Genomic DNA, 57671 nt, shown 5'->3' on the forward strand with positions numbered 1-57671 from the left:
ATATGAAAGCTGCAACATCTTACCAAATAGATAGCACAAATTCGACTTTCAATTTTATTGATAATCAGCAGGGTTATGGTTATAAGTTTTGGAGAACACGCAATAATGGGTTTGCTTTCCTGGGGATGGGAGGACAGCTTGCAGTATGTTTACCGGACAAGGATCTGCTAATTGTTACTACGGCAGACACTCAACCGAATCCGGATGGCATACAAACTATTTTTAATGTGATATGGGATGAATTATATTCGCATCTTTCAGACAATCCATTGATATCAGACGAACAATCATATAGGGAATTGGTCGGGAAAATAAACAATCTTTCTATTATGCTACCGGAAGGACAGTTATCTTCTCCAGTTACAGAAAGCATAAACGGAAATACTTATCAATTAGCAGATAATCCTATGAACATAACTAAACTAAGAGTAGCTTTTCATGATGAAGAGGGAATATTGGAATTTGAAAATGATAAGGGCAACCATCAGATCGCTTTCGGTTTTGGAAAAACAATCGCTCAAAAATTTCCTGTATACGAATATGACTGTATAACAGCTGCTGTATGGAAAGATGAACATACACTATATATGAATCCAATGATAATAGATGAATGCTTTGCACATATACGAATTACTCTTTGTTTTAAAGACAACACAGTTACAATCATAATGAAAAAGTTTGCAGAGCGCCTTTTAGATGAATATTCCGGCTTTGCCAGTGGAGTAAAAATGTAGTTGACATAGGAAAAATCCGCAACCAAGCTGGTTAGCGGATTTTTGTTACGGGGGTGAACCCATTTGTATTTACGCTCTTCTAGACGCGGCTTCAATCTCCAGGCAGGCCATGACAAACGGCGCAAAGCCCTTCGGATCGTCACGGCGGATCGGTTCGCTGATGTAATAGGCATATGATCCATCACGGTACGGCGTATTGCCTAGCCCTGCTACGCTGCAAATGCCGTTCAGATGCAGAGAAGCGTCGGCATCGCGCTCTACAAATTTTATTAGGCTTCCTTCGTAGGCTTTACGAGCCGCTTCAATGGCCCATTCTTCAAGATAGCCCTTATTTGCGCCCTTGGCCAGTGCGTAGGTAAACATCGCGGTGCTGGAAGCCTCCAAATAGTTTCCTTCTTCACCGCCACGATCCATGACTTGCCACCACAAACTGCTCTCGCTGTCTTGCACGTTGACAATCGCCTTTGCCAAACGGTGGAAAATACCGATAATTTGACCACGCTGCGGATGATCAAGCGGCAGGAAGTCAAGTACATCAACAATCGCCATGACGTACCAGCCAATGGCACGTCCCCAGAAATGCTCGGAGCAGCCTGTTGCCTTATTGGCCCAGCGCTCCTCACGACTCTCATCCCATCCGTGGTACAGTAGTCCGGTTTGCGGATTGCGGACGACACGCTCCATCAACAAAATTTCATTGGCGATATCATCAAACCAAACATTTTCATTGAACACGTGTGCAAATTGAGCTAAAAAAGGAGATGTCATATATACGCCATCCAACCACATTTGGAACGGATAAATTTTTTTGTGCCATAAACCGCCTTCTTTGGTGCGGGGATGACCCTTCAATTGCGCCACGAGTAACTCAATGGCCTTACGGTACTTGGGTTCACCGGTTTTCTCTAACAAAAGAAAAAGCGTTTTGCCCTGGTTGATCATATCAACGTTATATTCGTTCAAATTGTACGTAGCAATGGAACCGTCATCTTGAATAAACAAATCCATGTTATTTTTAATGTACTGCCAGTAGCGTTCTTCCCCCGTTGTGTGAAACATCCGCTCAAAAGCAGTTAAAATACAACCGTTCTCGTAGTTCCAGCTTCGACTCTTTTGAAATGGCATGTCAGATACAAGAGGATATTGCTGCATGAAAGATTCGGACATCGCCGCAGACCAAAGATTTTTCAAAATTTATGCCCCCAATTCAATTTAATCATTCTTATTACATTCAGGAAACCTATTTACAACATGATGCAACAACATTTGCTTCTAGTCAAATCAAATTTGTTATACATGATTTTAGTGAAAAATATGAATAATTTTTACGTGAAATAAGAATAAATGAAGATATAAATTTCATTCCTTGCGAAAGACAGTTTAAATAAACGGAGTACCACCACAGTAAAAACAGCGCACTTTCCCTTATTAGGAATGTGCGCTATTTTTGCGATATTGGTGCGGAGAGGATCCGATGTGGGTTTTGAATAGCTGGCAGAAGTAAGACACATTGTTCAGCCCGACAGCCGAGGAAATGATATGAACAGGGTCCGATGTGGTTCTGAGCAGCCAACAAGCTTCCCTTAATCGTTTCGCCGTTAAGTATTCCGTAATACTGCTGCCGGTAAATTTGCGAAAAAGATGGGACACATGGGTGGTAGTTAGATGCAGGGATTCCGCTAAATCCTCTAGTTGGAAGGATTCCTGATAGTGCTCATCAATCCATTTCATGATGTGTTCTACATGATGAATGGGGCGTTGATTGGCAGATGCAGGATCTTGTTTATCTGGCCAATGCGCTCGCAGACCCTGCAGGAAGCCGATCAAGAAGATCGTGAACGCTTCCATGTGTTCTTCCTTGGGAGTCATTCGTAAAGCATATTCTAATTGTTTCAACTGAACATCCCACTCCGGCGCTAACTCGGGCAAGTGCAGGACTTGGCAGGTAAGGGTATCTTTCCACAAAGATCGAAAAAAGCTCTGTAATTTGGGCAAAGAGCCCAGCATGTTGTCTACAAGAGAAGGTTCAAATAGAAACTTCGAGCGCTCGTAGGAAGTGTATGTTTTCGTATTTAGATCTATTTTGACCCTATGCAGTTGATAAGGTTGGAAAAACATTAATGTGTTTGGTTTGATCTCGTACATAAAAGGATCAATGATGACGGAACCTTCCCCTTCATGCACATAGATAAATTCCATGCCTTGGTGAGCATGATAAATGTCCCAGAAGGCAGTCGTTTGATGGTGAAACGTCATTTGGACCGGTTCAGTAGTAAGTTGAAAATCCTTTATGAGATTCAGTAGGACAACCTCCTCTAAATAAATCACAATACAACAACATTTTAACACAATGCAGGGCAAAGACAATATGTTAGTATGAGGCTACAATGGAATCATTATCACGATTTCATGAAGGAGCAAACTCATATGATGGCAACAAGGCATTTCGACAAACAGCAAAGTGTAGAAGCACGATGCGGCTCTAATACCCCGCGAATCCTAGAGAATATTGCCAATCACTATATCGGGACACACCCCGCAAATTCGTTCACTTGGCGGTTGTATAGCCGGCAAGGATTTAGGCAAATGGCAGATGCCAGATATAACCTCAACTTGGGAGAGAAGTTTCCTGATGCGAAGAATGGACAGTTTGGCTATGCCCTCACCCAAATATGGAGCGAAACGGATCGCGTTGTCGAGTCGGCGCTTAGCTGCTATGGTCCAGCAAGTGTTTATGTAGATGGACAGCTGCTCTATAAGACAGATGCGCTTGATGAGCTGAACCCTACAAACAAACGTAATCTGAAAATACCGCTGAGTTCGGGTTGGACGACGCTCTTGATTAAATTGCGTAAAACGCCATCCGGGTTCGGTTGTATCCTGGGGACGATTCGAAGCAAATGGACTACGCCTCCTGCTTTATCACCATTCAGGGAGCGGGAAGGTCAAGCAGGATGGATATATTCGCTTCCCGTGGATGAGGATGTGTTCAAAGATCATGCGTTGCCCATGCCTGGACAAAGTGAGATGGAGACGGGCATTGAATGGCGGCCATCGCTGAAATGGGAATCAGACAAGATCAGGCAACCTGTTTTCACGCGAATGTTCGGAGATCAAATTGAAACAGGTCAATATGCTTATGGTTGGACTCGTCTGCTTTGTCAATTGCCAGGAAAGCAACGCTATTCCTTTAGGGGAACGACCCAAAGTGCAGCACTAACCGTGTGGATAAACGGTGTAGAGGTCTTCCATGCACAGGCCTCAGAACCTATTCATTTTGACATCGATCTGGCCTATGGGCAGCATCAACTCTTGATACGGTCACTAAGCGGCGGGAAGGATTGGGGCTTTCATTTAGACATCCATCAAAATGGTAAGTTATGTGAGAGCGAGCTCCCACATCCCATCCAAGGCACAGACGAACGCTGGTTGTATGCAGGACCTTTTCAAAGTGATAGGACGTATGAGCCTGAAGAAATACAAACGATGTATACAGTCTGGGAACCAGAGAACGGAGGCCTTTATTGGCGGCTGGATCAACCGGATGCTTGGGTTCGTCCCTATATGGAGAATACGAATTATGCGCGTTGGAACTATCCGCTTGGCGTCACGCTGTATGGATTGCTACAGGCAGGTAGAATGCTTGGACGTGAAGACATCGTACGTTATGTGACTCATCATATATCGGAGTGTACCAAACTTTACGATTATGCACTGTGGGATCGCAAACAGTACGGTTTCCCATGGGTAAACCATCAGTTAGTTGAATTGGATATGTTGGATGATTGTGGTTCGTTTGGATCTATTATGCTAGAGACTTATACAGAAAATCAGGAAAGTACCTATTTGGAAGTAGCTGAAGTGATTGCAGACTTCATATGTAACCGTCAGGAACGTAGAGAGGACGGGGCATTTTATCGGGAAAGTCCTGGATATTACATGGAAAAGACACTCTGGGCAGATGATTTGTATATGAGCACCCCGTTCATGAAACGCTATTATTTACTCACGGGGAATATGGCCATTCTGGATGATGCAGCTGAGCAATTTGTGGCCTATAAAAAGTATTTATACATGCCTGAGCTGAAGATTATGTCGCATGTTTATGATTTCAAATTTAATACAGCCACCTATGTGCCATGGGGCCGAGGGAACGGTTGGCCTCTATTTTCGCTGTCGGAGCTATTGGAAGTATTACCGTTGGCTCATGCCCGCAGAGGAGATTTAGTTGCATTTTTCCAAGAGTTTTGTGACGGATTACTTTCACTTCAAGGGGGAAATGGTTTGTGGCATCAAGTCCTGACCCATCCCGATTCCTATGAAGAGACTTCCTGCACGGCCATGTTCGTCTATGCCTTCTGTAGAGGTTTGCGTCTGGGTATCCTGAAGGATAATCGCTCTGCATTTGAAGCTTCCATCGGGCTTGCTTGGAGAGGGCTGACGAGCAATGCGATCGATCAGTACGGAAATGTGCATGGGGTGTGTACGGGATCAAAATATGCATTCACAGCTGATTATTATAAGGATGACTTGAAATGGAAGACAAACGATACACACGGTATTGGCATCGTGATGCTGGCTGGCATTGAAGTTGAACGATTGAAAATTTATATGGCAAGTGAGGAAGCCGTACAATGAGCGAAGAGGTCAGATACCATATGCTTCGCCCCGAGCAGATTATTGCAAGGAGAACATTATGTCCGGTCGTTTACATACCTATAGGCACGCTAGAGTGGCATGGCTTGCATAATCCAGTCGGAGCCGACTCCTTGCAAGCAGAAGGCATTGCGATTAGATGTGCGCAAAAGGGAGGCGGTCTTGTATTTCCGCCATTGTACTACGGCGAAAGCCGGGTTGAAGGCTTGATGGAGGCAAATGCAGCGGACAGACAGCAAATTGCAGAAATGATGCAGCTGAGTCCAGACAACTTTCTTCCGGAACGAATGCCTTTTTCCGCTATTGAACAAGTGATCAATTACGAGAAGCTTCTCCTGCATATTCTTGCGGAAGCGGAATCGCTCGGCTTTCGGGTAGGCGTTCTAGTTGCTGGACATTATCCGCTAATCGATCATGCCAGAGCGGCTGCGATGCTGTTCAACAAGCGGTTGCATAGCCGCAGCAGCATTGGCATGCAGGCTTGGGCGTTTGTTGATTATATGCTGGTGGAAGACCAATACGAATGTGCCGGGGATCATGCTGCTGGGTGGGAGACTTCGCACATGATGGCGCTTCATCCTGAGACGGTTAGACTGGACTTGCTTCCTCCGAAAGGGGAGCCGCTTATTGGCGTCGGAGGTGTGATGGATCCGAGGGATTCAAGCGCAGCTTTCGGCAACGAGACGATCGACTTGGCTGTCGATATCGCTGTCAAGGAGACGTTGCATCGGTTGGAGAACAGAAGCAAGTACTTACGACATGGGCACTCGTTTCGAGAAGGATTATGGAAACAGAAATGAATGGGGGAAACCGTATCAGCAGGATACGGTTTATTTTTCTAGAGCTAGAAGAGTTCGTAGAAAAAGTCATTGCCAATGGAGGGATCGTTCTAATCATGAGAGACGAAGAAGATTTTGAAGGTTTGCAGCAGAATATGGCAACGGAGCAAGGCTTTCTGAAAAGTCGGTTTTTGCGGCCTGTGGATACGAGCAACGAGCTGAAGCATTTACTCTGGCAGGAGCTGGCAGTATCCAAATTAATTGGAGGGTGGATACCGGCCATTCCGGCATATGAGCAGAAGATTCAGCTTGGTCGATTATGCTATTTGCATAATCGGAATGTGAAATGCCTATATGAACGTATTGAGGAGCTGCCTGGCGGTATGCATGACAAGGATTGGATGCCCGATATCACGAGGGAGGCATTCGAAAGAATGTTCGGCGCGCCAGACGAAAACACTTTTCTGGTCAGTTACTTATATATCCATAAACAACTGTACGCCCAGTATGATGCATTGGTGGCCAAGCTGGATCCGATATTAAATGCGCCTACACTGGATCAGATCAAGATTATCTTCATAGAACGGGAAGCAACGCAGCGCTGGCTGCATGAGCAGTTGCAGTTTGTCCACTGCGGAAGTGAAGAAGGGTCACGAAAGCTGGCTGAATGGGAACGGTATATCCTTACGGTCTGGGCAGCTTTCGAAGCAAATGCTTTCGTAGATGATGTGAATGCTGTGATCTGGCCGGCCAACCTAGTGAAGGATCCAGCAGGTCCGCTTCCGGAGAAGGCAAAGTTGGAAAGCAAATATCCACGATATACCAATCCAAAACCGCAGAAATCATATACGGATACCAGTATGTCTGTGCTGCATGACAGTGTGAAACAAATGATATACATCTATGCTACTGAGATTTTTGCTGGAGAGACTTTGTCCTGCATTTATTATTATGTGGATCGGATGCCTTTGCCTTTTTACTTCGATCTGGCCCGTCACATGTGGGATGAATTCCGCCACAGTCAGATGGGCATGCGCCGTTTGCTGCAAATGGGTTATTCAATCGACCAATTCCAATGGCTGGGTGGTCCAGGCAAGCAGGATGTCAAAGAACACTTTACCGAATTGTATTCCAACTTGACCCTGTTAGGCGAAGCTTGCGGCTTCAAGAAGAAGCGAAAGTCCGCAGAAGCGTTTTGGAAATTTGGCGATGTATTGTCTGCGATTACCTGTGAATTTGATCTGATTGACGAACGCCGCCATATTGACTTTTCCACGAGATGGGGACCGGAGTTGTTCAAGAAGGCCGATATGATTATCACTTACCAGGAAATGGCGGAAATGACGAGAGTCCGTCGATTGACTGAACTTGAATCTGTACCAGCTGAGGAAATAGCCAAACTCGCGAAAAACTTCCCTATTTTCTGCAGCTTCCATACATCGGAACTGTCTTATCACAATTATTAAATTCATAAATGTGAAAATGTTTCATTGACGTGTATAAATGCCCAAGATATAATCAAAGTGTCATGGGAAACGCTTCCATCTGCAAATGAATAAAGGAGGATTTAATTAAAATGGCAAAAAAAATGAAACCAATTATGAGATTTTTACTTGTTGTTGCAGTATTCATTTCACTTGTTCTTCCTAATTCAATATTTGCGGCATATGTGCATCAGCCTGTTGAGATTCAAGAACCGGCATCGCCTATCCAGATAACGGTGAACGGCAAAACCATGAAATCGGATGTACCGCCTAAGTTTATGGACGGTAAAATATGGGTATCTGCCGAGGCAATTGCTCATTATCTATATTCGGTATTTTATGAGTCTATCGATGGCAAAGAATTTGTTCTGAAAAATGATTATTATGAAATGACAGCTAAATACGGAAGCAACGAAGTAACACTAAAGGACGGCTCAACGGTTACGACTGAAATGCCCTTTAAAGAAGGCATTAGAAGTTTTATCCCCTTGGATACCCTCATGTATGCGTTTGCAGCAACATACACGTGGGACGCCTCGAGCAATACGGCAAAAGTTCAATATGATGAAAACCGACATATTTCCGCTGATGCCGCTTTGGCGGTAGCAGTACCGGGTGTTGATATAACAGCTGTGGGAAAATCGAGAGACGGATATTATCGTATTCCGAGCGACGATCCGAACGCCGAAGTAACCGTATGGCGGAAGTCAGCGGATCCGGCTAATTATGTCATAGCTCAACCGAGAAATACTGGATACGCTTGGGTTATACAGCCTAAGCCCGGTTATAATGCGGCAATAGGTGCCTTTGAAGGAGGTCTTAGTTATTTGTCAGGCGGCGGTAGTAACGACATCATTAGAGTGAGAATTAAATACTCTGACGGCAGGCCGGATAAGGAATTTAAAACCACCATTTCTACAAACGCTGCCCAAAGCGGTTCTGGAATACCAAATACAGGTAACGATTTGCTTTTAAGAACTACGTTCAATAATTTAAGCGTGTATCTGAATTATGCTGGTTATGTGACTCCCGGAGATACGATTCCATATAAGCTTCCGACAACACCTGTCACCACTATACAGGTTGTCCCTGACCCTGCAAATGAGGTGCGTTACAGGAAAGTAGGAGTTGCGACATGGGAAGACGGGCTTCCACTGGCATGGGATTCGGTTAACAAGCAGTTCAGGGGCTCTATCGTGGGTCTTGAACCCGACACGGATTATGAAGTGGAAGTTAAAGTCCTTAAGGACGGTTCTACATACACTGAACAAATAAGAACATGGAAAGAAGACGTCCCAATTGCTAGAGATATACCTATCGCATCCATATATGAGCCGGGAAAACCGCTGTCGGTTCAAGGGCTTAGAGGAACGGAAAACGGATATATCCGAATCATTGGGGATGGAAGTACCGTTATCGAAGTGACCGATGAATTTTGGGAAGCGGTATCGATCGCACAGTCCGAATATGTTATTTTGGAAAATTTAATGATCCGTGGAGGCAAGAGAAGCGCGATATCGGTTCTCAGTTCAAGTCATCACATCCGAATTGTGAATAGTGATATTTCAAATTTCGGAAGAGAAGCATCCCAATACTTAGCTAAGCAAACGGTAGTGGCAAATGCAGATCCAAACCTGGCTGTTGACTTGCGTACAGGGCAAAGTTACTCTGCTAACGCAACGCCTGTTAACAATGACTCCGGTATTTTTATAAGCGACGCAAGCAATCTCGTCATTGAAAAAAGCTATATTCATGATGCAAGAACAAAAACCAATGCATGGAACGGCGGCGGCGGCAAATCGTGGTACCCTGAATGGAACGAAAAACATCCACAAGGTGTAAGCGGTATGTATGCAAGAGGCGGGCAAGGCGTCGTTATTCGATACAATGACATTGTCGGAAGTGACGATCATCGTTTTAACGATGCCATTGAAACATGGGGAAATGGCGAAGTCGACGGCGGTGTTGGTAAAGATTCCGACGTGTACGGAAATTATTTTGCGTATACGCAAGACGACAGCATCGAATTCGAAGGTTCGGATATGAACGTAAGGTTTTACAACAACAAAATTGAGGGAGTAGCTTTCGGCATAGGGCTGGATACGAATTATACGGGTCCCCTTTATGTGTATAGAAATGTACTACTTAATTTGGGTGACGAATGGGGATTGATTCAAGGAGCGCTAAAGCACGGAGCAGCTCCTAAGGAATCGAATATGGGGTTGGGTGTTAACTATCTTTTTAACAATACAATACTGAGTTCAGCCAGCCATATAACCCGGAAAGACAGCCAAATCTACAGACCGTATTATAGGAATAATATCATTGAATCCATTGATAGTCCTGTTGGTGGCCAAAACGTAATTACGATTAAACATATGTACAATTATCCCGGAGCGAGTTACGATTTTGACTTGTTTAACGGATCCGGGGTAACCACTAATGTCTACAGTACTACCGGTGGGCCTCCGCCAATTGTTGAGCCTAATGGGATAACCGGAGTGAAAATCGGAACACCTGTAACAGCCATAAATCCTGATTCAAGCAAAAAGGCAACTTTCATCAACAGATTTGAAGGTGATTTGAGCCAAACAAGCGCGAGTCTTGGTTTTGATAAGGGCACAACCGTTCCTAATTTTGTAACAGAAGCCGACTACGAAGGCACCGCACCTGATATTGGAGCCATTGAGAGCGGCAAAGATGTTATCATTCCTACCAGACCAACCGCTTTAAGGTCAGGTGGTAGTAAATATCAGCTTAACATTACGGGGAATTCTACCCAACAAGTTATTATAAAAACAGCCGGTATTCCGACCGGAACAGCGTATGATTTGCGGAAGAACAGTGATTATGATTGGTTTACCGTTACTAACTCAGAAGGGAATACCAAAGGCATTATAACAGAGGGTGTTGACTTGGTACTCACTGTAACAGGCTACCCTAAGCAAATCGGTAAAAATTTCTTGGGCGAACAATTCGGAAAAACAATAACAAAAGGTCTTGTAGACCTTGCTAATTCAGCAGCTAATGTATTAACGGGTCAACCGGCAAAAGGAAAAGGAGCCTTCCTTGTGAAATTGGACGATGGTCTTTCTCTACCGATTTCAGTTTATGTATCAGAAGGTAACTATGATGCGAGCTATAGTCTTACCTATAACTACAATGACGGCGTTACATCTGATGAAACTGTGACGGTTCATGCAAACGGAAATTCGCTCGGAGAAACGGTTACCCCTCCTCCGACGCCGACAAAAGAGAATTATATCTTTGTAGGTTGGTTCGACGAAACGTTTGCGCACAAGTTTGATTTCAGCAAAGCAGTCGAAGCGGATACCGTTCTTTACGCAAAATGGAAGCCTGGTATAGTTATTACAAGTGTGTCCCCGGGCAATGGTCAAAGCGATATAAATTTTGACATTGTTTCAGCGAACGGCAAGGGTTATAAGGTGTTTATAGCAAACAGCAAGGATGGAATATTCACAGAATACAGCAATGTAAATTACAACGCCAAAGGCGCGCACATCAAGGGACTTACAAACGGAAATACCGATTATGTGTACATCGAATATACAGATAAAACGGGTACAATAAGAAGTGGCACTTTTGAGATAAAAGCCGAGCAAGTAGGTTAGCTGGCAGCCAATAAACCGCTCCTTCTATAATTTTACGATTCTTTGAAAAGTTAAAATAACCAATTGAGAGCGTAAACTGCGGTATATGCCAGCGTTCTAAAAAGTGTTCTTTGCCTTTAGTAAAATGTACAGGTAGGGCGGCTATAGACAGCCGTCCTTTTGGTTTCTCCTACCCATTGTTTGCGATTCATACATGTGAATGATATTCATTGACTTGAATAAATTCTTACCATATATTGAAAATAAGCAGGATTATTGGAGGTAGACCATGAGCGAAGAAGTCAGATACCATATGCTTCGTCCTGAGCAGATTATTGCGAGGAGAACAGTTTGTCCGGTCGTTTACATACCAATAGGCACACTGGAATGGCATGGCTTGCATAATCCAGTCGGAGCCGACTCTTTGCAAGCAGAAGGCATTGCCATTAGATGCGCACAAAAGGGCGGCGGTCTTGTATTTCCACCATTATACTACGGCGAAAGCCGGGTTGAAGGCTTTATGGAAGCAAATGCGGCGGACAGACTGCAAATTGCAGAACAAATGCAACTTAATCCAGACAACTTTCTTCCGGAACGCATGCCTTTTTCCGCAATGGAACAAGTGATCAATTACGAGAAGCTTCTCCTGCATATCCTTGCGGAAGCGGAATCGCTAGGCTTCCGGGTAGGCGTTCTGGTTGCCGGACATTATCCGCTAATCGATCATGCCAGAGCGGCTGCCATGCTGTTCAACAAGCGGTTATATAGCCGCAGCAGCAGCGGTATGCAGGCCTGGGCGTTCGTTGATTATATGCTGGTGGAAGATCGGTACGAATGTGCTGGGGATCATGCTGCTGGGTGGGAGACTTCGCACATGATGGCACTACATCCTGAGTCGGTTAGATTGGACTTGCTACCACCGCAAGGGGAGCCGCTTATTGGAGTCGGAGGCGTGATGGATCCACGGGATTCAAGCGCAGCATTCGGCAACGAGACGATTGACATGGCTGTGGATATTGCTGTCAAGGAGACGCTGCATCGGCTGGAGAACAGAAGCAAGTATTTACGACATGGGCACTCGCTAAGAGAAGGGTTATGGAAACAGGAATGACTAGGTTGAAAGCCATATCAATCAATAGGATACGATTGTTTGTTTAGAGAAGGTAACTGTCACGATAACGCCCACAAAATTCATAAATGTGAAAACATTTCATTGACGTGAAATGGTGGGCGGGATATAATCAAGGTACATAAGAAAACGGTTCCAACTAGAGCTTCTACATTACGAGTACATACACATGGGAGGGTTTTAATTGAAAAAGACTAGTATCGTGTTATTAAGCAGTATGATGGTGGCAGCGCTTACAGCCTGCAGCAGCGGTCAAGGAGGAACGGCGGGAACTGTCAGCAACGCGCCTGCGACTCCGGCAACTGCCGCAGCACCCAAGCCAGTGACGCTTAAGGTGGGTTTGCCAGGAAGTTATGACGTTACCAAAAAAGAGATTATCGAAGGTTTTCAGAAGCAATTCCCTCATATTACACTGGAAATTCAGGACGCGCCTTGGGCTGAATTTGCTACGAAGATTACAGCACAAATTGCCGGCAACAATGCTCCAGACATTTGGTTCCAGGAAAATGCGATTGTTCTTGGTTACGGGAAGCGTGGAGTAGCAGAAGATCTCACATCGTATGTCAAGCGGGATCTTAAAGAGAGCGACTATGTCAGCTCATTGTATGCAGCCAAGGACGCGAATGGCAAGGTATGGGGCATACCGCATGGCTTGAATCCGACTGCGCTGGCGTATAACAAGAAAATTTTCAAAGACGCAGGTATTGAGGCTCCAACAGATAACTGGACTTACCAGGATATGCTGGACACAGCCAAAAAATTGACTAAAGACACCAATGGCGATGGTAAAACAGATATTTACGGCATGTCGGTCGAAAACAATCTGACGCAAGGCTTCTACCCATGGTCGAAGATTTACGGAGGCGGCTGGCTGGATGAAACAAAAACAAAGTCAATGCTGCTGGATCCAAAAACTTTACAGGGTATTACTGCATGGCAAAATACAATGAAGAGTGGAATTGCTCCGACATTCGATGTTTTKGAAGCTAACGGGAAAATCACCCAAATGTTCGGCTCAAACAAAATTGGCATGATGATTATGCAATACAGCGGACAGCTGCCGTTTAAGAAAGATTATGCGAATCTGGACTACGATACAGTCATGGTTCCTAAAGGCTACGATGGCAAACGATTTGTTCCGTTTGTTGCGAACTCCTGGGTCATCTTCTCTAAAGCGAAGCAGGAACAGAAGGATGCAGCGTGGGTATTCCTGAAATACTTCTTAGGTGATGAAGCTCAGGGACTTCTGGCTTCAAGCGGAGCTTCACTTCCGCTCAAAGTATCGGCTAACTCCAAGCTGGATCTGAACAGCAATCCGAAAAACAAGAAAGCATTCACAGAAGGAGTTGCCCAAGCTGGTGTGACTACGGATGAAACGGCATTCTGGAACGAAATGAAAACGACTGTCCAGCCAGTCTTCATTGAAATGTTCAAAGGGAGCAAAACGCCAGAGGTTGGCTTGAAGGAAGCAGACGAAAAGTTAAAAACGGTCATCAATAACAACAAGTAACTATATCGCAATTTTTTGGGGGAGGTAAAGCCTCCCTCCTTTATTTATGAAGGTTAGGGGTGTTGTGTCATACAAAGGTACAATTATTGGGGATATATACTGACATTGCCATTTGTCATCGGGTTTCTCATTTTCTCAGCATATCCTTTTATTTTTTCTTTGTATTTAACCTTCACGAAGTGGGATATGTTCAATGCTCCGCAGTGGGTAGGTCTCCGAAATTGGAAAGCGATTTTTCATGAGAAGCAAATGTTTTATTCGTTTCGCAATATTTTTTATTTTGCTTTGATCTTTGTGCCACTGAAAACGGGTATCGCGTTCATCGCAGCGTATGTGTTAAACCAGGCTATCCGCTTCAAAGGTTTTTTTCGGGTTATTTTCTTTTTACCTGTAATTACACCCTGGATCGCAGCAGGTATGGTATGGTCATGGATCCTGAATTCTCACTTCGGTGTAGTCAATTTGCTTCTCAGTTACATTAACCTGGGACCGTACAAATTTCTCGATAATCCGAATTGGTGGGTAGTCATTGGAAGTGTAGCCATAGCGAATGTATGGAAAGGTATTGGGGGTTCCATGGTGCTGCTGCTGGCAGGTATGCAAAATATCTCGAAAGACTTGTATGAAGCGGCATCTTTAGATGGTGCCTCCAAGTGGCAAGTGTTCAGACGCATTGTGATTCCGCTCGTTTCGCCGATGGCCTATATGGTGCTTATTCTTTCGACGATTTCAGCATTCCATGCCTTTGATTCATTCCTTACCTTGGTCGGTTCACCAGGCGGAGTCAGGGACCAATTGCTGACAGTGAACATTATGATTTACCGTGATGCTTTTGTTTTATTCAAAATGGGACCTGCTTCCGCAATGGCATGGTTGCTATTCATTGTGATCCTGATCATTACGATCTTCCAACGGTCGATGGAAAAGAGGTGGGTGCACTATGACTAAAGAGTCAAAACTAAGCTTAACGCTGCTTTATTCGTTTCTGATCGTAGGCGGAATGTGCATGTTCATTCCATTCTATTGGATGGTAGTGACCTCGATCAAAACCGGAGCGAAAGTGCTGCAGATGCCGCCGCAGTGGATTCCTGACCCTTTGACTTGGCAGCATTACGTTGACGCCTGGAACAGCCAAAATGTGCATTTTGCCCGTTACACGTTAAATAGCTCTATTGTAACCATTCTCGATGTCGGCGGAACGATGATTTCTTGTGCTGTTATCGCATTTGGGCTTGCCATGTTTGAGTTTAAATTAAAAAAATGGATTTACCTGGCAATGGTGTCGACTTTGATCTTACCTGGTCAGGTGACCATGGTTCCGCAGTACTTCATATGGAAAAATCTTAACGCTCTTGACACCTATTATCCGTTAGTTGTGCCAGCCTTCCTGGGAGGAGCATTCGGTATTTTTCTGATGCATCAATTTTATAAAACTTTGCCAAGGGAGCTTTTTGAAGCAGCACTTATAGATGGCTACACCCCATGGGGAGTGCTCTGGCGCATTTATATCCCGCTGTCCAAACCTGCGCTTTCGGCGCTAGCTGTATTTACATTCATCGGCGCATGGAGTAGTACGCTCGGTCCCATGTTGTATTTAACGAATAACAAAATGTTCACCTTGCCGCTTGGCCTCTTGTTTCTGAAGGCTGTTAATGACCAACCGAATGAAATTCCGATCGTTATGGCTGCAGCGTTCATTATAACCATACCGGTTGTCATCGTGTTCCTGTTCGCACAGAAGCAATTTATTCAGGGGATGGCATCGACTGGCTTGAAGGGATAAGCCGGAATGGGGCCAGATACATACCCTATTGTCTATAGCAGGAGGTAATCGAATGAATTTAGCGCTTCAGGATAAGGTGATTGTTGTCACCGGTGCGCTTGGCAAGATTGGCTTCGCCTCGGTACGGATGTTTCTGGCCAGAGGAGCCAAGGTCATCGCCAATGATTGGGTAGCTGCGGAGTCGTCTCCCAGGATGACTGCGCTTCAAGAGCAGTATGGCCCAGATCGCCTGCTTTTCGTGCAGGCTGATGCGAGCGATGGAGATCAGGTCGCCAGCATGTTCCACCAAATCCGCGAGCAGTTTGGCCGCTTGGATGGGTCTTTCCATAATAGCTATACGCAGAATCGAAAGCCGGTTGCGGTATATACGTTGGAGGACTGGAATCAAGTGATCCAAGGCACGCTCACTTCGACATTTCTCATCTGCAAGCATGCGATCCTATTGATGCAAGATTCCGGTGGCGGGTCCATCGTGAATACCTCTTCCGTCCTTGGCGTACAACCGAGGGCAGGAGAAGGCGCCTACGGGTCGTCCAAAGCCGGGATCAATTTCTTGACGCAGGTTATCGCTACCGAGAATGCTGTGCATGGCATACGAGCTAACGTGATTGTACCGGGAGACATTAAAGAACCGAAGCAGCTGTCGCCCGAAAAGATGGAAGAGATGCGCAAGAATATCTTGCTAGGGCGCAGCGGTACTCCAGACGAGGTGGCCGAGCTTGCTTCATTCCTGCTGTCTGATGTTTCTTCTTATATAACGGGATCTCTGTATAACATCGACGGAGGGATTCGGATATGAAATGGACGAAAATGGAGGCGGCTGACGAATGAAGAAGCGAGTTGCAGCGATAATTACCCAGTATAAGCTCAACTCGCACGCAGATGTGATAGTGAGCAGGCTGCTAGGCGAGCTTGGCTACGAACCGCAAGTTGAGCTAGTCGCTATGTATGTTGAGCAAGTAACGGATAGAGACTTGAGTCGTGAGCTGTCCGCCAAACATGGTGTATCCATCTGCGCTACAATTGAGGAAGCGGTCGCTTGGGGCGCTCCTGAGCGCAAAATCGACGGCATTGTGGTCATCGGGGAGCACGGGAATTATCCCTGGAATGAGAAACAACAGCACTTGTATCCACGGCTGCGGTTTATGAAAGAGACGTTAGCTGCGATGGATCGTCATGGCATTCAGGTACCGATATTTCTTGATAAGCATTTCTCTTACGAAAATGAGGATGCGCGCTGGATTTATGAGGAAGTGAAGCGTCGGGGTATTCCTTTCATGGCTGGTTCCTCCATACCTTATACGGAGTATGTGCCGCACTTCGATCATTCCTTTCTACAGGGAGGCCGTACGTTCTTTGTCGTCAGCCATGGCGGGCATGAATCCTACGGATTCCATGGTATGGAAGTGTTGCAGGTACTGGCTGAGCATCGGCGTGGTGCCGAGACGGGTGTTGCGTCCGTTCATGCCTTAGCTGGTGATGAAATGTGGCAAGCCATGGATCGGGCGGAATGGCCGGAGGAGCTGATGATGAAAGCTCTCGCACTCGAGCCGGAGTTATCTGGCAGACATCCCCGTAATGAATGTCCGAATCCGGCGCTATTCGTTGTCACATACAAGGACGGCACGATGGGTTATGTAGCGCAACTTGATAAATTCGCTACCAGATGGAGCTTTGCTGTTCAGGATCAGGCAGACGCTAGTATCGCTGCGTACTGCAATACGGGGCGAGAGCGTCCTTATAATCATTTTAATCGATTGACCGAACTGATCGAAGAGATGTTCCTTTATGGCACACCTCCTTGCCCGATTGAAAGAAATCTGTTGACGACGTACCTCATCAATACGGCAATGGAATCCTTATATCTGGGGCGCACCTTGTCCTTAGATGCATGGGGCGTTGCGTACACGAGATAGTTATTATTATAAAAAAATGGAGGTCTATTTATGCGAACTGAGGTAATGAGTTCAAGCAGCAGCAAGCCGATCTCTGCAGCTATCCAAACGGATTCATTGGTATTCGTATCCGGGCAAGGTGGTCTTGATCCGCTGACAGGCGCCGTTGTTGGCAGTGATTTGGAATCACAAACCGTTCAGACGATGGAGAATATTAAGCAGATTCTCACCGCTGCTGGACTTACTTTGGACGATGTGGTGAAATGTAATATTTATTTGAGCGATAGAAAGCTGTATGAGGAATTTAACTCCATTTACAGACGTTTCTTCACCAGCCCATTTCCTAGCCGCACCGCTATTTATTGTGACTTGAATTACGATCTGCTTGTTGAAATTGATGTCATTGCCCAGAGGCGGAAGTAAGGGAGAGAAGAAGCTATGGTAGCGTATGTGTACAACTGCATCTATCAGAGTGGACCCGAAGTGCGCTGGGAGGAAATAGGGTGCATACCGCTCGTGGATACCGTAACCGGAGAACAGGCGCGTTTACACACAACCGTGAAAATTTGCCGCACCGATAGCTATCTCCATGTGCGCTTCGAATGTGCCGACGATCATATCGTCGCCACCTATGAGAATCGGGACGACCCCATATATAAGGAAGATGTCGTAGAGATCTTCATCGATGAAAGCGGGGCGGGCAGGTTTTATAAAGAATTCGAGCTGAGTCCCCGCAATGTCGTATTAGATGCCCTCATTGATAAAGAAGAGGGACAGAAACAGAAGGTCGATGCTAGCTGGAATCTGGACGGATTGCTGACACAGGTAACTTGGCCAGAGGAGGGGAAGGCCGTGTACGACATGGCACTTCCTATCACTTCCTTCGACCCCCCGCCTGCTCCGGGCATGAAATGGAGAATCAATCTTTACCGAATTGACGAAGATTCTACAGGCCAGCGCCATTATTGGGCTTGGTCGCCAACGGGAGAACKAAGGAATTTCCATGTGCCAGCGAAATTCGGCATGCTCGTTTTTGAGTGAGTGGATGAAGTGAATTTCATAAACTTTATGATAATAGACATAAGCAATGGGTTACACTACAATGAATATAACGCTTTCATATAGATGAAATGATTTCAAAGGGGGATAAACGAATTGGAAAAAAATCAAGCGCATAAAGTCAAATCAGCAGACCGGGTATTGGACATATTCGAGTTATTTACGGGAGGGACCGATTCCTATAATTTATCGGAAATTTCCAAAAAATTAGACATGCCTCCAAGCAGCACCTATTTAATTTTACAGAACATGTTGAACCGCGGGTACCTTGAGGTCGATAAGTCCGGCAAGCAATTCCGTATTGGCTATAAATTGTTTACCATTCGCAATCGCTATATCCAGAATACGAGTTTGACTGGCGAGTTTTATCAGATTGCCGATAAGATCTCGGAGGATTTAAATGAAACGGTTAGTTTATCCGTGAGAAGCGGGAACCAGCTGCTGTATCTTGGAGAGAAAGTAAGCAGTCAGGCTTTGCGCTTTACGCCTAATCAGAGTGATGTATTTCCCCTGCATGCAACGGCTTCCGGCAAAATTCTGCTAGCTGACTTCACGGAAGAGGAATTACACGCACTTTATCCAGAAGAAAAGCTGGAACAAGTGACAAGTAAAACGATTTCCTCCTTAAAGGAGCTGAAACTGGAATTAGATAAAGTAAGAAAGCAAGGTATTGGTTACAACCTAGGTGAAACGGTGCTCGGTGTGCATTGTGTCGCAGGAGCTGTGCTTGACGCTGCGAATCAAACGGTAGCCTCCATAAGCATATCCGTTCCCGAGGTGCGCATTACGGAAGAGATCTGGGATAATGTCCATGCATGGATCAAGCGGGCTTGCGAAGAACTTGGTCGCAAAGTATATCGGTAAATTCGGATGGAAAGGAAGCTTGGCTGAATGAGTGATTCGAATTTTATGATTCGGTCTTTTACAGAACCCTTTGGTTTCACGAAGAGTATTGAAGGACCTGCCTGCGACCGAGAAGGCAATTTGTATGCTGTGAATTTTGCCCGTAGACATACGATTGGTAAAGTAACGCCTGCAGCTGAATGCTCCGTCTTTCTTGAATTGGCAGATGGAGGCACAGGCTGCGGGATGCGTACGAACCGGTTGGGCGAATTGTTCATTGCCGATACCACCGGCCATAATGTTCTCAAAGTCGATATCGCGACGCGCGAAATCTCTGTAGTTGTTCACGAACCAGCCATGAATCAACCGAATGATCTTGCGATTACTTCAAGCGGGTTTATTTTTGCTAGCGACCCGAATTGGAAGGACTCCACGGGGCAGCTCTGGCGTATTGATCCAAGTGAAAATGGCAAGGCAGTCTTACTAGAAGCCAATATGGGAACTACAAATGGCATTGAAGTCAGTCCAGATGAGAAGACGCTTTATGTCAATGAGACACGACAACGCCGAATTTGGGCATACGATTTATCAGTGGATTTTCACATCAGCAATAAACGGCTCCTTATCGAATTCCCTGATTTCGGACTGGATGGGATGCGTTGTGACATAGCTGGAAATCTCTATGTAACCCGTCACGGAAAAGGCACTATTGCCAAAATCTCACCAAGCGGTGAGGTACTTGTCGAAGTCCCATTGTTAGGCAAAGACTGTACGAACTTGACGTTCGGTGGACCAGATGGACGTAGTTGTTACGTGACAGTAGCCGATACTGGCAATATCCAACTATTCCAAACGGATCTTCCTGGTAGGTGCTGGCAGTTACTTCAAGAGGGTTGAGTTAACTGCCCCATATTCATCATGCTCGAGACGGAGGAGAAACTTTATGAAGCTAGCAATTGTCGGCATTTTTCATGAAACGAACACGTTTGCTCCAGGTATGACCGAGATGGAAGATTTCGCACAAGAATGGATTCAAGGCAATGCACTTTTTTATCAAAGATATGAGCATACGCGGACATCCATGGGGGGGGTTATCGAAGGGGCGCGGTTGGAGCACGCAGAAATAGCATGCGGCTTGTATACCGCGGCTGCTCCAAGCGGAATGGTCAGCCGTAGAACAATGGAGGCGCTATTTGATTCCGTGGTTTCCTCTATTGATTTATCAGCTGATGGCATCGTTGCCATTCTGCATGGTGCCATGGTAGCCGAAGGATTTTCAGACATGGAAGGTGAATTTGTTCGCCGCATCCGAGAAAAGGCAGGTTCCTCCAAACCCATTGCCGTCACCCTAGATCTGCACGCCAACATCAGCAAGCACATGGTGGAACACGTCGACCTCATTGTCGGATATGACACTTATCCGCATATCGATGCCTATGAGAGAGGCGTAGAGGCTGTTCAGTTGTTAGCGCAGACAATCCGCGGAGAGATCAAGCCTGTGAGTGCCTTCGTTCAACCTCGTCTGCTCCTTGTACCGCAGGTGATGTTGACTGATGTCGCAGGTCCGATGCAGGAATTGATGGATTGCGCATTCGCCATAGAACGTGACCCGAAGGTACTCAATGTGACCGTAGCAGGAGGCTTTCCTTACAGTGATGTCCCTGATGCTGGCGTTGCTTTTGTGGTGACGACGAATAATGATCAACCGCTTGCCGATCACTATGCGCAAGAGCTTAGCCGAATGGCATGGGAACTCCGAGATCAGCTAAAAAGCAATGGATACCCGGCCGCTGAAGCTGTTGCGATGGCCTTTACCGAAGAGCAGGGACCCGTCATCCTCGTAGAAGGTGCAGATAATGTAGGCGGAGGCGCCCCAGCGGATGCAACAAACGTATTAAAGCATCTCATCAACGCACCCAAAAAATGCCTCATGGTGATTCGCGATATAGAAGCTGCCCAATTTGCCCATCGACAAGGTGTTGGTGCTGTTTTTGATGCAAAAATTGGCGGTAAAAGCGACAAAATGAACGGCGAGCCGATTCCAATTTCAGGCGTCATTCGTCTGCTGTTCGATGGTAAATACACCCATATTGGTCCTTATATGACTGGACAATGGGCGGATATGGGCAAAACGGCTGTCATCGAAGCCGGAAATCTAACCGTTATTTTAACGGAAAAACGTACCGCACCATGGGATCTTGGACATGTCACGTCTGTAGGTTTACGTGCAGAAGACTTTCATGCCATCGTTGTGAAATCCGCCATTGCTTGGAAGACGGCTTTTGGCACCATGTGTAAAAAAATCATACAGGTCGATACGCCAGGCTGTTGTGGAGAAAATCTATTTCACTTTCAATATGAACAACTAACTCGTCCTATTTATCCGCTTGATCCTATTTCGTACATGGAGGAATCCCAATGAGAACCTATGAAAAATCCATTGCTAAGCATCAAGCAGCCAAACAGCATCTTGCAGGCGGGGTAGCCAGCTCTTTGCGTGCATCGATGAAACCAACCCCCTTGTATGCAGAGTCAGCGAAAGGGGCTCGCATCTGGGATGTGGATGGCAATGAATATATCGACTATTTGCTTGCCTACGGTCCATTAATTCTGGGTCATGCACATGACGGCCTGACCGAAAGCATACAGCAAGCCTTGCATAATGGATATACCTTCGGTCTTCAACATGAAGGTGAAATTGAGTTGGCTCAATTGCTAACAGAGGTAATTCCCTGTGCTGAGAAAGTCTCGTTGAGCGGCTCCGGAACTGAAGCTGTTATGCTGGCGCTCCGATTGTCTCGTGCATTTACGAACAAAACAAAGGTCGTGCGCTTCCATGGACATTACCATGGTTGGTCAGATTCGATTTTCACTTCTTTTCCCAGCTCTGATATGAGTCAAAAGACCTCCGACGACAAAGTTTCTAAAATCCCTCCTGGTACTTTCGGACAAAGCGAAAATAGTCTAGATGATATCATCTTACTTCCTTGGAATGATCCTGTTGCCTTAGAATCTATGCTCCGCACACGTGGTCATGAAATCGCAGCAGTCATTACTGAGCCGGTAATGTGCAATTCCGGCTGCATACAGCCTATGCCAGGCTATCTAGAGCTGATCCGCAAGCTGACCGAAGAGCTCCATATCGTCATGATTATGGATGAGGTGATTACCGGGTTTCGACTTAGTTTGGGAGGCGCTCATGGAAGGTTCAGTATCCTGCCTGACTTGGTCGTTATCGGCAAAGCAATGGGCGGCGGCATCGCCATCAGTGCGGTAGCTGGAAAAGTTGAGATTATGAAGCTCGTGGATGATGGTAAAGTGAGCCATCTGGGTACGCTGAACGGAAACTGTGTTTCTACCGCAGCAGCAATCTCTACAATAAGCCACCTTTCGCAAGACAACGGTGCTGCTTATGAACAAATGGAAGCACTATTTATAGAGCTTGCTAAGCGTATACGCGCATTGCTGGGCAAGCATGGTATCTCTGGCGTAGTCAACCAAATTGGTCCTGTGCTTCACATGATGTTTATTGATGCATCGGAGGTTAACGATTTCGATACTTTCAACAAACGCGACTCTGCCAAATATACCCGCTTTGCAGAATTGATGTTGGACGAAGGCATATTACTTCGTCCGAATGGTTTGTGGTACATTTCTACCGCACACGCTAAATCTGATATTGAAGAAACATTGCTTGCAATGGATCGCGTGTTGGTTCACTTATAATTCCAGCTAAATACCCTAAATGGAGGTTCACGATATGGATACATTCCTATTTCACCATTTGACACGGGAAGAAATTACGGAATGCGCAAGAGCCGGTTACGCCGCAGTTGTGCCGCTGGCGGCAACGGAGCAACACGGAAAGCACCTTAGTGTCTATACCGACAGCCTGATTTGCGAGCATGTGAGCACAGAGGCTGTGCGTAAAGCGACAGCAGAAGGAAAAGCGAAGCTGCTCCTGACTCCGCAATTGTCGATCGGATGCTCCAGTCATCATCTTGCCTTTGGTGGTACCCTATCGTTTTCCTCGGAAACGTACTTACGGATGCTCAAGGAAATCGGAGAAAGCTTGATCAAGGACGGATTCCGCAAAATCATTTTTATTAATTCGCATGGCGGCAATGCCAACATCATGAACCAGGCGGCACAGGATTTAGCTGTTCAGCATCCGGTGTGGGTCGCTTCCGCTTCCTATTGGAACGCAGCTGGGCAAGCGATTAGTGCTGCTCGGGAAGAAAATCGGGGGATGGTGGCAGGACATGCCGGTCGTTTTGAAACCTCGCTGATGCTTGCGCTTAATGAGCGTCTTGTTCGTAAGGACCTTATTCCGCAGGAGCATCCCGAGCTGGATTGGATATTTGGCGGGCGAGCTGGCACGTTTATCGGCTGCCATGGCAAGTTAACTGGCGCTGATGGCATTACGGACAGCAGTGAGGCCGCTTCTGCCGAGCAAGGACAGTCATATTTAGCTGCAATCGTAGAAGGTGTGGCTGAGTGGTTCGTAGATTGCTATGCGACAATGTCAGCAGAAGATGGAACTATGAGGAGCATTTAAAAACGCACGAAAAAGGAGTGTAATTGATGACGAAATTCACGGTAGTGGTGACGGATTACGGGTTTCCAGATTTAAAGCAAGAAGAAGACATATTGCTGCCAATTGGCGCCCAACTTATTTCGGGTCAATGCAAAACGCCAGAAGAAGTGCTGCATTTGGCGAAATACGCTGATGCGATTATAGCGGAAAGAGCACCGATTACCAAGGAAGTCATAGACAGCCTGGAGCGTTGTAAAATCATCGTCAGGTACGGTGTCGGTGTCGACAATGTGGATATTGAAGCGGCCAAGGCAAGACATATTCCTGTTGTCAATGTTCCGGACTATGGGACTGGGGAAGTTGCCGATCATGCGATGTCCTTGCTGCTTTCGAGCGTTCGCAAAATTCCGCAAATTGTTGCACAAGTACGCAGAGGTGTATGGCAAATAACGCCGTGCAGCCCTATTATGGGACTTCAAGGGAAAACATTAGGCCTTGCTGGCTTCGGGAATATCGGAAAAGATGTAGCAAGAAGAGCGCAAAGCTTCGGAATTAACACGATCGGCTACGATCCCTATGTGCAGCAGCCTGTTTTTGAACAAATGAACACGCAGAAGGTCGATTGGCATGAATTGCTAGAAAAGAGTGATATGATCTCGGTTCATCTTCCTTTAACGCCTGATACGAAGCATATTTTCAATCAGGATGCCTTTGAGCGAATGAAATCAACGGCCTATTTGATCAATACGTCCAGGGGAGCGGTCGTTCACACCGAAAGCCTGATTGCAGCGCTAACGAATAACCAGATTGCCGGCGCAGCATTGGATGTACTGGAACAGCAGCCCGTTTCACCGGACAGTCCCCTGCTGCAAATAGAGCAGTGTTTTATTACAAGCCATTGCGCTTGGTATTCGGAAAGTTCAGTGAACCGACTGCAACGCCATGCGGCTTTGGAAGTTAAACGTATATTGAGCGGAGAACGTCCCAAGCATATCGTCAACGGTGTGGAGGTCTAGTCTGCATGAAGACACTGGTATATAACGGACCGAGGCAATTAAGCATTAAGGACATGGAAGATCCGCGCGCGCTTCTAGGAGAGGCCATCATTAAGGTCGAGGCCGCAGGGATTTGCGGCAGCGAATTGGAAGGTTATCTGGGTCATAGCAGTGTGAGAATTCCGCCGTTAATTATGGGGCACGAATTTTGTGGCACGATTGTTGACATCCATCATGGAGCAGGCTCAACTCTAGGTTTTTCCATAGGAGACAAAGTTGTAGCCAATCCGCTTATTTCTTGCGGCTCTTGCGACCGTTGCATAATAGGCAAGCGCAATCTATGTCGTCATCGTGAACTGATAGGGATTCATCGGCCAGGCGCTTTCGCTGAGTACGTGACTGTACCTTTAAGCAGCTTGTATTCAATACCCAAGGAAATGGATTCCTCTGTTGCCTCGTTGGCGGAGCCGCTAGCGGTATGCATCCATGCAATAAAGCTTGGTCTTCCGTATTTGGATGATCTCATTATTTATGGAGCAGGGACGATAGGCTTGCTGACTTTGCAGGCGGCATTGAATATGGGTGCGAATAAAGTGTTGGTCGTGGATCGGCAGGAAGTGCGGCTGAATCATGTCAAGCTTCTGGGTGCTGAGGTTGCGACGCCTGAACAAGTGGAAGACAAAGTGACTGAGCTGTTCGCTCAGTGGGGAATCGATACGATTATTGATTGCGTCGGTGCAACCGCAGTAAGACAGCAAGCGCTGCAACTCATTAATCCTGGTGGAAACATCGTTCTGGTTGGCTTAGGAAGCGATGAATCTCCAATGAAATTGAATCATCTTGTGCGGCAAGAAGTTAACATTCTTGGTTCCTATTCCTATACCGATGCGGATTTTAAACATGCGGTGCAGATGCTGGTCAGCGGGAAAATCAGAACGGAAGGTTGGCTGGCGAAACGTAGTTTGTCTGATGGAGACGACAGTTTTCAGGCTTTAGTGGAAGGTAAAACAGCATTCAGCAAAATTATATTACAACCTTAATAAGGAGGCTGATACCATGCGTTTTGAGAAAAAAGTTTTCATTGTTACCGGCGGCGGAACCGGCATAGGCCGAGCTACTTCCCTACGTTTGGTCAAAGAAGGAGCCAACGTCGTCATTGCCAACCGTTCTGAAAAGAACGCCATGGAAACGTTAGAGCAGATGGAAGGCTCGGCAGGAAAAGCTATTTTCGTCAAAACCGATGTGGGACAGTCTGACGATATACAGAGAGTGATCCAGACTGCTGTTGATACCTATGGCAGGCTGGATGGCATTGTCCATAGCGCTGCGATCGAATCCTTGCTTGGAGTTGTAGATTTGTCCGAGGAGGAGTGGCACAACACGATCAATGTGAATTTAACATCCGCCTTCTTGTTAGGCAAGTACGGCATTCCACACATGATAAACAGTGGTGGAGGCGTTATTATTAACGTCGCTTCCGTTCACGCGCAAGCAACAATTTCAAACTATGCAGCTTACGCAGCTTCAAAGGGTGGGCTGATGGCTTTGACAAGAAGTATGGCAATCGATTATGCAAAAAAGGGGATTCGCGTCAACGCGGTTCTTCCAGGCGCGACAGATACTGGCATGTTGAACAGATATGCGGAATTGGGCGGAATGCATGGCGCTGATTTAAGTGAGGAATGGAAAGACGCCCAGCCGCTGGGACGCATAGGAAAACCTGAGGAAGTTGCCAACCTTATTTGCTTTATGGCAAGCGACGAGGCGCCATTTATGATTGGCACAGGTGTAGTTATTGACGGAGGGATGTTGGCTGAACTATGAAACAGTTCATTGCGATTTTACCGATGCTTGACGAGGAAAAGAATCAGCGCCATCGACCGGCCCATTTGGCTTATCTGGAAGACCTGGAAAAGAAGGGCTTCATTTATCTCAAAGCTCGTTTTGTAGACGGATCCGGAGGCATGGTTATTTACAACGCTCATTCCTTGGAAGAAGCTGAACAGCTTGCCACTCAAGACCCATTCGTAATCCATGGCGCGCGCTCATGCGAATTTCACGAATTGCTCATTGTATGATGGAACAAATCCGCTTAGAAAATGAGTACCTGTTGATTGATATTATTCCTGCACTCGGAACTAAAATCTGTTCGCTCATCAATAAAAAGACGGGAAAACAATGGATGGATCGACCTGAGGGAAGGGGGGAGTTTCGCGAACCTAGCTACGGCAGCTTGTGGGAGGAATGGGATCGATGCGGTTGGGATGAATTATTTCCAAGCATAGATAGCTGTTCTTATCCGGTTGATCCATGGAAACATGTCCGAATTCCCGATCATGGGGAAGTATGGGCCATGCCGTGGGCGTGCAACAAAGTTTCCGACCTAGAGATGCATGCTGCTGTTCATGGACGTCAATTACCTTACATACTGGAGAAACATCTGGTCTTAAAAGGTAGTCAGGTGCATTTTGCTTATCGTTTAACCAATTTGAGCGAGCATGATATGCCTTATTTATGGGCTCCACATCCCATCATCGCTGCTACGGAATCTATGCGCATCTGTTTGCCGCCATCCGCCCACCAAATCGTAACGACCGTTTCGTTAGATCAGCGTTTGGGAAAATGGGGCATGGAACATGCATGGCCAGCATTTATCGGCGAGGACGGGACCGAAGTAGCAATGAATATGATGCCTGCCCGCAATTCCGGCGTAGCCGATAAGTTTTATGTTAAGGCACCCCTTCAAGAGGGGTGGTGCTCCGTTCTCGAGGAAGATACCGGAGAACAATTTAAACTTATTTTTGATGTGAAAACGATACCTTATTTGGCTTTTTGGATAAATGGCGGCGGTTGGAAGGATCATTATCACCTTGCGCTGGAGCCAGCGACAGGGTATTTGGATAATTTGAGCATTGCTCATGATTTGAAAAGCTGCTTGTCCGTGCCGGGCGGCGGCGTCAGAGAGTGGGAGTTAATGTTGGAAATCAGCTAAAAGCATAAGGAGTGAGCCCATTGATAGGTAAAGTATATCCATCGGAAAAACAATCGTACCACGATGAAAAAACGGGAAGACAGGTGTGGCAACTGACCGAAGGCTCCTCCAACAATGTTCATCTTTATTTTACGGACAATTCATTTACGTTGGGAGATGAGGAGATTTACTTTCTCTCCGATCGCGGCAGTGACAGGGGGCTGTACAACTTTTTCAAGATGGATCTGGCTTCAGGTTTTATTACACAAATGACAGATGAGCCCGAAGGAGTCGGCCATACCGGCTTTAGCACGAAGACGCCAGATAGCGAGTTGTTAGTCTACGTTTGCGGCAACAAGATCAAAAAAGTCAATACCCGAACGGGAGAGATAACCGTTGTCTACGAAGAAACAGAAGGCATGACGTTATGGTCTCCTTTTATAAGTCCTGATAAAAAGCTGTTGGGCTTTTGCCGCAATGAGGATGTATCCATAACCTACGGCAACAACTATGCCGGCTTCAAAGAGACGATGTACGCGATCAAACGGGGCTTTGTAACGATTGCCCATATGGATGGCTCTAAGGTCTATAATGCTTTCGAAGATACCCACTGGCTGGGGCATTTCCAATTTTCCCCTCATAGCAGCGATCTTGCCATGTTCTGTCATGAGGGTCCGTGGAACCAGGTTCATCAACGTATGTGGCTGCTGGAAATTTCCTCAGGTAAAGTAACTCCCTGCTTCAGGCAGGAGGAGGACGATTCCGTAGGGCATGAGTTTTGGACGCGAGACGGTTTGATTTTCTTCGATAATCGCAGAAAAGGGCATGACGGCACCATTACCTCGAAGCGAACGCAGGCTACGATTGTTGCGGAGGAAAACGGGCAAAGGCCTTATATCGGGTTGGCTGATGAGAAAGGCGAAGTGATCAAGACGATACCGATGCCGCATTACTGCAACCATTATCATGCCAACAACGATAACAGCCTATTGGTCGGGGATGAAGTTGATGACATTGTCCTCATTGCACTGAACAACGGCCAAACGGAGCTGGAAACGTTATGTACGCACCAAACCTCATGGGGCTCCCAGATGTCGCATTGCCATCCGACGTTTAGCTGGAAGGCTGACAGCATCTTATTCGCCTCCGATCGAAGCGGAACGATACAGCTCTATTTAACGGAGGTAAATTTAAAATGAAAAAAAAGAATTTATTGTTTATTACAACGGATCAACAAAGACAAGATTCACTACCATGTTATGGGTTGGATTTTATGAAAACGCCTAATCTGGATTGGATTGCTGGCAATGGCATGGTATTTAACAATTGTTATGTGACAGCTCCCGTATGCGGACCCAGTCGGTCAGCTATGATGTGTGGGCAGTATCCTTCTGTCGTCGGGACATTATCCAACGATACCAATCTTCCTGAAGGGACACCGGTATGGCCCGAGATCGTTGGCAGGGAAGGCTATCAAACGGCTGCGATTGGCAAAATGCATTTTACTCCTTGGGATCAACTAGGCGGTTTTAAAGAGCGAATTATTTGTGAGGATAAACGGCACTTTTATTTGCCGGATGACCACTATACATTTCTTAAACACAACGGATTGGATCGATCGAGTCCAGTTGAGTTTCCTGAATACCAGGAATCACTCGGAGCACCTTATTTTATTCATGAAAAGAAATTTCACCCCGATGTATTTGTTGCAGAAAGCGCGGCACAATGGCTGGGAACGAATGGCGATGAGCCTTTTGCCGTTTGGGTTAGTTTTCCAAGCCCGCACGATCCCTATGACCCGCCTGAAGAAATGAAGGATATGTATGAAGAATGTGAGATTCCTGAGCCGATTCAAGGTTCTGTAGAATCGAACTATATGTTAGAAGAACAATTGGCATTCTGCAGGGATACGGAGAATAATTCGGTTTTCCGAATTGATCCTACGAAGGCAAYCCCCGAGCAAATTAGAAGATGGCGGAAGCATTACTATGCGACCATCTCTCTGATCGATGAAGGCATTGGCAAGATGTTGGATGTATTAAGGGAAAAAGGCGTGCTGGAAGATACGTATATCGTGTTTACAAGCGATCATGGGGATGCGCTGGGTGACCATGGTTTATCGTATAAATATTTCTTTTACGAATCGATGGTCAAAGTTCCACTTCTTGTGTATGGACCTGGTATCTCGAAAGGCAGCACATGCGATTCCCTGGTAAGCACGGTTAATCTGATGCCGATGTTCTTGGATATATGTCAGGCGCCCAAACCGAAAACGGTTCAAGGAAAAAGCTTAATGGCATTAATCGAGAACCCTGAGAAGCCCATTAATGATTACGTTTTTAGCGAATTTTTAGGACGTTCCATGGTGTATGACGGTAGATATAAATATGTTCATTATATTTCTGGTGGCGAAGAACTGTTTGATGTACAGGAAGATCCACAAGAGATTACTAATAGATCGAAGGATGATACTTTGTTTGGCATAAAGAGCGATCTGAAAAGCAAACTGATTGAGCATATGTTGGAATGCCAAAGCTTGCTTAAACAAAGAACTACGGTAGAAACCCATCCTGAACGGAAGAGAATTGATGACGAGTACAAACAGATGAGAATGAGTATCAAGAATTAGAGGAAAAAGGAGAATACTATGAACATTTCATTGAGTTTTGAGAAGCTTTCCAAGTTTCCACGCCATGAAGAACCAAGCACGATTGCTGTTCCTTTTGCGGAAGGAATTTTGTCCGATAGCTCAAAAGTTTCTGTTCTAGACGGCAACGAGATCGTACCGACTCAGACCAGAGTAACAGCTACGTGGCCAGATGGCTCCGTGAAATGGCTGCTGCTGCACTTCCTTGCGGATCTTCCGGCCAATCTTGGCAAACAATTCGCTATATCAACGGATTGTAAAACTGTTTCGCCATCGGAACCGGTCAGGCTTGAGCAAAGAAATGGATCGTGTGTGATCACTACAGGTGAGATGGAAGCCGAGTTGTCAGCTCCGGGCGAAACAGGCTTATTCAAATCGTTGAAGCTTAAAGGTGGTTTACCCACGCATAGCGTAGTAGGGCCGTCGCTCCGAGATGCATCGAACCATGAGTATGTATGCGAAATTTCCGCTGAAGGCTGGCGCGTTCTCGAATCTGGTCCTGTTCGGTGCTCTGTTGAAGCGAAAGGAAAGCATCTTAGCACGGAGGAGAATCGCTGGTTCGATTTCGTTGTCCGGGTCTATGCGTTTGCCGGAAAACCGTGGTTGATGATCGATTATCAGATCATCAACAAGGAGTTGGAAGAAGAGCAGGTGATTCATGCTGCCGAGCTGCGTATTCAATCTGCTCAGGACATTCAGCAATCCGAAAAGCTTCGACTGGGAATCAGCCGCTTCGGAGCTGATAAAAGGTTGTCTAAGAGCGGAGTGACGGGGGAACGGTTGTCGTATACCTTTACGGCCGAATCTATTAAGAAAGAATTTATCGATGACATACCGGAAACATTTTGCGGTACATTCTGGGCAGATATGAATGAAGAGAATCGCGGTGGAATTAGTGTTACGCTGTTCCAGGCACAACAAAATTTCCCTAAATCATTGGATGTTACATCCGCAGAAATAAACGTGGGCATCATCCCTGCTGGACATCCAATCACTATGCTGCAGGGTATGGCCAAAACCCATCGGTTTTTCCTGCATGTGCATGGAGCGGAAGAAACACTGGAGCAGGTTAACGTGCGCAGTCTGCAAATGCAGATGCCGGATCATCCCGTGCTTGAGCCCGGAGCATACGAGCGTGCTGGTATTATCGAGCCAATCCCAAGCGATCAATTCATCGACTGGGTAGAACGTGGATTTTATAGAATGGCGGACGGCCGTGCAAAAACCTTCGGCATGCTGCATTGGGGCGATGCGCCTGACAAGGGCTATACGTTCCAAGGTAGAGGCGGTGGAGATTGGGTTTGGGTTAACAACGAGTATGACCTTCCGCATGCCATGATGCATTTGTTCGCGAGAACCGGAAGGAGAAGATTCTATGATTACATGCTGAGGGGCGCTGAACACTGGATGGATGTTGATATCTGCCATTTTAGCGAAGATCCTTTGCGTCAATCTGGGCAAATCATGCATTCAGCAAAGCATGTAACGGGCAGTGTGAAAATATGTCATGAATGGGTTGAAGGCCTACTTGATTATTATCACATGACTGGCGAACAATCCGCGCTTGTGGCCGCCATTGGTATTGGTGACAACATATGTAGAATCCTTAGTACTCCCCGATATCAAGGTGAGGGAGGGATTGCGGCTAGAGAAAGCGGATGGGCGCTTCGCAGTCTGACAGCCTTATATAATGAAACCTATGAAGACAAATGGCTGCATGCGGCAGATCGCATTGTCGATCATTTTGAAACTTGGAAAAATAAATACGGCACATTCTTGTCTCCCGCTACGGATCATACGGTTTATCGGTCAGGCTTCATGATTTGCGTGGCTGTCAACAGCTTGATGCGCTATTATCGAATCCGCCCACAGGAACGGATCAAGCAAATGATCGTGGACGTGATGGACGATTATCTAGAGCATTGCTATGTGAAAGAAACGGGCTTATTTTACTATAAAGAGTTACCTAGTACGCAGAAACTTCACAGCAATCCGATCTGTCTAGAGGCGTTGTCTCATGCCTATGAATTTACCGGCAATGTGAAGTTTCTGGAAGCGGGTCGAGCCACGTTCCGCGAAGGCATTGATATCCGAGATGGAGAGAGAGAGAATAGAGAAATCTCCGGCGATGCACTCATTTTCTGGGGAGATAGTCCGAAGAAGTTTGCGCAATACTACTACCCGATCTTCTATTATTATCACACAATCATAAAGGCCGACTTCAAAATATAAAATCGGAATGAATCAGAGGAGACAAAAATACTATGAAACTGCTGCAATTTTACACAAAGCATAACCCCAATATGTTGCAAGTCGGAGTTTTAAAAGACGAGAATACGATTCAAGCATTAAACGTATCTGGCAGTGCACGTGATGTGATACGTCAACTTGCCGATTCTGGCAAGAGTGCCAAAGAATACCTCACTGCACTTGCGGAAAGTGGCTCTGTTTATCCTTTGGAGGATGTCAAACTAGCTTCACCTTTGACGGATCCGGAGAAAATTATTTGCATTGGACTCAACTATCACGATCATGTCATCGAATCCAATATGCAGGTGCCTAAAGTTCCTGTACTTTTTCCAAAGTACAACAACTGTTTAATAGGGCACCAGCATCACATTACGATTCCGAGGGAAGTCTCGCAATGTGATTACGAAGTTGAACTTGCAGTCGTCATTGGCAGAACGGCAAAAAGGGTAACCAAAGAAGAGGCTATGGATTACGTTTTCGGATATACGGTGTTGAATGACGTCAGTGCCCGCGATATTCAGCTTAACGAACCACAATGGACTCGTGGGAAGGCGATAGATGGGTTCGCGCCGACAGGTCCRTGGATTGTTACTTCGGATGAGATTGAAAACCCAGGAAGCCTGAACATTTCACTGACGTTGAACGGACAAGTGATGCAGAATTCGAACACGAAGGAATTAATTTTTGATGTTCCGCATTTGATCTCGTTTCTTTCTAATACGATTACGCTTCAACCTGGTGATATCATCAGTACGGGAACACCACCGGGAGTCGGAATGGGCAGGAAGCCTCAGGTATGGTTGAAGCCTGGTGATGTTGTTGAAGCGACGGTTGAGGGAATTGGTACACTGCGAAATACTTTTGTAGCAGATTGCTAATGGTGTGGTGACAGAGAATGTCTGGAAGGGGTGCTCGTTATAGTGGCTTATTCGCTTAGAGTAGTTGCAGACGTTAAAGCATTATTAGGAGAGGGTCCCAGTTGGGACGCACACAATGGATTATTATTTTGGGTAGATATCCTAAGCAACAATCTATATGTCATGGAACCAGCTTCCAGACGGCAGAATGTTTATCACTTCGAACAAGCATTAAGTGCGGTAGTACCGAGTAAAAACGGTGGTCTTCTAGTTGTCACGAATAAGGGCTACCATTCACTTTCGTTAGAGGATGGAAATCTGACACCTATATATGATCCTGAGGAACATATTCCTAACAATCGTTTCAACGATGGAAAATGTGATCCGCAGGGGCGGTTTTGGGCAGGCACGAAAGACCTTGACGATGCTCCGGGAATGGGAAGCGTATACTGCCTGGATACAAACTTTGAGTGCCGCAAGAAGCTGGATGACGTCACGATTTCGAACGGGTTAGCTTGGAGTCCGGATAATAAGACGATGTATTATATCGATAGCGCGTCAGAACAAGTGAAGGCCTTTGATTATGACAATTTAACGGGGAATATCACGAATCCTCGCTGTGCAATTGATTTCAAATCTGTTGAGGGTTGGCCAGATGGAATGACTATAGACACAGAAGGCATGCTATGGATTGCGCATTGGAATGGGTGGCAGGTCTCCAGATGGAACCCGAATACGGGGGATTGTCTCGAACTTATTCCAGTTCCAGCAGCGCTCGTCACTTCATGCGTATTCGGAGGACCAGAGCTTAGAACACTGTATATTACAACGGCTTCATGCGGTCTTACATCCGAAGAGCTGCTTAGCCAACCTCATGCGGGGGCGCTCTTTGCCGTGGATACCGAAGTGCGTGGAGCCCAGACTTACTATTTTGGGTAAATATCGGAATGGGTTGTCCGACGGGGAGGCTGACTTATGAAAATCGTGATTGCTCCAGATTCGTTTAAAGGCAGCCTTAGCTCAGAAACGGCAGCCAAGGCGATAAGAGACGGAATTCTGCGGGTTATGCCAGAGGCAGAAACTGTCCTTATTCCTATAGCGGATGGAGGAGAAGGAACGGTGGATAGCCTTGTTCAGGTAACGCAAGGCGTTAAGATTTCCGTTCCTGTGAAAGGCCCGCTGCAAGATGAAGTGACGGCTACGTATGGCGTCCTCGGAGACGGCGTCACGTGTGTGATTGAAGTGGCGGCGGCTTCCGGATTAATCTTAGTTCCAGCGGAGCACCAAAATCCAATGGTAACGACAACGTACGGTACCGGTGAATTGATCCGGCATGCGCTCGATCAGGGATATCGTTCCTTCATACTTGCGCTAGGCGGCAGCGCGACGAACGATGGTGGTTGCGGCATGCTTCAAGCTCTGGGCTTACAGCTTTTGGATGAGGCAGGGCGTGAGATTGGCGTTGGAGGACAAGCCTTGCTTCACATTAAGCGCATCGATGCCTCCAGGTGGGATGAGCGCATAAGTGAATCGCAATTTACTGTTGCATCAGATGTCACGAATCCATTTATCGGCCCACAAGGAGCATCGCATGTTTTCGGACGGCAGAAAGGTGCGACGCCGGAGATGGTTGAAGCGCTAGATGGAGCGCTCTCTCATTGGGCCGACATCATGGAAACGCATACCGGTACAGCTGTTCATCAGCTGCCGGGGGCTGGTGCAGCGGGAGGGCTTGGCGGTGCGTTTCAAGCGTTCTTTCCCTCGAGCACAAAACGTGGGATCGATGTGGTGATTGAGATGTCCAAGCTTGATGAGCATCTGCAGGATGCAAATCTCGTATTTACCGGCGAAGGGCAGACGGATGCCCAGACCGCTTTCGGCAAAGCGCCGATGGGGATTGCGCAGGCTGCGGGGCAACTTAGCATTCCGGTCATCGTCCTATCAGGCTCAGTCGGACAAGGGATTGAGAAGCTTTATGAATATGGCATGACGAGTATTCATAGTATCGTGGACGGACCGATATCACTTCAGGAGGCGATGAGTCGTACACCTGAGCTGTTAGCGCAGAAAGCAGAGCAAGTCATGCGTACGTTTTTAGCCGGGAGAAGGAAGGGCATAAATCATTTCAACGAATAAATTAGGAGCTAAACGTATCCATCCTTCTTGAAAGGATATGATCATTATGGATTATTATCGTAAACAAAGAAATTATGGTTGCCGCGTTCATGATCAGTATACCTATATGGGAATGAAGACCCTTGTTTTGGAAAATGAAAAATAAGGCTTTCCATCGAAAAACTGAAGAGTCAATAACTTGTAGACCAAACAATTTCTACAATTTAAAACAAGCTGACGTTGGTGTTGCTTGGACCAATGTCAGCTTGGGACTTTCCGAATATCCAGATTCTCATTACTCACGTGTGCTGATTGTTCGGGATAATGATCAATCCTACGGAATCTCTGTTAATTCCCTTACGCAAATCGTTACAGTTCATGAATACGAGAGGGTTGTGGAGACCTCAAGTGAGAAAAAATCATTTTAAGGGCATTCAAAGCATTTATAAGAAAGAAGACCGTCTCATCCAAGTATTTGACCTTAACCAAATCCTCACACAACTGCGTTTGTCGTTGGGATAAAAGTATAAGGATACCGAACTGGACAAAAGTAAGCGTCAAACAGCCCTCAACTTGAAGACAAGGTGGGGGCTGTTTGACGCTTACGAGCAACACCACATATATGTTCCCGTGGTATCGTAAAATGATGATTTCAACGTCTTGCCTTATTTTTCTGATGGCATTTTATTGGTTGATTGAAAGAATGTAATTAGGATTCCAATGCCCCATACCCTCTTTTCAGGCCATTCGCACTGAAAAGAGGGTATTTTTCAATTAAAAGAGTTGATTGACTTCGTTGGATAACGTTGATAATAATGGGTAAATTAATATAAATTGGAATGAATGTAGGTGGAGCAGAGTTGAGGAATCTTTTAAGTAAAAGTGTTTCGAAGGAAAGTGAAGAAAAAAAACCACTTTTGAAAACGAAAGTTTACCCTACTTTGCAAGAAAATATGGCATACATTCAGAACCAGTTGTTTCATTCAAGTGATCTGAAGTGGCGGAGCATTAGGTTTAATCAATTAGAGGGTTTAATCGTCTTTTTGGAATCCCTATCTGACCAACAGAGGATTCAAGAAGAAATCATTAAGCCCATAGAAGAAATAAAAGAAGGAAACGTGGATGAACTCATTACTTCGATAGAGGTTACGAAGGAAACGGATCTCAATGAGGTTCCGAATGCCCTAGTTCAAGGGAATTGTATATTGTTATTTGAAGGTTTCGTAGAATTTTTTTATGTCGATGTAAAAGCAGTTTATATACGAAGTATATCCGAGCCAGTGAACGAAGGGGTCGTTCGCGGTGCACATGATGGCTTTATAGAGAACCTCATCACGAATCTTTATTTGGTTCGAAAGCGCATTGAAAATCCAAACCTGGTCGTTCGTTATTACAAGGTCGGGAGTGCAACCAGAACAAAATTGGCTCTTCTCTATATGCAGGATCTGGCGAATCCAGATCTGGTCCAAGAAGCGGATCACAGACTCAGTTCCATTGCGATGGACACCGTTATCTCACCTGGATTCATTGCCGAATGGATTGAAGACAACTCATTTTCACTCTTTCCACAAATCTTATTTACGGAAAGACCGGATCGGGCTGTAGCCCATCTCATGGAAGGCCGTGTTGTTATTTTATCGGATGGAGACCCGACCGCGCTCATTGTGCCGGTGACTTTCTTTGCCTTTTATCAAAGCCCGGATGACTATCACAGCAGGTGGATTGTCGGATCGTTCGTTCGATTGATTCGTTTGGGGAGCTTTTTCATAGCATCGCTAGTACCTGCTTTATATATTGCGATTATTGGCTTCCATCCTGAAATTCTTCCAACAAATTTGATTTATACCGTAAAAAGCAGTATTGACGGGATACCGTTTCCACCAATCGTGGAGGCTCTAATTATGCAGATCGCCTTAGAGATACTACGTGAAGCAGGGATTCGTTTACCGAGCCGAGTCGGTCAAACCGTAGGTATTGTTGGCGGCTTGGTCATCGGTGAAGCTATCGTACGGGCCGGATTGGTTTCCTATCCCATGGTAATCGTTGTCGCCTTAACCGCTATTTCGTCGTTTGTAGCCCCGTCTAGTGAAATAAGTACGGCGACTCGCATACTGAGCTTCCCTCTCATGATTCTGGCCGCAATGTTCGGTTTGATCGGTATCACGTTTGGCCTTCTTATCATCTTAATCCACTTGTGTAAATTAGAATGCTTTGGCACAGCTTATTTCGCGCCTGTTATGCCGCTTCGAATTAGAGATTTGAAGGATGCCTTAACACGTTTTCCAATCTGGAGCATGTATCAGCGCCCCCATGACGCTCATCCCAGAAAGTTAAATAAGGCAAAAAAATCAAGGGGTTGGGAACATGATGATTCCAGAAAAGAGTAGAATTACTCAGGGGCAGTTCATGTTTTTTGTCATCCAGTCTCAGATGGGGGTAGGGGTTTTATCTCTTCCTCATAAAATGCAGGCTATAGCTAAGGGAGGCGGGTGGATTTCAACTTTAATCGCCGGGCTTGCCGTACAAGTGATTCTATTGATTCTATGGGCTCTTTGCAGACGGTTTCCTTCCGATACGATATATAGCTTCTTGCCGAAAATCACTGGTAAACTTGTTGGGAATCTGCTTGGCCTTGTTTATATTGGCTATTTTCTGTTTTCAGCGGGAATAGTTTTATCCAATTTTGCCGATATCATAGGGAAATGGGTTCTCCAAAGTACGCCAAGATGGGCATTATTAATTCTCACCATCCTCACCTGTATGTATTTGGCTAAGGAAAATCTTCGAGTGATAGCCAGATTGTTTGTCATTTCTTCATTATCGATCATTGTAATGGTACTACTTTCCTTGATAGGTTATGTCAAAATGAACATCGACTATATATTTCCTATAATGGAAGAAGGGTGGGTGGGAATATTCGGAGCTGCGAATGAGGCGTTGTTGCCTTTAGTCGGGTATGAAGTGATATTGGTGATTTATCCTTTTGTAGAAGGGAAAAGCGGCGGGAAATTAAAAGCTGCATCGTTAGGGAATCTGGTGATTACCCTTTTTTACACATTCGAGGTGTTTACGAGTTTAGTCATTTTCAGCCCAGCGGTTATKCCCGCGATTTTGGAACCTCTCCTCTATATGCTGAAAGGATTTTCTTTCCAGATCATTCAACGAATCGATTTAATCTTTTTATCTTTATGGGTTTTTGTTGTGAGCACTGTGATTGTCTCTCAGATATATATGGCAACAATGGGATTAGGTCGTCTCTTTCACCAGGGTAAACATAAAAAGGCAGTCCCCTATGCCGCGCTCATTATTTTTATCCTGGCTATGATTGCTCAGGATCCTTCAATCAAAGACCTTTTCGATCGAATGATTAAGTTTTCTCATTATACACTTGTGGTTGGACTTCCTCTGATCCTGCTCATCTTCTCATATCTTACAAGAACAAGGAGAGTATAATCAGGATGAAAAAGTGCTTCTCTACAATGGCGGTTATTTGTATCCTTTTATTGATGACCGGGTGTTGGGATCAAGATCTTTTAAAGAATGCCCGTTTGCTTTATGGAGCGGGGTTCGATCTCGCACCGAATGGAAAGCTTCTATTCACCTTGGTCATACGGGAAATGCCTTCTAGCGAACAACAGAGTCCTAAAAACGATATTATTTATTCGACCGGCAATACGACATTGGAAGCCCGCGATCATGCAGATGAGAAGATATCCCGTTTTCTTCGAGCTTACAGAAATCGGATCATTCTCATAGGAGAGGAACAAGCAAAGCAAGATATTTATCCAATCCTTGATACGGTTTACCGCGACCCCAAGAGCGCTTTAAATGCGAGGATCGCAGTGGCGCAAGGGAAGGCGACAGACGTACTTTCCCTTGGTAAAGTAGGTAATGTCTTAATTGCGGAAGAAATTGATGAATTAATAAAGAGCAATGAAATGACTACAAAAGCTCCCAAGGTGACCGTAGAAAGGATCTATCCTGTGATCATGGACCCTGGAGAAGACTTTGTTCTTCCATACCTCATGAAAAAAGGGGAACGAGTGGACGCTGGGCAAATCGCGATGTTTCATAAGCATAAATTTACAGGGACATTGAGCACGCCTGAATCTACCATGTTTTTATTGTTGAAGGGCGAGAAGGGGAAAGTGGTGAGATTCACCCAAAAAATAAGTGAGGATCATCAAGAAGGTTATGAGTTTCTTACATTTAGTGTAAATAAATCGAAGCGCAAGATGAAAATACGGATTCAATCAGGCGATCAAATTACGGTCATGCTGGATTTAAAATGGAAGATAAGCATCGTTGAATATCCGGCAAATCACTTAGATGATAAAAAAACGGTTGCTCAATTAAACCAGCTCCTTTCAGAAGAGATGAATCGCTTGATAAACGAAACGATAAAAAAAATGCAAAAAGCCCGCTGTGATGGACTAGGTATCGGCAGACAACTCAGGGCGTTCCACCCCGATATTTGGAAGAAACAGAAGGAAGACTGGGAGAGCAACTATCAAAAAGTACATTTTGTTCCTAAGATTCAGGTAGAAATTATGAAGAAAGGGATTATCAACTAAATGACTACATGCGGATGCCTGTTTATCACGGTATCCGCTTTTCTTTTTACAATATTTAGTATGGCAAGCAGTGGAATAACAATTTATGATAGAAGTAATTCTGGGGTTAAGTTGGGAGAGCAGCTATGAGATGGATGTATTCTATCCTAAAATTTTTGGATTTCAGAAATCAGATTAAAAAGAAACTCATCTTCTCTTATATTGTCATTCTCATTCCGGCTATACTGCTTCCGGCTTACTTGTATTACAACAAATCTGTTGAAACGGTAGAGAATGTTCTAAAGCAAGATAAATTTGAAGCAACAAGCATCGTCAATTCCAACATTGAAAGCTATATTAATGAGATTGAAAAGATTACGCAAGCACCAAACTATTCGACTGAAATGAGGCAGACGCTGCAGAGTTTAAAATATAAAGTGGGGATTATTAGACAAGAAGCAGAGGAGAAGCTCTTTAATACGGTGGATGTACTTATCGGACTAAGGAGCGATATCGTAGGCATCTATATTTTTGATGATACGAACAATAAATATTATAAGACATCTAGAAGTGACATTACGCCGTTCTATTCCTTTGTTGATCAGCCATCATTTCAGAAAATGAAAKAGCTGAAGGGTGAACGGGTGATTATACCGACGCATAAAGCTGATTATTACGTCACGCAATCTCCGCGATACATATGGTCCATAGGTCGAAGTATCTTGAGCAAGGACAAGCAAGAAGAAATAGGGGTTATTTACGTTGATTTGGACTTGGAGGCTTTACAAAAGATCGTTTCTCCGCTCCAAAACGAGAATAATCGTTTTTTTATTTTAGACGGTGACAAAAGGTTAGTTTACGGTAATGATCAGGATCAGTTAGGCGAGCCGTTTAAAGCCGATTGGCTGCCATCCGAATTGGCGAAGGATAGGACCGATACTGTCATCCAAATAGACGGCCATCGTAAATTAGTGACTTCTTTCTATTCACAGGCAGTTGGTTGGTGGTATATTACGGAAACAGATATTGATCCACTATTAAAGCCAAGCACAGATGCGATTAAAAATGCTGTTATACTCATTTCTATATGTTCATTATGTATCCTATTGATGATATCGTTTGCTTTGTCGTCTTCGATCACTTCACCCATTAAACAATTATATAAAGCCATGAGGAACATGGGGAATGAAAACTTTAAATTGGTAGAAGGCATTAAGACGAAAGACGAAATAGGCTCGTTGGTTCATGCTTATAATGAGATGATTGGTCAGATATCCGAGCTGATTAATACGGTATATAAAGTCTCGATTAAAGAAAAAGAAGCCCAGTTAACGGCGCTACAATCGCAAATTAATCCGCATTTTTTGTACAATACACTCAATTCGATCAGCTGTATGGCAGAAATTAAAGGCGTGCACGAGATTAGTCTTATCTGTACCGCGGTTAGTGATATTTTCCGCTATAGCATTAAATCAGGTTCAGAATTAGTGCCGTTATCGGAGGAAATTGAAAATATTAAAAATTACATGACCATTCAGAGAATTAGATTCGAAAACCGCATCGAAGCGGTATTTCAAGTGGACGACGAGCTGCTCAATTATCGGGTAATCAAATTTTCTTTGCAGCCGATTGTTGAGAATGCTATTTATCATGGCTTGGAGCCCAAGGTAGGTAAAGGGATGATGATCGTAAGTGTTCAAAAAGAAACAGATCACCTGATCATCAAAGTGTTTGATAATGGTGTTGGCATCCAAGAGGAGAAAGTGCACGCGTTATCACTTGCATTGAATGGAGATTATGAAATGGCCGCGAATGAAAAAAACACAGGAATCGGTATCACGAATGTAAATGACCGGATACGTCTGCGGTTTGGATCGACTTATGGTGTTAAGCTGCAAAGCAAGCTTGGTTCAGGGACTTCCGTCCAAATAAAACTTCCTATTATAAATTCATGAGGTGATGTAACATGCCCAAAGTGTTGATTATAGATGACGAGGTATGGATGAGACGAGGAATTAGATCTATGTTGGAAGCGTCCTCCTACCTCATTGAAGAGATCCAAGAAGCAGGTGATTCGGAGGATGCTCTTAGAAAGGTTCAGAAAACGGAGTTTGACGTTATCTTTGCCGACATTAGAATGCCTGGCTTGGACGGTTTAGCATTCATTGAGAAAGCATTGGCCATATTGCCTTCAGCCAGCTTTATTGTTGTAAGCGGTTATAATGATTTCGATTACGCGAAGCGGGCCATTCATCTGAAAGTGGTGGATTATCTCTTAAAGCCGGTCGTCAAGAATGATTTGCTGGAAGCATTCGATAAGGCCATGCATTCTAAAAAACAGGAAACAGCCAAACCCACGGATGCTGATCAGGCTATGCTGGTGAAATCCATGCAAAAGAAGTTAATCATTGATCTCATTGATGGACGGAACGATGTAACTAGAAATTTATCGCGATCCTTGCAAACGGATTTGCACAAGTGTCATTTTGCCTGCGTTTCTTTTCGAGTTCAAAACTTTGAAACTACGATTAAAGATAAAGGCATTGCGGAAATCACATTGATTTACTATATCATGAGCAATTTTATGGAGGACATGTTCGGAGAAGACCTGGGCGGCATCGTTTTTCAGCATCAGGAATGTGTACACGTAGTCTTATACAATGATTATTTACTTAAAGATGCGATGGCGACTCATGTACATCAGTATGTGGAGCGAGTGTTTCAGTGGGTCAAACGCTTGAAGTTTTTCTCCGTCCAATCTGGTGTTTCCAGGTTGTATGAACATGCGGAAGGCATACCGCGCAGCTACCAGGAGGCGTTAACAGCTTTAACCTATTCAGTCTTTACACCAAATGTCTTAGTAACAGAATATGCGCTATTCATGGATTTGGAGGGACATGTCGGGTATTCTTTGGAAATCGAAAAGGAACTCTATCATCAAGTCATACTTACGAATAGAACTGGCATTACGGATACGGTTTCCCTGTTGATTGAGAGGGCTTTCTCACATGTACAAACACCTAAAGCACTTCGGCAACTCTTGGAGATGTGCTGGTTATTAGGAGAACGTTGGTTAATTGAAAATGTGGAACATTCCCCTCTGCCGATTTCTTATAGAGAATTCCAAACGAATCCTTTAAAATATGACAACCTGGATCATATGAAAAGGGCGCTAGCTGACCATTTCTATACGCTAAGTCTTGCCCTAAACAAGAAGACGAGTACGGATGGAAAGAAAGCAATCGGGGACATGATGGCGTATATCCAAAAGCATTACAATGAAGAAATTTCCTTGACCCAATTAGCTGGGCAGTTATTTATGAATGCAACTTATCTGAGTGATCTATTCAAAGAAGTTACGGGAATGAGCTTTGTATCGTACATTACCTCCATTCGTATGAAGAAAGCCTGTGACTATTTGAAGCACCGTGAGATTAAAATTAATCAGATTGCGGCACTGGTGGGTTTTGAAGATGAGCGTTATTTCAGTACGGTGTTCAAAAAAAACTATGGGATGACACCGAGAGAATTCCGAAATCAAGGATTGTAAACCAAAAAAAATCAACATTTCCACCAAAATTTCATGCCTATAATAAAAGTAGTGACCTTTATATAATGACATTGTAAGAGGAACAACTACCAGGGAGGGTCAATAAATATGATGAAAAAGAAGCAAGTATCCGTAGCTGTAGGTTCTTTATTGGCAATGTCCATGGCGCTTAGCGCATGTGGTACGAAGGATGAAGCACAATCAACTTCTTCAGTTGCACCAGCAGCCACTGCTGCAGCTGCTACAGCCGCAGCTACTGAGAAGCCCGCCGAGAAAGTAACGCTCCGAATTTCTGCCGTGTACACACCTGAACATCCATTTGGCCCAGCCGTTGCGCAGACGATTGACGAATTCATCAAGAAACATCCAGAAGTCACGGTTGAGAAAGAGTTCGCTGCAGATCCTTCTCAGAAACTGAAAGTTGATCTTGCATCAGATAACTTACCAGACATTTTCACAGTTTATGGATTAGCTGCGGATAATGACTATGTGAAAAACAAAAAAATCATAGATTTGACTAGTGTCCTAAATGCAGATACCAAATGGAAAGATGGATTTATCGCGGGGGCATTGGATAATTATAAATTGGGTACAGATGCATACTACGCAGCGCCGATTGGTGCATTTGCTACTGGCTTCTATTACAACAAAGAGTTATTTCAAAAAGCAGGTGTAACACCTCCAAAGACATGGAATGAGCTAATGGCTGTCATTAATAAACTCAATGGTGCAGGTGTTACTCCTTGGACACTTGGGGCTGAGACTTGGAGAACCGAGCATTTATTCACAGCAATCTCCTATAAATTGAATGGTACCCAATTATCCAAGGATTTGGCTGATCGCAAATTGCCTTACAACTCTCCACAAGTTGTTGATGTATTCAGTAAAATAAAAGACCTTGCAGATGCTGGTGCCTTCGGTAAAAATTACATCGGTGGAAAGTATGCGGGTGAAATCGCAGATTTTAATGCTGGGAAAGCAGCAATGAGATATTCAGGTTCTTGGACGATTGGTGAAGCGACAGGTAAAGACGCACCAGCAGGGTTTAAAGATAAAGTTGGATTCTTCCCTTTCCCTTATTTTGAAGGCAAGGAAGCTAACAAGGATACTTGGATGGGCGGTACATCTGACGCATTTGCTATCTCAAGTAAAGCAACTGGACATAAGAAGGATATGGCGATCGAATTGGTAAAAGCATTAACGAGCACCGCTACGTCCAAATTAATTCAGGAAACGGCTCATGACCTTACCGCTGTCAAAGCAGATGTTGACCCAGCGAAAGCGGGCCCACTAGTTGCTGAGGTTTCGAAGGCTATGTCTACAGGTAAATCGTTCGCTGGGGATGCGATTGGTCCTGAACCGGTTAAGGCAGTAAACGCTAAGTTTTACGACATTACTCTTGAAGTATTTACCAAACATACAACGCCGCAAGATGCTGCAAAGGCAATGGATGACGCTATTGCGAAGAATAAATAACGAATAGTCTAATAGGCGTAGAAGTGAATCGACTTTTACGCCTATTCTTTATAGAGAGAGGGAGATGAAGTCATCAGTATGGAAAGATTACAAAAACAATATGTACGGATTGCCTTATTTCTATTACCAGCCCTGTTTTTTTATATCGCATTATTAGTCTACCCGATCTGCAAGTCCTTTTACTTGTCCTTTCATAGCTGGAATGGCATCGGCGGAGTCGAGATGACCTATGTTGGATTGAAAAATTATAAGCAAGTCCTTTCGGACTCGGAGTTTTGGAAGCCCTTTCGTAATACCATGTACTTCATGGTTCTGAATATTGCTATTCAAATCCCTTTAGGCTTCTTTTTAGCTGTGTTATTAAATATGAAGATCAAAGGGATTCGCATTATGAAAGCAGCGTTTTTTATGCCCGTCATCATGTCCGCTACGTCTATCTCATTGCTCTGGCAATTTATTTTGTACCCTCAATCCGGATTAGTGGATTCGGTCCTTATGAAGTTGGGAATGGGCGATCTCATACATGCTTGGCTGGTCGATCCGATAACGGTATTAAATATAATCGTTCTCGTTAGCTGTTGGCAGGGTGTAGGAATTGTCATGATTATATTTCTATCAGGACTTGTATCTATTCCAGAGTCGATTATTGAGGCTTCAAAAATCGATGGGACGAATGTTTTTCAAAGATTATGGCATGTTGTGATTCCTTTAATTTGGGAAGTTCTGAAAATAAATGTTGTTTTATTGCTCATTGGATCCCTGAAGTCATTTGATATTATTTATGTGCTAACAAATGGCAAGCCAGGTATAGATCACGCTGGCGATGTATTGACCACCAATATGTTTACCGAAGCCTTTACCAATGGTCGTTTTGGACCAGCGAGTACGATATCCACGATTATCTTCTTATTAGGATTCATTGTTACAATGATTTCAAATCGTGTCATGAAGCGTGATACCTTAGAATATTAGGAGCTGGAACTTAATGGAGACTATACATGTTAGTAACATAGATGTTGGAAAGAAAAAAATAAGTATCAGACATGTAGATGCTGGAAAGATCCTTCTTTATGGCTTCTTGCTGATTGCTTCTCTCATTTTTATTTATCCCTTAATTTATACACTGATTACTTCTTTGAAAATGAACAATGAAATATTTACTAATTACTTTGGCTTGCCTCATGTATTTCAATGGGAGAATTATAAGAATGCCTGGGTAAAAGGTAAGATCGGGACGTACTTTTTTAACAGCTTATTCTTGTGTGGGACTTATGTTGCTTTTGGACTGTTATTCTCTACGATGGCGGCATTTGTATTAGGCAGACTGAAAGGCCGGTGGCTTGCGTTCATCTTCTTTTTCTTTGTTGCGGGAATGATGATCCCGATCCACGCTGTATTGATTCCGCTTGCGCAAATATACGTCTCGTTACAAATGAACAGCTATTTGTTCCTGATCTCCATTTACATCGCCGGCGGCGTTCCGTATATGATTTTTGTTATCACCGGATTCATGAAATCGCTGCCAGCTGAATTAGAAGAGGCTGCAATAATGGATGGAGCAGGTTTAGGCACGATTTACTACAGAGTCATACTCCCGCTGGCAAAACCTGCGATTTCTACGATGGCGATCTTAGGCTTCTTGTCTTCCTGGAATGATTTGATTCTTGCCATGCTTTTTATCAAAAAAGAAGCCATGCGTACGTTATCTTTAGGATTAATGAACTTTTCAGGTTTTTTTACAACAGATTACGCCGGTCTCTGTGCTGCGATCATTATCGTTAATATTCCAACGATCATCATTTATGTTTTATTGCAGGAGTATGTAGAAAAAGGACTGACGTCCGGTGCGGTTAAAGGGTAAGGAGGGGTGAAATGATGAAATTAAATAAATCAAGTTTAATGACTATGCATTCAGAAATTAGATTGGTTGATAAAGATCATCAATCTGATCATGCGCTATCACTCTCTACCTTATGGCAAGGGGATTTATGCACGAGTACGATTGATAACAATGGTGATAGCAATGTAAGACTAAGAGAAGCCGTACTGTTCTCGGGTTTACATGGACTTGATGCCGATACAATCATGTACGGTGAGGGATACAGTAAATTATCACAATATGGCGGTACCATCGGCGATCCAAAGTTTTTTGGCAGCTTTAATGATCACACGCATTATAAAATGCCAACGGTTAAAGGATATTCGACATCCTATAATATGATGATGTTAACACCTGCGTTATCCGAAACTATATTGTTAGCCTTTGTTTCCTCTCGGAGATTTAGAGGGGAATTTCGTTTAAATAAGGATCAAATTGAGATTGTTCTCGATTTGGAAGGGTTAACCCTACATCCAGGTCAGCGATTAGAACTGGAACAATTTCAAGTATTTCAAGGTATGGATCGGGAGAGATTACTTTCCGAGCTGGCGGTGGAACTTGAGCGACGACATCCCAAGTTAAACTATGCGGGGCCGCCTACAGGTTGGTGCTCGTGGGCATGTTATGGACCAGGAATCACGGAGGAAGATGTCGAGGCTAATTTGGAAGCGATTTCCGAACGGGATTTACCGTTGGAATTTATACAAATTGATGACGGTTATCAAGCCTATATGGGTGACTGGTTCACCAAGCATCCGTCATTTGGGAATGATGTCAAACATATTTGCGACAAAATAACGAATAAAGGCTTTAAGCCAGCAATTTGGGTTGCTCCTTTTATTGCTGAGAAAGAGTCAGCTTTGTTTATGGAACATCCGAATTGGTTTGTTATGGATGAAGAGGGCAACCCTTTGCCTTCCGATCGAGATTCCTTCGGAGGCTGGAGAAGCGGGCCCTGGTATATGCTCGATGGATCCCATCCGGAAGCTCGCGAGTTCCTACTGAATATGTTCAGTACCATGAGAAAAGAATGGGGAGTCACGTATTTCAAGCTGGACGCGAACATGTGGGGAGCCCTGCCATTCGGTAAGCGTTATGACCCTGTCTATACAAGTATTCAAGCCTATCGGGAAGCCATGGAAGCGATTCTCGARGGAGCGGGTTCGGATAGCTTTGTACTTGGTTGCAATGCGCCGATGTGGCCTTCGCTTGGATTGGTACATGGGATGCGAATTGCTAATGATATTTTTCGTTCGTGGAACAATTTTCACGATGTTGCGAAGGAGAACTTTTGGCGGAATTGGCAGCATAATAAGCTATGGATCAACGATCCAGATGCCGTATTGCTACAAAACCTAGAGCTCGACCAAATAGGACCTGACGGAAACATGGTGAAAATCAAATCAGAACTGACGCCACGTGAGTTCATTTTTCATGCCACATTTATTTGCGCAACTGGTGGAATGGTGCTCTCAGGAGACAGAATCGTTGATTTGTCAGAGGAGTCAACGGTTTTACTGAAAAAATTATTGCCGTCAACGAATGTAGCTGCGAAATTTGATGACCTGAGTTTTCAGGTTGGCAGAGTGAAGATGCCGGATAAAGAGTTGCTATTCCTTTTTAATTGGGAAGATGAGCCTAGAAGCTTTGAAGTTCAGTTAACGAAAAATAATTGCTCGATTGAAGATATCTGGAGCGGCGAGTCTCTTGGTGACCACAGTAAGAAAATGAATGTTGAACTTGGAACGCATGAAGCGAGATTATTGATATGTACTTAGGCGTTTTATCTGCGTAATTTGAATGTGAAAGTGCTGACATTTCCTCTATTTGTTCTCGTTAATCTAAAGGGGGGTGAGGTGAAAATGTTATGAGTTATTCAATGAATACATTCAAATACAAATCTTAGGAGGAAGATCGATGAAACGATGTATAGCTTATGTATCTGTTTTGTGTATGCTGTTCTCCATGATCAACTTGATGAGCTTTTCTAGAAACGCATCCGCTGCCGTTCAAGCGACCTATTATGTATCGCCAACGGGTAGTGACAGTAATCCAGGCACAGAATCCCAACCTTATCAAACCATTGCGCATGCCCAGTCTGTTGTACGAACGATTAACAGTGCAATGACTGGCGATATCGTGGTGAATCTCATGGGAGGAACCCACAGGCTGGCTTCGACTCTTACTTTCACATCGTTGGATTCAGGAACGAACGGGTACAATGTCATTTATAAAAATTATAATGCTACTGCTCCAATCATCAGTGGAGGAACAGAAATTACAGGCTGGACCTTGTATGATGCGTCAAAAGGAATTTATAGAGCTAATTTCGGTACATCTAAGCAAACTAGACAGTTTTATGTAGATGGTGTTAGAGCCATCCGTGCAAGAACGGCCAATGGTGCAGGATTTGGGATGACTTCTGCTGGAGTTACCATTCCTGCTGCGTACAGTGATTTGGCAACCTTGGGTAATGTAAGCGATATTGAAATTGTAAACAAACAAAGTTGGATGGGTAAAAGGTTTGGTTTCAGCTCTATTACAGGCAGTACTGCAACTATGAAGGAACCGGGCTGGACAGACGCAACGATAAACGGTAATAGCCGTGGAAGTATCAGTTGGGTTGAAAATGCTTATAAATTCTTGGATGCAGAAGGAGAATGGTTCCATAACCGCACCGATGGATACATGTACTATAAGCCGYGTGCCGGAGAGAATATGTCCACTTCGACTTTTGTTGCTGCCGATCTTGAAACATTAATCAATGGTGCTGGTACATTAAATTCGCCTGTCACTAACATTCAGTTTGATGGCATTACCTTCGCCTACAATACATGGCTTGAGCCAAGTGGGAATAACAGCTATGCTGATTTTCAAGGTGGGGTCGTGTATCGTAATCTAAATGCACCTTATACTTCGCATCAGTGGAGTACAAATCAATATAAGACGCCGGCAGGTGTAACCTTTAAAGCGGCCAAAAATATCGTAATCAAAAACAATACTTTTACCCATATGGGTAACGCAGCTTTGAGTTTTGAATACGGCAGTCAAGACAATCAGATTGACAATAATCTATTTACGGATATTTCGGGAAATGGGATTAACATTGGCGGTGTAGATGTTGTAGACCACCATCCAACGGATGCGAGAATGATAGTTAAGAATAACGTGGTATCTAATAACACCATTACTAAAATTGGCGCTGAGTTTATGGGGAATATCGGTATTTTTGTGGGGTATACGGATGGAACCGTCATCACACATAATAAACTATATGATTTGCCATACTCGGGTATCTCGGTTGGTTGGGGCTGGGGCTTTATTGATACGTTGGGGACGTCGGTTGCCAAAAATAACATAATCGACCACAACCTCATCTGTAATTTTAATCATACGTTAAATGATGGTGGAGGGATCTACACCCTAGGAAGTCAACCAGGCAGCCTTGTGTATAACAATTATATCTATGATGACAAAAACCAATACGCTTTTCTCTATCGTGACAATGGCACATCTGGTTTTTTTGATACGAACAATGTCTTAAGCAAGCAAAACTCGGGCACAAATAACTGGTATTATACGAATGTTGGCAGTGGGGGCTACTGGAATGCCAATAACAATAAGGCATATTACAACTACTTTAGTTCAGGAATGGCAAGTTATATGACAGGTTCCTTGAATAATGTTGTATTGAATAATACGGCAGTAGTCAATGATGCTTGGGATGCAACAGCACAAGCGATTATTGCTAACGCAGGTGTGGGGCTTGGAGATGGACCTATCCCGAATTTCCAAATTCCTGGAAGCGTTACGCCAGTCTTGCTTTCTCAAGGTAAATCAGCTACTGCTTCATCTAACACAGTGGATGCATCCAAGGCTGTTGATGGCAGTACGTCGACACGTTGGACTCAAGCCAGTGGAGCGGTGCAGCCGTCATGGTTGAAGGTAGACTTAGGCGCTAATTATTCCATTACAAGTGTGAATTCGGATTTTTATACACCTTCTACTAACGGCGTAAAGTACAAAATTGAGTATTCAACCGATGATACCAATTACACCATGTATGCCAATAAAATAGATAACTTCAAGCAAGCAAGCACAGATTCAAGAGTCGCAGTTACAGCCAGATATATGAAAATCACGTTTGCGGATACGCAAGGTCAAGATGCAAGTATCAATGAATTCAGCGTATATGGAAATCCGACGATAATTCCAGTTGAGACGCCAATCTCACAAGGGAAAACGGCCACTGCCTCATCGATTTATTCAAGTGCATACAATGCTTCCAAAGCTGTGGATGGCGATACGACGACAAGATGGGCACAAGTYAGCGGAGGAGCAGATCCACAGTGGCTAAAGGTTGATTTGGGAGCTAATTATTCGATAACCAGTACGGATACGAATTTTTACATGCCTGCAGGACTTGGAATGAAATATAAAATCGAATATTCAACAGATGATATTAGTTACGCGATGTATGCGGACAAAACAGCTAGTTTTAACAATTCAGGAACAGATACGAACGCAGGCCCTATTACAGCGAGATATATGAGGATCACATTAACGGGTACGCAAGCACAAGGAAGCAGCCTTTATGAGTTCAAAGTTTATGGCAGTTTAATTCCAATAATGCCGATTTCACAAGGGAAGACGGCAACAGCTTCATCCATCTATTCAAGTGCTTATGATGCTTCCAAAGCTGTGGATGGTAATGCAACAACACGATGGGCACAAGTCAGCGGTGGACCAGATCCGTCATGGTTAAAGGTAGATTTGGGAGCAAACTATTCGATTTCAAGTGTGAGTACGACTTTCTATCAATTTCTTGGATTAGGAGAAAAGTACAAAATCGAGTATTCAACCGACGATAGTACGTACGCCATGTATGCTGACCATACGGGAAGCTTCACGACACAGGCATCAAACACGGACACCAATGCGGGATCAATAACCGCTAGATATGTGAAAATTACACTTACAGCTACACAAGCGCAGGGAGGCAGCATCTACGAGTTTGCAGTGTATGGTGACCCTGTAGCTCCGCTTTCCCAAGGGAAAACGGCAACAGCTTCCTCCATCTATTCGAGTGCTTACGATGCTTCCAAAGCTGTAGATGGCAATGCAACGACACGATGGGCACAAGCTAGCGGAGCCGCAGATCCATCCTGGTTGAAGGTGGATTTGGGAGCGAACTATTCGATTTCTAGTGTAAGCACGACATTCTATCAATATTTGGGCTTAGGAGAAAAGTACAAAATCGAGTATTCGACCGATGATAGTACGTACGCCATGTATGTGGACCATACAGGAAGCTTTACGACACAGGCATCAATGACGGATACCAATCCAGGGGCAATTACAGCTCGATATATGAAAATTACACTGACAGCTACACAAGCACAAGGTGGAAGTATTTATGAATTTAAAGTTTTTGGAAGCAACATTCAGGCTGTAAACCAAGTACCGATAACAAATAATGCGGAATTTAATGTACTTAAAAATTCGCCTATTACAGCTGGATTAACTGCAAGTGATGCTGATGGAGACGTATTGACATACAGTATCGTTTCGAACGGATCGAAAGGTACAGTGGCGATTGTAGATTCATCGAAAGGAACGTTTACTTATACACCGAATGATGGATTAGCCGGGACGGATAAGTTCACGTACCGTGTAAGCGATGGGAAAGCGCAGTCGAGTGAAGCATCGGTATCCATCAACATTGGGGCTGCGCCAGAAACAACAGACAATGCGAAGATGGAATGGCAACGTACAGCGCAAATCGTGACATTGTCCGCAAGCGATGAGGGCAGCGGGGTGCAGCATACATACTACAGTCTGGATAACAGCCCATTCCTAGCAGGGGAAACTGTTGTTGTAGCCGAAGATGGTGTACATCAAATCAATTACTACAGTGTTGACAATTTCGGGAATAAAGAATCTGTACAATCGACGATAGTTAGAATCGATTCCGTAGGTCCAGAGATCGCAGAGATCGTTCCTACAGTCTCCACGAATGTATACTGGACAGATGGCGGAAGTTTGATGTTTGATATCTCCGATTCATTAAGCGGAGTGAGTAATGAATCCCTCGAGCTGGACGGTGTCCAGGTAAGTTTACCGTACACATTCAGCCCACTCTCACTTAGCGTTGGAGATCATGTGGTGAAGGTTAAGGCATCTGATGCTGCAGGGAACGAAACAGAGGAAACGTACTTGCTGAAAGTACAGATGGATATCGACCATTTGGACGAAGCGGTTCATTATGCGTACTCACAAGGATGGATCACCAACAAAGGTATATATAACAGCTTGCTGGCTATGATTGAGAACCCAAAAGCCTTGGAAAATCATATTCGTGCACAATCCGGTAAATCGATTGATACAACTTTTGCAACATTTTTGCTAAAAGCAATCGATTTTATAAATCAATAACAGCACTTTAAACGTAGAACCCGACTTTGTCTGCAAGGACGAAGTCGGGTTTGCTTTATTTTGCACAATAAAGATTCCATTCTAATTTCAAGAAACCAAAAAAAATCTACATTTTCACCAAATTTACTTGTATATGATGAGCGGAGCGTAATTTATATAATGTCAGTATTAATCCTTATATAGCCTGTTATCGAAAGGAAGTTTTAATCGTGATGTTAAATCGACTTGATTCTTATAATGTGAAATGGAACACACCAGGTCGGACAGATCGTAGCTCGATGCCGCTAGGCAATGGCGAAGTTGCGATAAACGTATGGGTTGAGCAAGACGGTGACTTACAATTTTATATAGCAAGAACCGATGCTTTAACTGAACTTGATCGGAATGTCAAACTTGGAAAAATCCGAGTGCGGTTATCGCCCAATCCTTTTCTTAAAGGAAATTCGTTTCACCAAGAGCTCCATTTGCGTGATGGAAACATGGAGATTCATGCGGGTGAGGGCGAAAAAAAAATTTGTTTACGAATTTTTGTTGATGCGGAGAGCCCTACTATTTATGTTACAGGAGAGTTCGCTTCAGCGATTAAAGTTAGCTTATCTTATGAAACTTGGCGCACCGAGGCTCGACCATCTGGAAGTGATAGTCCGCTCAGTGAAAGATCTACATATAACATTTCTGAGTCAGCGGATATCGTTACGAATGAGAGAGAGAAGGTACTCTTCTATCACCGCAATGGTGAAACTTGCATACCCGCACATGCAGCGTTGCAGGGGCTTATGGAGCATCTGGATTGTATTCCAGATACACTTACAAATCGTACGTTTGGCGGAATAATCCGTATGCCGGGTGCTGTTACAACGGATCTAGGCCAGCTTGAAACGGTAAATGAAGTAACCAATTTTGAATTAATGATCACTACACACAGTGCGCAAGTACTTCATCCGGAGGATTGGATCAGGGCGCTTGAAGACATTCATTCAGAGATACCAGAAGCATTAGCTGCATTATCTCGTACGGCAAAATGGTGGAATGACTATTGGCAGCAAAGCTGGATTTTCGTCGAGGGAGATGTGCCTGCTTCAGCCCAGGTCGATCCAAAGATTCAAGATATGAATAAAGAACCGTTTCAAGATGTGACGACCGCTCCTTCTGCCGTTACAAGCGCTTATGTGCTAACGAAATGGATGTCAGCTTGTTCGAGCAGGGGCGAATTTCCCATTATGTTTAATGGGTCGTTATTCACTGTTATGCCGGGGGGAGATCAACATTATTCCATAGACAAGTTTGATAACTTCCCTGAGGTTTTCACTACGATGCCTACTGAAGAACCGAATTTAGAATTCAATCCAGATGAACGGGCATGGACGCATATGAATTTATGGCAGAATGTGCGTTTGTCGTATCACTCTATGCTTGCTCGCGGTGAAACCGAAATGATGCAGGTATTGTTTCGTTACTACCGTCGTTTCTGGGATTTGAATCGCGTACGGGCTCACCTGTATAGCCAGGCCGAAGGGCAATTCAATACGGAAATCAACACGAGCTTTGGGTTAATGCCAGGATGGGTATTCGGACTGGATCGCGAGGACTTGCCTGTTGGCGTTTCAGCTAACCGGCACGGTGGGGCTGTAGATATTTCTCCGGGTCTTGAGTTGATCAAGATGATGCTCGATTATTATGAGTTTACTTCGGATGAAGTGTTCTTACGAGATGAGCTTTTACCTTATGCCAAAGATCTATGTCGATATATCGAAACGAGGTTTACCGAACGGAAAGATGGCACCATGGTCATATCACCCATCCATGCCGTTGAGACGTATTGGGATACAACGAATAGCATGCCAGTAGTAGCGGGTATGCACGCGGTACTTGATGGTATTCTTGCTTTACCTGAAGAGAAAGTATCTGACTACAAGTACTTTGATGCCATTCGCAAAATGACGCCGGAACTTCCTGCTCAAACCGTCCAAGGGAAGAAGCTCTTAGCTCCAGCTAGCGAATTTGAAACCAAGAGACAAAATGTCGAGTTGCCAGAAATGTATGCGGTGCACCCCTTTGAACTGTATGGACTTAATAAACCGGACATAAGTGTTGCCATCGATTCTTTACACTATGTACTTGAGATATCTGAAGCTTATCGCCCTTATATTATGGGGAGAGGCCCGATGAATGGCACTTATTATGCTAGTTATTCAGGATGGCAACAAATTGGCATGAACGCGGCACTTCTCGGGTTAACGGAAGAAGCTCAAACTGTTTTGGAGAATAATTGCCAACTCACCAATCCAGGCTTTCGTTTTCCAGCCATGTGGGGACCGATCTATGACTGCGTTCCTGATACCGATCATGGAGCAAATATTCTAAGTACGCTGCAGCTTATGGCTTATCAAATCAAGAATGATAAGATATGGATTCTGCCTGCATGGCCAAAGAACTGGGACGTTTCCTTCAAATTCCATGCCCCAGGTCAAACCATTGTCGAATGTGAATATCGAGATGGCATGATTGTGAAGTTAGATGTTTTCCCTGAAGAAAGAAGGGAGGACCTGATCATTTGTATTGATTCGGGAAATAGCGATGCGAAATAACAGTGGCAGATCTTTCCATGCCCTTCAGCATGGTCCGCAAGCGAGAGTTGCCTTTTTAGGCGGATCTATAACCGAGATGGATGGATGGCGGACAATCATATCGGACTATTTGCAAAACCGATTTCCGCATACCTTAATTGATTTTATAAACGCGGGAATCAGCTCAACCGATACAACTCTTGGATCGCACAGGATGCGGCAGGATGTTTTCTTTAAGGGGAAGGTGGATCTCTTGTTTGTAGAGTTTGCCGTCAATGAAAGGGTAAACGGCAGRCAGGAGGAAGAAACGATAAGAGGACTGGAAGGCATAATTCGTCAGGCGTTGCGTCATAATGAGAATGTCGAAATCATTCTACTTTATTCTGTTGATGATTGGAAGATGGAAGATATTCGCTCGGGAATTACTCCTTCAGAAATAGTAACCATGGAAGAGGTTGCTGATTATTATCAGCTGACTTCTATAGATTTATCAAAAGAGATAACTGGTCGCATAGATGCAGGGGAATTTGATTGGAAGACCTTCGGAGGCCTGCATYCTGCACCTTTTGGTCATGCCATTTATGCAGAAACGATTCAATCGGTCCTGGAAACTTGCTGGATGCGCCAATCCAATCAAGATTTGAATTTGGGCAGTGAATGCCCAGCTTCTCTGGCAAGCGAACTTGATCCATTCTGCTATCAATACGGGCATTATGCAAGTGTCGATCAAGCTTCGAATCTGTACGGTTTTCAGCGGAATCCAAACTGGAGACCAGCTTTTGGGGAAACGCGTCCGCAATTTGTAGATGTTCCTTTATTGGAAGGGAATCATCCTGGTGATTCAGTTTCATTTACATTTAGGGGAAGTTCCATCGGAATCCTAGTTCCAGCTGGCTTTGATGCAGGTATTATTCAGTATGCTGTCGATAACAAGAAAGAACGGGAACTGGATCTTTTTACTGATTGGAGTCAAGAACTACACATCCCATGGGCTTTTACACTGGAATCGGAATTAGTTCATGGCGAACATACGATAAATATTCAAATATCTGAAAAGAAGAATAGCCATAGTGCTGGGCATGCTGTTCGCATTATTAGCTTTTTGGTTAATTGAAGAGAGGACCTGATCATTTGTATGGATTAAGAATTCTGATCCAAAATCAGTAGTCAAGTTAGCGTGGCTTATATAAAACAAAAAGTGGTTGATCAGAATGTTTTCTGCTCAACCACTTTTTTACTAGCGCCGTTTTGAGTTCTATGCTTTGCCGATAATATTATCGTAGAACTTTTTCGATTTTTCGAAAAACGCATGAACCGAATCTTTGACGAGTTTCTTATCCTTGGACTGAATTGCAT

General features: G+C 44.6%; 44 protein-coding genes (1 of these 44 running past the window's edge). 41 read left to right on the plus strand and 3 right to left on the minus strand.

Translation table 11 applies throughout. The annotated features are described in order from the left end of the window. The coding region (locus AC1DVJ_RS19170) for a hypothetical protein (protein ID WP_477592832.1) at positions 1-734 on the plus strand (734 nt) is incomplete at its 5' end. A gap of 69 nt (positions 735-803) precedes the next feature. On the opposite strand, the gene AC1DVJ_RS19175 is transcribed toward AC1DVJ_RS19170, so the two are convergent. Continuing rightward, positions 804-1901 carry a glycoside hydrolase family 88/105 protein gene (locus AC1DVJ_RS19175; protein WP_477592884.1) on the minus strand — a complete coding sequence of 366 codons (1098 nt, stop codon included), beginning with the start codon at positions 1899-1901 and terminating at the stop codon, positions 804-806. Between the two features lie 261 nt (positions 1902-2162). After that, entirely contained in the window at positions 2163-2990 is an 828-nt protein-coding gene (locus AC1DVJ_RS19180; RefSeq protein ID WP_477592833.1) for a helix-turn-helix domain-containing protein, read from the minus strand. A gap of 171 nt (positions 2991-3161) precedes the next feature. Between AC1DVJ_RS19180 and AC1DVJ_RS19185 the strand changes: the two genes are divergently transcribed. From AC1DVJ_RS19185 to AC1DVJ_RS19380, 40 genes are all read left to right on the plus strand, one after another. Beyond that, entirely contained in the window at positions 3162-5372 is a 2211-nt protein-coding gene (locus AC1DVJ_RS19185; protein WP_477592834.1) for a glycoside hydrolase family 88/105 protein, read from the plus strand. After that, complete coding sequence (locus tag AC1DVJ_RS19190) at positions 5369-6190, plus strand: creatininase family protein (RefSeq protein WP_477592835.1); 822 nt, start codon at positions 5369-5371, stop codon at positions 6188-6190. Before AC1DVJ_RS19185 ends, AC1DVJ_RS19190 begins: the two co-directional genes overlap by 4 nt. Further along, on the plus strand, positions 6175-7635 hold the full coding sequence (locus AC1DVJ_RS19195) for a hypothetical protein (protein ID WP_477592836.1): 1461 nt from the start codon (positions 6175-6177) through the stop codon (positions 7633-7635). Before AC1DVJ_RS19190 ends, AC1DVJ_RS19195 begins: the two co-directional genes overlap by 16 nt. A gap of 110 nt (positions 7636-7745) precedes the next feature. Next, complete coding sequence (locus AC1DVJ_RS19200; protein WP_477592837.1) at positions 7746-11285, plus strand: InlB B-repeat-containing protein; 3540 nt, start codon at positions 7746-7748, stop codon at positions 11283-11285. Positions 11286-11553: 268 nt separating this feature from the next. Next, positions 11554-12375, plus strand: a complete 822-nt coding sequence (locus AC1DVJ_RS19205) for a creatininase family protein (RefSeq protein ID WP_477592838.1) — start codon at positions 11554-11556, stop codon at positions 12373-12375. Between the two features lie 202 nt (positions 12376-12577). Next, positions 12578-13903, plus strand: a complete 1326-nt coding sequence (locus AC1DVJ_RS19210; protein WP_477592839.1) for an ABC transporter substrate-binding protein — start codon at positions 12578-12580, stop codon at positions 13901-13903. 105 nt (positions 13904-14008) lie between these two features. Next, positions 14009-14851: a carbohydrate ABC transporter permease gene (locus AC1DVJ_RS19215; protein ID WP_477592840.1), complete on the plus strand. Its 843-nt coding sequence runs from the start codon at positions 14009-14011 to the stop codon at positions 14849-14851. After that, the gene (locus AC1DVJ_RS19220) at positions 14844-15686 is read left to right on the plus strand and encodes a carbohydrate ABC transporter permease (protein ID WP_477592841.1); all 843 of its coding nucleotides are present in this window, start codon (positions 14844-14846) and stop codon (positions 15684-15686) included. The genes AC1DVJ_RS19215 and AC1DVJ_RS19220 overlap by 8 nt, the downstream gene beginning before the upstream one ends. 52 nt (positions 15687-15738) lie before the next feature. Next, positions 15739-16485 (plus strand): SDR family NAD(P)-dependent oxidoreductase, encoded by a 747-nt coding sequence (locus tag AC1DVJ_RS19225; RefSeq protein WP_477592842.1) that lies wholly within the window; start codon positions 15739-15741, stop codon positions 16483-16485. 28 nt (positions 16486-16513) lie between these two features. Beyond that, complete coding sequence (locus AC1DVJ_RS19230; RefSeq protein ID WP_477592843.1) at positions 16514-17602, plus strand: hypothetical protein; 1089 nt, start codon at positions 16514-16516, stop codon at positions 17600-17602. 30 nt (positions 17603-17632) lie between these two features. Next, a complete protein-coding gene (locus AC1DVJ_RS19235) occupies positions 17633-18004 on the plus strand; it encodes a RidA family protein (RefSeq protein WP_477592844.1) in 372 nt (123 codons plus the stop codon). A 15-nt stretch (positions 18005-18019) separates the two neighbouring features. Then, positions 18020-18622: a carbohydrate-binding family 9-like protein gene (locus tag AC1DVJ_RS19240; RefSeq protein ID WP_477592845.1), complete on the plus strand. Its 603-nt coding sequence runs from the start codon at positions 18020-18022 to the stop codon at positions 18620-18622. 114 nt (positions 18623-18736) lie between these two features. Next, on the plus strand, positions 18737-19504 hold the full coding sequence (locus tag AC1DVJ_RS19245; protein WP_477592846.1) for an IclR family transcriptional regulator: 768 nt from the start codon (positions 18737-18739) through the stop codon (positions 19502-19504). 27 nt (positions 19505-19531) lie between these two features. Continuing rightward, positions 19532-20380 (plus strand): SMP-30/gluconolactonase/LRE family protein, encoded by an 849-nt coding sequence (locus tag AC1DVJ_RS19250; protein ID WP_477592847.1) that lies wholly within the window; start codon positions 19532-19534, stop codon positions 20378-20380. A 46-nt stretch (positions 20381-20426) separates the two neighbouring features. Continuing rightward, positions 20427-21905, plus strand: coding sequence for a M81 family metallopeptidase (locus tag AC1DVJ_RS19255; protein ID WP_477592848.1), 1479 nt, complete (start codon positions 20427-20429; stop codon positions 21903-21905). Then, positions 21902-23209 (plus strand): aspartate aminotransferase family protein, encoded by a 1308-nt coding sequence (locus AC1DVJ_RS19260; RefSeq protein WP_477592849.1) that lies wholly within the window; start codon positions 21902-21904, stop codon positions 23207-23209. The genes AC1DVJ_RS19255 and AC1DVJ_RS19260 overlap by 4 nt, the downstream gene beginning before the upstream one ends. Positions 23210-23243: 34 nt before the next feature. After that, complete coding sequence (locus tag AC1DVJ_RS19265) at positions 23244-24041, plus strand: creatininase family protein (RefSeq protein WP_477592850.1); 798 nt, start codon at positions 23244-23246, stop codon at positions 24039-24041. Positions 24042-24067: 26 nt separating this feature from the next. Then, positions 24068-25036 carry a C-terminal binding protein gene (locus tag AC1DVJ_RS19270; RefSeq protein ID WP_477592851.1) on the plus strand — a complete coding sequence of 323 codons (969 nt, stop codon included), beginning with the start codon at positions 24068-24070 and terminating at the stop codon, positions 25034-25036. 5 nt (positions 25037-25041) lie between these two features. Beyond that, positions 25042-26055, plus strand: a complete 1014-nt coding sequence (locus tag AC1DVJ_RS19275) for a zinc-dependent alcohol dehydrogenase (RefSeq protein WP_477592852.1) — start codon at positions 25042-25044, stop codon at positions 26053-26055. A 16-nt stretch (positions 26056-26071) separates the two neighbouring features. Further along, complete coding sequence (locus AC1DVJ_RS19280) at positions 26072-26839, plus strand: SDR family NAD(P)-dependent oxidoreductase (RefSeq protein ID WP_477592853.1); 768 nt, start codon at positions 26072-26074, stop codon at positions 26837-26839. Beyond that, complete coding sequence (locus tag AC1DVJ_RS19285; RefSeq protein ID WP_477592854.1) at positions 26836-27093, plus strand: YciI family protein; 258 nt, start codon at positions 26836-26838, stop codon at positions 27091-27093. The genes AC1DVJ_RS19280 and AC1DVJ_RS19285 overlap by 4 nt, the downstream gene beginning before the upstream one ends. Further along, positions 27093-28007, plus strand: a complete 915-nt coding sequence (locus AC1DVJ_RS19290) for an aldose epimerase family protein (protein ID WP_477592855.1) — start codon at positions 27093-27095, stop codon at positions 28005-28007. Before AC1DVJ_RS19285 ends, AC1DVJ_RS19290 begins: the two co-directional genes overlap by 1 nt. 20 nt (positions 28008-28027) lie before the next feature. Then, on the plus strand, positions 28028-29185 hold the full coding sequence (locus tag AC1DVJ_RS19295; protein WP_477592856.1) for an oligogalacturonate lyase family protein: 1158 nt from the start codon (positions 28028-28030) through the stop codon (positions 29183-29185). Beyond that, complete coding sequence (locus AC1DVJ_RS19300) at positions 29182-30615, plus strand: sulfatase family protein (RefSeq protein ID WP_477592857.1); 1434 nt, start codon at positions 29182-29184, stop codon at positions 30613-30615. Before AC1DVJ_RS19295 ends, AC1DVJ_RS19300 begins: the two co-directional genes overlap by 4 nt. Positions 30616-30633: 18 nt before the next feature. Continuing rightward, entirely contained in the window at positions 30634-32865 is a 2232-nt protein-coding gene (locus AC1DVJ_RS19305) for an RIFT barrel domain-containing protein (protein WP_477592858.1), read from the plus strand. A gap of 32 nt (positions 32866-32897) precedes the next feature. After that, a complete protein-coding gene (locus AC1DVJ_RS19310) occupies positions 32898-33761 on the plus strand; it encodes a fumarylacetoacetate hydrolase family protein (protein ID WP_477592859.1) in 864 nt (287 codons plus the stop codon). A 42-nt stretch (positions 33762-33803) separates the two neighbouring features. After that, complete coding sequence (locus tag AC1DVJ_RS19315; RefSeq protein WP_477592860.1) at positions 33804-34679, plus strand: SMP-30/gluconolactonase/LRE family protein; 876 nt, start codon at positions 33804-33806, stop codon at positions 34677-34679. 36 nt (positions 34680-34715) lie between these two features. Next, entirely contained in the window at positions 34716-35876 is a 1161-nt protein-coding gene (locus AC1DVJ_RS19320) for a glycerate kinase (RefSeq protein ID WP_477592861.1), read from the plus strand. Between the two features lie 818 nt (positions 35877-36694). Further along, on the plus strand, positions 36695-38242 hold the full coding sequence (locus tag AC1DVJ_RS19325) for a spore germination protein (RefSeq protein ID WP_477592862.1): 1548 nt from the start codon (positions 36695-36697) through the stop codon (positions 38240-38242). Next, a complete protein-coding gene (locus AC1DVJ_RS19330; protein ID WP_477592863.1) occupies positions 38220-39308 on the plus strand; it encodes a GerAB/ArcD/ProY family transporter in 1089 nt (362 codons plus the stop codon). Before AC1DVJ_RS19325 ends, AC1DVJ_RS19330 begins: the two co-directional genes overlap by 23 nt. 5 nt (positions 39309-39313) lie before the next feature. Beyond that, a complete protein-coding gene (locus AC1DVJ_RS19335; protein ID WP_477592864.1) occupies positions 39314-40429 on the plus strand; it encodes a Ger(x)C family spore germination protein in 1116 nt (371 codons plus the stop codon). Between the two features lie 125 nt (positions 40430-40554). After that, on the plus strand, positions 40555-42363 hold the full coding sequence (locus tag AC1DVJ_RS19340; RefSeq protein WP_477592865.1) for a sensor histidine kinase: 1809 nt from the start codon (positions 40555-40557) through the stop codon (positions 42361-42363). Between the two features lie 11 nt (positions 42364-42374). After that, a complete protein-coding gene (locus tag AC1DVJ_RS19345) occupies positions 42375-43958 on the plus strand; it encodes a response regulator (protein WP_477592866.1) in 1584 nt (527 codons plus the stop codon). Positions 43959-44066: 108 nt separating this feature from the next. After that, entirely contained in the window at positions 44067-45434 is a 1368-nt protein-coding gene (locus AC1DVJ_RS19350; protein WP_477592867.1) for an ABC transporter substrate-binding protein, read from the plus strand. A 78-nt stretch (positions 45435-45512) separates the two neighbouring features. Further along, positions 45513-46406, plus strand: coding sequence for a carbohydrate ABC transporter permease (locus AC1DVJ_RS19355; protein WP_477592868.1), 894 nt, complete (start codon positions 45513-45515; stop codon positions 46404-46406). Between the two features lie 13 nt (positions 46407-46419). After that, a complete protein-coding gene (locus AC1DVJ_RS19360; protein ID WP_477592869.1) occupies positions 46420-47295 on the plus strand; it encodes a carbohydrate ABC transporter permease in 876 nt (291 codons plus the stop codon). A gap of 14 nt (positions 47296-47309) precedes the next feature. Beyond that, complete coding sequence (locus AC1DVJ_RS19365) at positions 47310-49091, plus strand: glycoside hydrolase family 36 protein (protein ID WP_477592870.1); 1782 nt, start codon at positions 47310-47312, stop codon at positions 49089-49091. A gap of 139 nt (positions 49092-49230) precedes the next feature. Further along, complete coding sequence (locus AC1DVJ_RS19370; RefSeq protein WP_477592871.1) at positions 49231-53748, plus strand: discoidin domain-containing protein; 4518 nt, start codon at positions 49231-49233, stop codon at positions 53746-53748. Positions 53749-53960: 212 nt separating this feature from the next. After that, positions 53961-56336: a DUF5703 domain-containing protein gene (locus AC1DVJ_RS19375; RefSeq protein ID WP_477592872.1), complete on the plus strand. Its 2376-nt coding sequence runs from the start codon at positions 53961-53963 to the stop codon at positions 56334-56336. Further along, the gene (locus AC1DVJ_RS19380) at positions 56326-57429 is read left to right on the plus strand and encodes an SGNH/GDSL hydrolase family protein (protein ID WP_477592873.1); all 1104 of its coding nucleotides are present in this window, start codon (positions 56326-56328) and stop codon (positions 57427-57429) included. Before AC1DVJ_RS19375 ends, AC1DVJ_RS19380 begins: the two co-directional genes overlap by 11 nt. A 141-nt stretch (positions 57430-57570) precedes the next feature. Here AC1DVJ_RS19380 and AC1DVJ_RS19385 read toward each other — a convergent pair whose 3' ends face one another. Continuing rightward, positions 57571-57671, minus strand: partial view of a FadR/GntR family transcriptional regulator gene (locus AC1DVJ_RS19385; protein WP_477592874.1) — the 3' end only. The gene runs 610 nt beyond the window's last position; 101 of the gene's 711 nt are visible here — the last part of the coding sequence; the start codon falls outside the window, past its right edge; its stop codon occupies positions 57571-57573.

It is taken from the genome of Paenibacillus sp. P4_A9 (assembly GCF_056402415.1).

Bases quoted from the DNA above. Each gene is read 5' to 3' on its own strand.
- AC1DVJ_RS19175 (WP_477592884.1), bottom strand. From the start codon at position 1,901: ATGTCCGAATCTTTCATGCAGCAATATCCTCTTGTATCTGACATGCCA.
- AC1DVJ_RS19180 (WP_477592833.1), bottom strand. From the start codon at position 2,990: ATGACGTTTCACCATCAAACGACTGCCTTCTGGGACATTTATCATGCT.
- AC1DVJ_RS19185 (WP_477592834.1), top strand. From the start codon at position 3,162: ATGATGGCAACAAGGCATTTCGACAAACAGCAAAGTGTAGAAGCACGA.
- AC1DVJ_RS19190 (WP_477592835.1), top strand. From the start codon at position 5,369: ATGAGCGAAGAGGTCAGATACCATATGCTTCGCCCCGAGCAGATTATT.
- AC1DVJ_RS19195 (WP_477592836.1), top strand. From the start codon at position 6,175: ATGGAAACAGAAATGAATGGGGGAAACCGTATCAGCAGGATACGGTTT.
- AC1DVJ_RS19200 (WP_477592837.1), top strand. From the start codon at position 7,746: ATGGCAAAAAAAATGAAACCAATTATGAGATTTTTACTTGTTGTTGCA.
- AC1DVJ_RS19205 (WP_477592838.1), top strand. From the start codon at position 11,554: ATGAGCGAAGAAGTCAGATACCATATGCTTCGTCCTGAGCAGATTATT.
- AC1DVJ_RS19220 (WP_477592841.1), top strand. From the start codon at position 14,844: ATGACTAAAGAGTCAAAACTAAGCTTAACGCTGCTTTATTCGTTTCTG.
- AC1DVJ_RS19225 (WP_477592842.1), top strand. From the start codon at position 15,739: ATGAATTTAGCGCTTCAGGATAAGGTGATTGTTGTCACCGGTGCGCTT.
- AC1DVJ_RS19230 (WP_477592843.1), top strand. From the start codon at position 16,514: ATGAAGAAGCGAGTTGCAGCGATAATTACCCAGTATAAGCTCAACTCG.
- AC1DVJ_RS19235 (WP_477592844.1), top strand. From the start codon at position 17,633: ATGCGAACTGAGGTAATGAGTTCAAGCAGCAGCAAGCCGATCTCTGCA.
- AC1DVJ_RS19250 (WP_477592847.1), top strand. From the start codon at position 19,532: ATGAGTGATTCGAATTTTATGATTCGGTCTTTTACAGAACCCTTTGGT.
- AC1DVJ_RS19255 (WP_477592848.1), top strand. From the start codon at position 20,427: ATGAAGCTAGCAATTGTCGGCATTTTTCATGAAACGAACACGTTTGCT.
- AC1DVJ_RS19260 (WP_477592849.1), top strand. From the start codon at position 21,902: ATGAGAACCTATGAAAAATCCATTGCTAAGCATCAAGCAGCCAAACAG.
- AC1DVJ_RS19265 (WP_477592850.1), top strand. From the start codon at position 23,244: ATGGATACATTCCTATTTCACCATTTGACACGGGAAGAAATTACGGAA.
- AC1DVJ_RS19270 (WP_477592851.1), top strand. From the start codon at position 24,068: ATGACGAAATTCACGGTAGTGGTGACGGATTACGGGTTTCCAGATTTA.
- AC1DVJ_RS19275 (WP_477592852.1), top strand. From the start codon at position 25,042: ATGAAGACACTGGTATATAACGGACCGAGGCAATTAAGCATTAAGGAC.
- AC1DVJ_RS19280 (WP_477592853.1), top strand. From the start codon at position 26,072: ATGCGTTTTGAGAAAAAAGTTTTCATTGTTACCGGCGGCGGAACCGGC.
- AC1DVJ_RS19285 (WP_477592854.1), top strand. From the start codon at position 26,836: ATGAAACAGTTCATTGCGATTTTACCGATGCTTGACGAGGAAAAGAAT.
- AC1DVJ_RS19290 (WP_477592855.1), top strand. From the start codon at position 27,093: ATGGAACAAATCCGCTTAGAAAATGAGTACCTGTTGATTGATATTATT.
- AC1DVJ_RS19305 (WP_477592858.1), top strand. From the start codon at position 30,634: ATGAACATTTCATTGAGTTTTGAGAAGCTTTCCAAGTTTCCACGCCAT.
- AC1DVJ_RS19320 (WP_477592861.1), top strand. From the start codon at position 34,716: ATGAAAATCGTGATTGCTCCAGATTCGTTTAAAGGCAGCCTTAGCTCA.
- AC1DVJ_RS19325 (WP_477592862.1), top strand. From the start codon at position 36,695: ATGAATGTAGGTGGAGCAGAGTTGAGGAATCTTTTAAGTAAAAGTGTT.
- AC1DVJ_RS19335 (WP_477592864.1), top strand. From the start codon at position 39,314: ATGAAAAAGTGCTTCTCTACAATGGCGGTTATTTGTATCCTTTTATTG.
- AC1DVJ_RS19345 (WP_477592866.1), top strand. From the start codon at position 42,375: ATGCCCAAAGTGTTGATTATAGATGACGAGGTATGGATGAGACGAGGA.
- AC1DVJ_RS19350 (WP_477592867.1), top strand. From the start codon at position 44,067: ATGATGAAAAAGAAGCAAGTATCCGTAGCTGTAGGTTCTTTATTGGCA.
- AC1DVJ_RS19355 (WP_477592868.1), top strand. From the start codon at position 45,513: ATGGAAAGATTACAAAAACAATATGTACGGATTGCCTTATTTCTATTA.
- AC1DVJ_RS19360 (WP_477592869.1), top strand. From the start codon at position 46,420: ATGGAGACTATACATGTTAGTAACATAGATGTTGGAAAGAAAAAAATA.
- AC1DVJ_RS19375 (WP_477592872.1), top strand. From the start codon at position 53,961: ATGTTAAATCGACTTGATTCTTATAATGTGAAATGGAACACACCAGGT.